Source organism: Desulfosporosinus sp. FKA, assembly GCF_002196785.1.
Classification (GTDB): Bacteria; Bacillota; Desulfitobacteriia; order Desulfitobacteriales; family Desulfitobacteriaceae; genus Desulfosporosinus; species Desulfosporosinus acididurans.
Map to the genome: position 1 here is coordinate 461,371 of NZ_NAHZ01000034.1, position 57,671 is coordinate 519,041.

49 protein-coding genes, 1 pseudogene and 3 riboswitches (2 of these 53 only partly in view) are annotated in these 57,671 nt (G+C 40.2%); of the genes and pseudogenes, 5 read left to right on the forward strand and 45 right to left on the reverse strand.

The annotated features are described in order from the left end of the window. Both B5771_RS23395 and B5771_RS23400 read left to right on the forward strand, forming a co-directional pair. Positions 1–428, forward strand: partial view of an ABC transporter ATP-binding protein gene (locus B5771_RS23395; protein ID WP_088189657.1) — the 3' portion only. It extends 340 nt beyond the left edge of the window; 428 of the gene's 768 nt are visible here — the last part of the coding sequence; the start codon falls outside the window, past its left edge; the stop codon is at positions 426–428. Beyond that, positions 418–2,430 carry an ABC transporter permease gene (locus tag B5771_RS23400; protein ID WP_088189658.1) on the forward strand — a complete coding sequence of 671 codons (2,013 nt, stop codon included), beginning with the start codon at positions 418–420 and terminating at the stop codon, positions 2,428–2,430. Before B5771_RS23395 ends, B5771_RS23400 begins: the two co-directional genes overlap by 11 nt. Before the next feature lie 136 nt (positions 2,431–2,566). Here the strand turns inward: B5771_RS23400 and B5771_RS23405 are convergent, their stop codons facing one another. From B5771_RS23405 to B5771_RS23450, 10 genes are all read right to left on the reverse strand, one after another. Next, complete coding sequence (locus B5771_RS23405) at positions 2,567–3,196, reverse strand: molecular chaperone TorD family protein (protein WP_088189659.1); 630 nt, start codon at positions 3,194–3,196, stop codon at positions 2,567–2,569. A 2-nt stretch (positions 3,197–3,198) separates the two neighbouring features. Then, complete coding sequence (gene nrfD / locus B5771_RS23410; protein ID WP_088189660.1) at positions 3,199–4,434, reverse strand: NrfD/PsrC family molybdoenzyme membrane anchor subunit; 1,236 nt, start codon at positions 4,432–4,434, stop codon at positions 3,199–3,201. Positions 4,435–4,453: 19 nt separating this feature from the next. Next, a complete protein-coding gene (locus B5771_RS23415) occupies positions 4,454–5,164 on the reverse strand; it encodes a 4Fe-4S dicluster domain-containing protein (RefSeq protein WP_088189661.1) in 711 nt (236 codons plus the stop codon). Between the two features lie 7 nt (positions 5,165–5,171). Further along, positions 5,172–7,634: a molybdopterin-dependent oxidoreductase gene (locus B5771_RS23420; RefSeq protein ID WP_088189662.1), complete on the reverse strand. Its 2,463-nt coding sequence runs from the start codon at positions 7,632–7,634 to the stop codon at positions 5,172–5,174. A 201-nt stretch (positions 7,635–7,835) separates the two neighbouring features. Next, positions 7,836–9,056, reverse strand: coding sequence for a helix-turn-helix domain-containing protein (locus B5771_RS23425; RefSeq protein ID WP_088189663.1), 1,221 nt, complete (start codon positions 9,054–9,056; stop codon positions 7,836–7,838). Between the two features lie 50 nt (positions 9,057–9,106). Further along, complete coding sequence (locus tag B5771_RS23430) at positions 9,107–9,715, reverse strand: 4Fe-4S dicluster domain-containing protein (RefSeq protein ID WP_088189664.1); 609 nt, start codon at positions 9,713–9,715, stop codon at positions 9,107–9,109. Next, positions 9,712–11,787: a molybdopterin-dependent oxidoreductase gene (locus B5771_RS23435; protein WP_088189665.1), complete on the reverse strand. Its 2,076-nt coding sequence runs from the start codon at positions 11,785–11,787 to the stop codon at positions 9,712–9,714. Before B5771_RS23435 ends, B5771_RS23430 begins: the two co-directional genes overlap by 4 nt. 417 nt (positions 11,788–12,204) lie before the next feature. Further along, positions 12,205–14,190 carry a M56 family metallopeptidase gene (locus B5771_RS23440; RefSeq protein WP_088189666.1) on the reverse strand — a complete coding sequence of 662 codons (1,986 nt, stop codon included), beginning with the start codon at positions 14,188–14,190 and terminating at the stop codon, positions 12,205–12,207. Between the two features lie 26 nt (positions 14,191–14,216). Further along, complete coding sequence (locus B5771_RS23445) at positions 14,217–14,603, reverse strand: BlaI/MecI/CopY family transcriptional regulator (protein WP_088189667.1); 387 nt, start codon at positions 14,601–14,603, stop codon at positions 14,217–14,219. 249 nt (positions 14,604–14,852) lie between these two features. Further along, entirely contained in the window at positions 14,853–16,193 is a 1,341-nt protein-coding gene (locus B5771_RS23450) for a PLP-dependent aminotransferase family protein (protein ID WP_088189668.1), read from the reverse strand. Positions 16,194–16,307: 114 nt separating this feature from the next. On the opposite strand from B5771_RS23450, the gene B5771_RS23455 reads away from it, so the two are divergent. Further along, complete coding sequence (locus tag B5771_RS23455; RefSeq protein WP_088189669.1) at positions 16,308–17,153, forward strand: GNAT family N-acetyltransferase; 846 nt, start codon at positions 16,308–16,310, stop codon at positions 17,151–17,153. 277 nt (positions 17,154–17,430) lie between these two features. Here B5771_RS23455 and B5771_RS23460 read toward each other — a convergent pair whose 3' ends face one another. Both B5771_RS23460 and B5771_RS23465 read right to left on the reverse strand, forming a co-directional pair. After that, positions 17,431–18,096 carry an NAD(P)/FAD-dependent oxidoreductase gene (locus B5771_RS23460; RefSeq protein WP_088189670.1) on the reverse strand — a complete coding sequence of 222 codons (666 nt, stop codon included), beginning with the start codon at positions 18,094–18,096 and terminating at the stop codon, positions 17,431–17,433. A gap of 198 nt (positions 18,097–18,294) precedes the next feature. Next, positions 18,295–19,335: a permease gene (locus B5771_RS23465; protein WP_088189739.1), complete on the reverse strand. Its 1,041-nt coding sequence runs from the start codon at positions 19,333–19,335 to the stop codon at positions 18,295–18,297. A 298-nt stretch (positions 19,336–19,633) separates the two neighbouring features. On the opposite strand from B5771_RS23465, the gene B5771_RS23470 reads away from it, so the two are divergent. Further along, positions 19,634–20,536 (forward strand): slipin family protein, encoded by a 903-nt coding sequence (locus B5771_RS23470; RefSeq protein WP_088189671.1) that lies wholly within the window; start codon positions 19,634–19,636, stop codon positions 20,534–20,536. Positions 20,537–20,622: 86 nt separating this feature from the next. Here the strand turns inward: B5771_RS23470 and B5771_RS23475 are convergent, their stop codons facing one another. From B5771_RS23475 to B5771_RS23515, 9 genes are all read right to left on the reverse strand, one after another. Further along, positions 20,623–20,964 carry a cupin domain-containing protein gene (locus B5771_RS23475; RefSeq protein ID WP_088189672.1) on the reverse strand — a complete coding sequence of 114 codons (342 nt, stop codon included), beginning with the start codon at positions 20,962–20,964 and terminating at the stop codon, positions 20,623–20,625. A gap of 69 nt (positions 20,965–21,033) precedes the next feature. After that, positions 21,034–21,840 carry a hypothetical protein gene (locus tag B5771_RS23480; protein ID WP_088189673.1) on the reverse strand — a complete coding sequence of 269 codons (807 nt, stop codon included), beginning with the start codon at positions 21,838–21,840 and terminating at the stop codon, positions 21,034–21,036. Between the two features lie 15 nt (positions 21,841–21,855). Beyond that, positions 21,856–23,121 (reverse strand): multiheme c-type cytochrome, encoded by a 1,266-nt coding sequence (locus B5771_RS23485; RefSeq protein WP_088189674.1) that lies wholly within the window; start codon positions 23,119–23,121, stop codon positions 21,856–21,858. Positions 23,122–23,605: 484 nt separating this feature from the next. After that, positions 23,606–24,832, reverse strand: coding sequence for an anion transporter (locus B5771_RS23490; protein ID WP_088189675.1), 1,227 nt, complete (start codon positions 24,830–24,832; stop codon positions 23,606–23,608). Between the two features lie 506 nt (positions 24,833–25,338). Next, positions 25,339–27,270, reverse strand: coding sequence for an APC family permease (locus tag B5771_RS23495; RefSeq protein ID WP_088189676.1), 1,932 nt, complete (start codon positions 27,268–27,270; stop codon positions 25,339–25,341). Between the two features lie 867 nt (positions 27,271–28,137). Beyond that, positions 28,138–28,569 (reverse strand): C-GCAxxG-C-C family protein, encoded by a 432-nt coding sequence (locus B5771_RS23500; RefSeq protein WP_088189677.1) that lies wholly within the window; start codon positions 28,567–28,569, stop codon positions 28,138–28,140. 184 nt (positions 28,570–28,753) lie between these two features. Further along, on the reverse strand, positions 28,754–29,338 hold the full coding sequence (locus B5771_RS23505) for a TetR/AcrR family transcriptional regulator (RefSeq protein ID WP_088189678.1): 585 nt from the start codon (positions 29,336–29,338) through the stop codon (positions 28,754–28,756). A 165-nt stretch (positions 29,339–29,503) separates the two neighbouring features. Further along, entirely contained in the window at positions 29,504–30,187 is a 684-nt protein-coding gene (locus B5771_RS23510) for an alpha/beta fold hydrolase (RefSeq protein WP_088189679.1), read from the reverse strand. After that, positions 30,174–30,635 (reverse strand): helix-turn-helix domain-containing protein, encoded by a 462-nt coding sequence (locus B5771_RS23515; protein ID WP_088189680.1) that lies wholly within the window; start codon positions 30,633–30,635, stop codon positions 30,174–30,176. The genes B5771_RS23510 and B5771_RS23515 overlap by 14 nt, the downstream gene beginning before the upstream one ends. A 265-nt stretch (positions 30,636–30,900) precedes the next feature. Between B5771_RS23515 and B5771_RS23520 the strand changes: the two genes are divergently transcribed. Next, complete coding sequence (locus B5771_RS23520; protein ID WP_088189681.1) at positions 30,901–31,245, forward strand: hypothetical protein; 345 nt, start codon at positions 30,901–30,903, stop codon at positions 31,243–31,245. 120 nt (positions 31,246–31,365) lie between these two features. Here the strand turns inward: B5771_RS23520 and thiC are convergent, their stop codons facing one another. The 24 genes and pseudogenes from thiC to B5771_RS23645 all read right to left on the reverse strand — a co-directional run. Continuing rightward, the gene (thiC, locus tag B5771_RS23525; RefSeq protein ID WP_088189682.1) at positions 31,366–32,655 is read right to left on the reverse strand and encodes a phosphomethylpyrimidine synthase ThiC; all 1,290 of its coding nucleotides are present in this window, start codon (positions 32,653–32,655) and stop codon (positions 31,366–31,368) included. A gap of 230 nt (positions 32,656–32,885) precedes the next feature. Beyond that, positions 32,886–32,991: riboswitch (TPP riboswitch) on the reverse strand. A 154-nt stretch (positions 32,992–33,145) separates the two neighbouring features. Further along, a complete protein-coding gene (locus B5771_RS23530; RefSeq protein ID WP_088189683.1) occupies positions 33,146–33,595 on the reverse strand; it encodes a threonine/serine exporter family protein in 450 nt (149 codons plus the stop codon). Next, the gene (locus B5771_RS23535; RefSeq protein WP_242966951.1) at positions 33,592–34,305 is read right to left on the reverse strand and encodes a threonine/serine exporter family protein; all 714 of its coding nucleotides are present in this window, start codon (positions 34,303–34,305) and stop codon (positions 33,592–33,594) included. The genes B5771_RS23530 and B5771_RS23535 overlap by 4 nt, the downstream gene beginning before the upstream one ends. A 253-nt stretch (positions 34,306–34,558) precedes the next feature. Then, positions 34,559–36,787, reverse strand: a complete 2,229-nt coding sequence (locus tag B5771_RS23540; protein ID WP_088189685.1) for a UvrD-helicase domain-containing protein — start codon at positions 36,785–36,787, stop codon at positions 34,559–34,561. Between the two features lie 331 nt (positions 36,788–37,118). Then, the gene (locus tag B5771_RS23545; protein ID WP_088189686.1) at positions 37,119–37,964 is read right to left on the reverse strand and encodes an SDR family oxidoreductase; all 846 of its coding nucleotides are present in this window, start codon (positions 37,962–37,964) and stop codon (positions 37,119–37,121) included. A gap of 536 nt (positions 37,965–38,500) precedes the next feature. Further along, a complete protein-coding gene (locus B5771_RS23550) occupies positions 38,501–39,088 on the reverse strand; it encodes a TetR family transcriptional regulator (protein WP_088189687.1) in 588 nt (195 codons plus the stop codon). A gap of 271 nt (positions 39,089–39,359) precedes the next feature. Then, on the reverse strand, positions 39,360–40,007 hold the full coding sequence (gene ribB / locus B5771_RS23555) for a 3,4-dihydroxy-2-butanone-4-phosphate synthase (protein WP_088189688.1): 648 nt from the start codon (positions 40,005–40,007) through the stop codon (positions 39,360–39,362). Between the two features lie 99 nt (positions 40,008–40,106). Further along, positions 40,107–40,252, reverse strand: a riboswitch (FMN riboswitch). 178 nt (positions 40,253–40,430) lie between these two features. After that, positions 40,431–41,126, reverse strand: a complete 696-nt coding sequence (locus B5771_RS23560) for a FadR/GntR family transcriptional regulator (RefSeq protein ID WP_088189689.1) — start codon at positions 41,124–41,126, stop codon at positions 40,431–40,433. A 78-nt stretch (positions 41,127–41,204) separates the two neighbouring features. After that, entirely contained in the window at positions 41,205–42,233 is a 1,029-nt protein-coding gene (locus tag B5771_RS23565; RefSeq protein ID WP_088189690.1) for an LUD domain-containing protein, read from the reverse strand. A 2-nt stretch (positions 42,234–42,235) separates the two neighbouring features. Next, complete coding sequence (locus B5771_RS23570) at positions 42,236–44,401, reverse strand: LUD domain-containing protein (protein ID WP_088189691.1); 2,166 nt, start codon at positions 44,399–44,401, stop codon at positions 42,236–42,238. 782 nt (positions 44,402–45,183) lie between these two features. Further along, entirely contained in the window at positions 45,184–45,429 is a 246-nt protein-coding gene (locus B5771_RS23580; protein ID WP_088189693.1) for a hypothetical protein, read from the reverse strand. A gap of 532 nt (positions 45,430–45,961) precedes the next feature. Then, positions 45,962–46,471 (reverse strand): hypothetical protein, encoded by a 510-nt coding sequence (locus B5771_RS23585; protein WP_088189694.1) that lies wholly within the window; start codon positions 46,469–46,471, stop codon positions 45,962–45,964. A 273-nt stretch (positions 46,472–46,744) separates the two neighbouring features. Then, positions 46,745–47,170 carry a DUF350 domain-containing protein gene (locus B5771_RS23590; RefSeq protein ID WP_088189695.1) on the reverse strand — a complete coding sequence of 142 codons (426 nt, stop codon included), beginning with the start codon at positions 47,168–47,170 and terminating at the stop codon, positions 46,745–46,747. Between the two features lie 24 nt (positions 47,171–47,194). Further along, on the reverse strand, positions 47,195–48,433 hold the full coding sequence (locus B5771_RS23595) for a glutathionylspermidine synthase family protein (RefSeq protein ID WP_088189696.1): 1,239 nt from the start codon (positions 48,431–48,433) through the stop codon (positions 47,195–47,197). 45 nt (positions 48,434–48,478) lie between these two features. Continuing rightward, complete coding sequence (locus B5771_RS23600; protein ID WP_088189697.1) at positions 48,479–48,967, reverse strand: hypothetical protein; 489 nt, start codon at positions 48,965–48,967, stop codon at positions 48,479–48,481. A 52-nt stretch (positions 48,968–49,019) separates the two neighbouring features. Next, positions 49,020–49,478, reverse strand: a complete 459-nt coding sequence (locus B5771_RS23605; RefSeq protein ID WP_088189698.1) for a hypothetical protein — start codon at positions 49,476–49,478, stop codon at positions 49,020–49,022. 371 nt (positions 49,479–49,849) lie between these two features. Continuing rightward, positions 49,850–50,812: a cation diffusion facilitator family transporter gene (locus B5771_RS23610; protein WP_140417783.1), complete on the reverse strand. Its 963-nt coding sequence runs from the start codon at positions 50,810–50,812 to the stop codon at positions 49,850–49,852. A gap of 18 nt (positions 50,813–50,830) precedes the next feature. Further along, positions 50,831–51,100: pseudogene (locus tag B5771_RS23615) on the reverse strand (YnfA family protein); the annotation flags it as partial. After that, positions 51,088–51,501 carry a MarR family transcriptional regulator gene (locus tag B5771_RS23620; protein ID WP_088189699.1) on the reverse strand — a complete coding sequence of 138 codons (414 nt, stop codon included), beginning with the start codon at positions 51,499–51,501 and terminating at the stop codon, positions 51,088–51,090. The pseudogene B5771_RS23615 and the gene B5771_RS23620, both read right to left, overlap by 13 nt. Positions 51,502–51,697: 196 nt before the next feature. Next, complete coding sequence (locus B5771_RS23625; protein ID WP_088189741.1) at positions 51,698–52,834, reverse strand: MFS transporter; 1,137 nt, start codon at positions 52,832–52,834, stop codon at positions 51,698–51,700. 275 nt (positions 52,835–53,109) lie between these two features. Beyond that, complete coding sequence (locus B5771_RS23630; protein ID WP_242966952.1) at positions 53,110–54,285, reverse strand: ATP-binding protein; 1,176 nt, start codon at positions 54,283–54,285, stop codon at positions 53,110–53,112. A gap of 742 nt (positions 54,286–55,027) precedes the next feature. Then, the gene (locus B5771_RS23635) at positions 55,028–55,552 is read right to left on the reverse strand and encodes a hypothetical protein (RefSeq protein ID WP_088189701.1); all 525 of its coding nucleotides are present in this window, start codon (positions 55,550–55,552) and stop codon (positions 55,028–55,030) included. A 294-nt stretch (positions 55,553–55,846) separates the two neighbouring features. Next, positions 55,847–57,058, reverse strand: a complete 1,212-nt coding sequence (locus B5771_RS23640) for a GGDEF domain-containing protein (protein WP_088189702.1) — start codon at positions 57,056–57,058, stop codon at positions 55,847–55,849. Positions 57,059–57,209: 151 nt separating this feature from the next. Beyond that, a riboswitch (cyclic di-GMP riboswitch) is annotated at positions 57,210–57,299 on the reverse strand. Positions 57,300–57,507: 208 nt separating this feature from the next. Next, positions 57,508–57,671: the end of a hemerythrin domain-containing protein gene (locus tag B5771_RS23645; RefSeq protein ID WP_088189703.1), read on the reverse strand. The gene runs 388 nt beyond the window's last position; 164 of the gene's 552 nt are visible here — the last part of the coding sequence; the start codon falls outside the window, past its right edge — the gene reads right to left on this strand; its stop codon occupies positions 57,508–57,510.

The window sequence follows — 57,671 nt, forward strand, 5'->3', positions numbered from 1 at the left end:
CAGGAATTGCTCATAAAACTGCGTTGAAAAAAGTACATGAGCTGGCCAAACGATTGGATATCGAAGACATCATCAGAAAATTCCCCTACGAATTGTCCGGCGGACAGCGTCAAAGGATTGCCGCGGCGCGAGCAATCATCATGAATCCGGCGCTCATTCTGGCCGACGAACCGACAGGCGCCCTGGACTCGAAATCAGCCAGGATGTTAATGGAATGCCTGGAAAATCTGAATCAAGAGCTTGGGGCAACCATTCTGATGGTAACCCATGACGCTTTCACAGCAAGCTACTGTCATCGAATTCTTTTTATTAAGGACGGAAAGCTGTTCAATGAGCTGATCCGAGGGAATGCTTCCCGAAAGGAGTTTTTTGTCAAAATCATCGAGGTCGTATCCCTTCTCGGAGGTGACACAGCCAATGTATTTTAAGCTGTCCCTTCGCAATGTCAAAAAGAGCTTTTCAAATTATACACTTTATTTCCTCACACTTTCATTTGGTGTCTGTCTTTTCTATGTCTTTAACTCAATCGAAGCCCAAAAGGCAATGATGCACATCTCAAAGTCTACCCTTGAAATTATGAAAACAATCACCTGGATCATGAACGGGATATCAGTTTTTATATCGTTTATCCTAGGCTTCTTAATTGTGTACGCCAATAATTTCCTCATCAAAAGAAGAAAGCGGGAATTTGGGATCTACCTGACTCTGGGTATGGAGAAATCCAAGGTGTCTGCAATCCTCATTATCGAGACATTTATTATTGGCATTTTTTCTCTCACAGCCGGACTTTTAGCAGGCATTTTCTTTTCTCAGGGACTGTCTGTTGTGACAGCAAGCCTTTTTCAAGTGGATATGACAGCTTATACTTTCGTATTTTCCTTAAACGCCCTGCTGAAAACTATCCTGTATTTCGGGATCATCTTTTTAATTGCCATTGCCGTCAATACTTTGTCGATCTCCAAATATAAACTTATCGACCTGATCAACGCCGGAAAACAAAATGAAAAACAATGGGTCAGAAAACCAATCATTACCTTTCTAATGTTTGTTCTTGCGATCGTATTCATTGGCGCAGCCTATAAAATGGTTCTGAACTATGGAATTGCCTCCTTCGACCGTAAAATCATCATAGAATGCCTTCTTGGAGCAGTGGGAACCTTTTTGCTTTTTGCTTCTTTGTCGGGTTCACTGATTGACTTTTTCAAAGCCAACGAAAGACTGTACTACAGAAGACTGAATATGTTCATCATGCGGCAAATTAGCAGCCGGATTAACACAGCGCACATTTCCATGTCCTTTATCAGCTTAATGTTGTTTGCCACAATTGGAATTTTCTCTACAGCCATCGGAATGACCGGTGTACTGAATAAAGGTTACGCGGATGCTGCTCCGTTTGACATCAGTGTTCGGTCAAACGAGAATGTTAATATTATCCAAGAATTATCTGATAAGAACGGCATTGATGTCAGTAAATATGCTTCAAGCTCATGCCAATATAAGCTTTATAAATATAAACCACAGGCGTTGACCACCGGACTTGTTTTTCAAAAGGTTGAAAAATATTTGCCGCAAGGCTCTGAAGACACGATCAGAAAAAAAATTTACCCGCTGCCGATTTATTTCATGACACTTTCCGATTATAACAAAATCCTTGCTCTAAAAAAGGAACAAAAAATCACCCTGGCAGATAATCAAGCAGCAGTCCTCACACAATTTGCCTGGGCGGACGCAGATTACCAGGAATGCCTTCAACAGTTTATCTCCCAGGGGAACAAGCTTAATCTCAACGGCACCGAATTCTCTATCTACCCTCAGTTGCAGGCGAAAGGAATTGAAAACGACAGCGACAACATGATGCTGCTTATACTTCCGGATAAGATGGCTGCCGATGGAACTGTAGTCAAAAGTGTACTCTGTTTTGATTGTCAAGGAGATTCCGTCGCCCAGCAGGATAAGTTCCTTGCGTCCTTTAAAGCATCGCCCAAAACATCGTCGGAAAAGCTGGAAGCAGTTTCGAAAAACGCCATAGTTGCTCAAGGCGGTGGTTCAAAGGCTATTATAGCTTTTGTAGGGATCTATGTCGGAATTATATTTCTGATTACAAGTGCTGCCGTACTTGCTATGCAGCAACTTTCCGAGGCGACTGACAATAAGCACAGATACGCGATTCTTAAGAAAATTGGAGCGGATAACAAGGAAATAAGCCGCGCAATTTTTAAACAGACGGCCATTTATTTCTTAATCCCCCTGGCTGTCGCCTGTATTCATTCCATTGTTGGGATCAAAGTAGCCAATAACGCAATACGTATGGTCGGCAGCCTGAATGCCACCGCAAACACCATGATGACTGCCGGCATAATTCTTATCGTATATGGTGCGTATTTCATCGCAACGTACTGTTGCAGTAGGAACATAATACTTAAGCAATAAGTTGCAACATACTTCCACTTTTCATTTTTAGACCCCCACTTCTTAAGTGGGAGTGGGTCCTTCATAAACTTCAGGTGGGGTAGAGTCCCCACCTGAAGCCCCGATGTCCTGCTTTATCTGAACGAGTTCACTAATTTCAGTCATCCATCTCTACAGCCAAAAAAGCTGTCCATTCAAGTGTCACATCAGTCAAATTCCGGTAAAAATCAACCTTCGAGTTAAGACATACTGAATCACAAAAGAGTTGTAACCACACATTTAAATGTCTTGTTAAAAGCTCTTCTCCAAATTCCTTCTTGTCAGACAAATTGAGTGCATAGGCCAAAGCTTCAAACTCAACGGCAATATGGTCCGGTAATTCCCCTTGATTAGAAAGCAACTGCAGTCCGATATTTCGATAAAGCAATTGTATATCAACAGTACATTGCCCCATGATCGTGCCTTGCTCATGTTTCGGTCTGTCTGTTCGCCATACCGCTTCATAAGGCGGACATGGCGGCGCTGCCGGTCCGACAAACAATCTCTCATATTCTTGACCAAGCAAATCTTGTTCCGAAACCAAAGCTGTGAATAACTTTTCTACAGCAGGTATTCTGTTCTTTTTCATGCACAAAGACCAACTGCTGATGAAGTTTTCATGATAAGCCGAACTAGCCCAAAGCTCTAACCTAGCTCGATCTGGAGGACTCCACCAATCACTGAGAATTTGAGTAACCTGCATCAGTGAGCTCAAATTATAAATTTCGCTGTCGTTGGTTTTTTCCACAATTAAGCTCCTTTCAGGATTTCCTTATCGGCTAATTCATGTCCTTCCAAAGCCATTGATTCTTTAACGTTTAATAAATGATAGCCAAGAGAAATTAGTAATGCCAATAAAGCAACCAGGCCAAAGATTATTACATATTCAACCCAAGTCGGTGCATATTGTCCAACCAATTGAAATACGGAATTTCCAGGAGTATAGGTGCCGATAGAGGTTCCAGGAGCCAGCTGTATCAGAGGATTGGCCATGCCCACTGTAGTCAGCTCAATCTGAAATGCATAAACACCGACCAATATTAAACTTGCGGATACTGCAGTCAAGCCAACTCGGCGATGTATCCAAGGTGCAGCAAAAAGGATTAACGGAATAATTCCGCCAACCACCCATTCCAACCAGAATAAGACGGCAAAATTCCCTCCGGGTAAAATCATTTTTAAAGCAAGTATATCTTTGGGCACATTTCCCCAGAGAATTGTTACATATTCACAGAACAAAAAGAATAGGTCAATTGCCAGGGATATCGCCATCAATCCCCTTAGCTTTCCCCATGTATCCTCAGCAAACTCTACTCCGGCATACTTTTGCAAAAGCCAAATAATGATCGTGATTAGGGCAGTTCCAGAAAGAATTGCTGAAACGACAAAGAGTGGCGCCATAATTGCTGAATTCCAAAAGGGCCGCGCGATCTGTAAACCAAAAATCCAGCCCGTAATCGAGTGTAAAGCAAACGCCGCCGGCAAGCCAATATAAGCTAAGACTTTTAGTTGCTTCTGTTTCTTAAACGAATTTATGCCATGATACATCAGCCACAATTCCAGGGCCGCTAACACAAAATAACAGCTAATGATTGTGACATCCCAGATCAACGGTGAACTCCAGTTAGGATGGATGATTAAGTTTAAAATTCGACTCGGCTTGCCAAGATCAGGAATGATAGATATACCGGCAACCAGAATACTGGATGCAGCCGTGAGGACACCAAGCCGGGCCAAAGGCTTTAAGGCCCTGATTCCGAATACTTCAGCTGAAGAAGCAACAATCAGGCCTCCAGCAGAAAGCTTCACAAAAAAGGCAAAGGTAAAGATATAAATACCCCAGGATATTACATCCCGCATTCCCGTGACACCTAACCCATGTCTAAGTTCATAAACCCAGGTGACTAAGGCTGCTCCTAACAGCAGTACTAATATTCCCAGCCAAACATAATAACTCTTCGGTCTGGTTTCCTTTGCTTTTGTCATTAGTTTTCTCTCCTCACACTTAAGCCTTCATTTTGTTAGGCCGGGCAACGGGTAAATAAAAAATATTTGGATCCGTTCCTAAGTCACCCAATAGTTGGCGTCCGCCCTGCTCACGAACAGCGACACTGACATCACTCTGCGGATCATTTAAATCGCCGAAAATCCGAGCTCCTGCCGGACAAGAAGCTGCACACATAGGCTGTTGCCCATTGTCCAATCGTTCAACACAGAAAGTACATTTTTCCGCCACTCCTACAGGCCGTTCCGGTGTAAATACAAGCCGCCCTTCCGTCCGATAATCACGTCCATAGCCGACGGGAAAATCCGGAGCGTACTTTCCCTTTTCCCAATTAAATACTCTGACTCCATAAGGACAGGCAGCCATACAAAAACGACACCCTATACACCGTTCAAAATCTACCAGAATGACCCCGTCTTCGCGCCGGAATGTAGCACCTACCGGACAAACTTTTTGACAAGGAGCATTATTGCAATGCTGGCAAGCGGTCGGCTGATAGGCTAGCTCTAGATCAGGAAATGTACCATGCGGAACATCAATAGCTGTTGCTGCCGGAGCAGCAGTCAGAGCATTTTCATTAGGAGTACAGGTCAAAACCCTATTCCAAAAAATTCCCAAAGGCTCGTTATTAATAGATTTACAAGCAATCGCGCAGGTCCAGCAGCCCACACAGCGGCTTTGATCGATTGCCATACCCCAACGCTTGGTCATAGCTTATTCATCCTTTCACTTTCTCGACTTGCACCAAACAATCATAGTAAGCAGCATTCGATCTGAAATTTGGGACGATGGATTGAGCCGGATTGGCAATCTGGTGTGTTAGATTATTAGGGTGCCCTTCAATATAATGCTTCACCTGCTTGGTCGCCCACCCTCCTTGGTAACAGTTAGTGACGCCTGGCTTAATCCCTTCAGTCAAACGGGCTCTGACTTTCATAGAACCTCTGTCATTAAAAATACGGACAATTTCGCCATTACTGATACCCCGCTGAGCAGCATCTATGGGGTTTATCTCCAGAAAACCTTCGCCATTGTTGTTCGCTTCCTTTAGCCAAGGCAGATCGGAATACTGGGAATGCGTGCGGAATCTGGTATGTGTGCTGAGGAATACCAGAGGGTATTTTTGGTAAAGCGGGTTATTCGGTGATGCTTCAACTGGTTCTTTATAGTCGCAAATTTCCTGATCATAAGGCAGCAACAGTTCAACATAAAATTCTATCTTCCCGGATTTTGTTGGAAATTTCTTGTCTGCAAATGGGACATAGGGAGCCGGCACGTTCACCCGATGGGCGCCTTGAGTTAATTGTTTCCAATCAAGCCCCTTTACCGGGTCGGCAGCATTAGGATCGCCGATATGCAAAATGTCTTTGATATAATCGTCGGGTTGCTTTGAAAAATACTGCCCGACACCCATCTTTTTAGCGACCATTGTAAAAGCGTCCAGATCGGATTTTGACTCCCACAAAGGATTAACAATTTTAGGCATATACTGCAGGTAATAATTTCCTGAGCCTAAAAGATCTGTTTTTTCCAGATAGGTGCACGCAGGCAACACAATATCCGCCAATTCAGCCGTCGCTGAAAGTACATAGTCAGAGACAACCAGAAAATCAAGTGAATTAAGTGCTTTTAATACTTTATTACGATCGGACATTTGTTGGGCAAAATTATCAATTACAAACCATGCTGCACGTACCGGGTATGGCTTTCCTTCAAGCATAGCATCGGAAGCCTCCATCGGTGGCAGATAGGTATATTGTTTATTATCTGGGAAAAACCAACCCGACACATCATAAGCTGTGGTCAGCAAGGCACCGCTAAAAATAGTAACGCCCCCACCATGAACTCCGATATTACCTGTCAGAGCTGACATTGTTAAAAGAGCTTGGAAGGTTAAATCACCCCGATGCCAATGAGACAACCCAAAACCGGCTTTGATTCCGGCAGGATGGTTGCCTGCGTACAACTCAGCCAGGGCAATAATGGTTTCCGAAGCTACATCCGTGATTTTGGACGTATATTCAGGTGTGTACTTAGTCATAGTATCGGCTAGAACTTGAAACGAGGTGCGTACTTGAAGATCATTAATACTATAAGTACCCAGCAAAGATGCCTTACTCAGACTTGGGTCATCAAACTTCTTAATCTTGCCATCACCAACGTCCATAACCATGTATTTATCTTCGCCGCCGGGAACCACGTCCTTATGCTTTAAAAACTTTTTGGTTTGCGGATGAATTAGGTACGGAGCTACGGTAAACTGGCGCAGATAATCTTCATCATAACGCTTATTCTGAATGATCCAATTGATCATGGCATCGATTAAAGCCGTGTCTGTTCCAGGTCGGATCGGAACCCAAAGATCCGCAGCGGCAGATGTCGGAGTAAAACGGGGATCAATAACAACCAATTTTGTACCGTTCTTGCGAGCGTCACAAATCGTTCGCCAATCAGGAATACTAGTTTCAGCCAGGTTATTAGCCCAGAGAAAAATGACCCGAGAATTGATAAAGTCGGTATATTCATGGCCGTCAAAAATCCCGCCTCCGTTGGCCGGATCTGTGGGATCTGCTAAAACATAATTAAACCCAGCCGGACAAGAACTATCCCCTTCATTGTCCCCTTCAAAATCTCCGGCTGAAGCTCCAATCACGCTGGCGAAACGATATCCTGCTCCAATTACACCTTCCAGAACACTGAGTGAACCGGTATAAGGGGCAATCCAAACAGATTCTTTGCCGTATTTCGCTTGAACCTTTTTAAAATTCTCAGCAATAGCTGAAGTGGCTTCTTCCCAACTGATCCGCTGCCATTGTCCGGAACCTCTTGGTCCTACGCGTTTATAAGGATACTTAATCCGATTGGGACTATAAGTATTTTGGATTTGCGACAATCCTCGCAAACAAATGCGCGGCTGAAAATCCTGGACTTTCTCACCATTAATATTTCCTTCCCAAGGGGCACTTTCAATAAAAGTTGCCCGATTCCCTACAGTATGAACCAGGTGTCCGCATGCACCGTCACAATTATTGGAATGTCCGGTTCTCCATATTTTTTCTCCAACTTGGGCTTCGCTGCCGCTTGTCGCTGCTTCGAGGTATCGCATACCTGGAAAAGCAAAGCCCAATGCAGCAACGCCACCGACAATACCTTGAATAAACTGACGACGTTTAATGTTCATCAAGTTTTCCTCCTGCTCTCTTTTGTGTCAATTCTCTGTTAGAATGCACCAAATTATTTGTACTAAATAATCACCTCATCGCAAGTTTTCGATCCTTGCCTTATCAAAACCTATGTAAAATACCCAAAAAAATGGAGTTTTCACAGTGGAAAACTCCATAGATGCTATATCATTTAATTCCAGTTAATTTCAGTTAATTTTTCAGAAGCTAAATTGTTGTTCACCAATCTTAACGATCTGCCAGGCCACATATAAGTTGGTTAAGTGCTCTATCCTATGCAGATCTAAACCGGAAATCTGTTCTATTTTGCGTAATCGGTTGCGCAGGGTATTCTCATGAATAAACAGCAGCCGTGCACACTCTGGAATTTGGAGGCGAGCATCAAAGTAGGTAACTAAAGTATGAATAAGTTCGGTTCCGTTCTCACGATCATAGACAAACAAATCTCCTATAACCCGCTGACTGAATTCCTGAAGTTCATAAGCCGGTTGTGTAAATACAAACTTTAAAATCCCCATTTCAGCAAAATAACAGGGAAAATCCAGCCCAAAAATATGTCCCAATTCTAAGGCGATTTTTGCTTCTTGGTACACTTTATAAATGTAATCAATCGCATCAACAAATGAGCCCACGCCAAACTTCATCTTTGTCAATCCTTGTTGTTTCAGAGACTCACTCAGACGTTTCATATAGCTGTCAACAAAATCTTTGTTGCTTCTTTTATCGTTACCCGGTAAAGGTATTAGCACGATGACTCGTTCATTAATAATTGCGGTCAAAGACCACCGTTTGTTTGACACCGCGACCGGAATGAGTTCTTTAGCCAATTTTTCCTTCTCTTTGTCGACTTCACCCACTGCTAAAGCCCAACTGCCTTCAAGGTCCCAGCCCCAAAACCGTGCTTTGGCAATAATTGCGGCATGTGAGTCATAATTATTATAAATAATATCCCGGATAAACTCAGTCTGGCTTTGTTCTCTTTCCTCGCGCCGATTGCTTAGATCTTTGAGCTTCATTAAAATAAGCAAAGCCGCTTCCCATAAATCTTTAACGTCTTGTTTACTAAGTTCATTACGACCAATTATGTAGTAGTAGCCCCCGAGCCACCCCTGAGAAACCAATGGTATCTGAAAACATTCCTGCCAACATTCTCCTACTTTCCACGACGTTCGCAGCAATTGTAAATCTTGAAGTGCAATCAGATCGGAAAACTCAATCATTTTAGTATCCTGTATAATATGATCATCCATACCCGCCATAAGTAACCCCGATTGATCGTGCGCAGTTAAAATACGCTGCGAAGAATCTGTAAGTATAACCGGCCTGGCAATTCGTTGAGCTAATTGTCTTATAAAAAAAGGCAAATCCTTGTTATTAAGAAAACCTCGCAGCAGTTCAAAATAGAATTGGCTAAGTTCCATTGACTTAAATCCCTCCTCTCTATGAAATAAAAACGATGCTATTCACAGTATTAAAGACCCCCTCCCCCAAAGCCCTCTTTTCGTCTCGGTAATGGAAAGCGCATTATTTGTCTGCCCATATTCAATCTACGATAGCGTACCGATGGCCGCGTCAATTGAATTTTTGGGACACCCGGCAGAATTTTCACAATGGTAGAATCAGTGGTTTCTTCACCATTAATCTTTTCCAATAGATGCAAAGCCTGAACCGGACAGGCATCAATACAGTAAGGATTTAAACCTCTGTCCAAGAGGGTATAACAATAATCGCATTTTCCGGTTAATCCTGTCTCAGGATCTCGAACCGGCGCTTCAAACGGACAAGCATGAATACAGATACCACATCCGTTGCATTTTGCAGAATCTAAAATAACAATGCCATCCTGCCTTTTCCGGTAAGCTTTTTGCGGGCACAAACGGATACATTCGGGGTTTTCACATTGGTAGCAAGCCGAAGTTAGATAGTATTTGATGATCTTTCCTTGATTTACATACTCTATTGAGTTTACTTTGCGCCAAAATACCCCTCGCGCTAACCCACGATTCGCTGCACATGCCATTTGGCAAGATCGGCATCCTAAACATAAATTCACATCAACGAGAAAGCTCATCTGTTTCATATTTTCTCCACCCGACAAATATTGACATAACAATTCTTAAAAGCAAGCCCCTGAGCATTTTTTGTATAACCACCGCAATCCGTGTCCTCTAGAGCAATCAAACAATTGAGTTCATCTGCACTATCCTTTAGAGGAACAAGATTAACAACCACCACGTCCGGCGGCACTGAAAATGTAGTAACTACCTTCAATCGTATTTCACCGAGCCAGTTATACATACAGGCTAATTCACCATCCTCAATACTCCTGGCCTTAGCAACTTCTGGATTAATCAAGAGGCATTCGCCTTGTGGATCAAGCTGTTCAGGTAAATATGAAAACTGGGAATTTAAGGAGGCATATGAGCGAACACTAAGCAAGCGCAAAGGATATGCTGAGGAGGGAGGATCTGGCTTGTCAGGAATTGGCAAAGGACTCAAGCCATAGGCTGCTGCTCGTTCAGAGTCAAATTCATATTTACCCGAAGGCGTTGGGAAACGCCGCTCTTGCCAAGAAACAAACGGTAAATCAAGACTAAGGTATTTTCCTTTCAGTTCTTGATAATGCTTTATACCTAAATGCTTATACAACCCCTGTTTCATCGCCAAATCCAGCCACTCAGGCACTGTCCGGTTGATAGGAAAGGCAGTAAATCCGGGCTCCAATTTATTAAGAAACTTAGCCAATACCTGCATAATCTCCAGATCTGACCGACATTCAGCCGGAGGCGCGACTGCCTGTTCATTGTAGGCAACTCCATAATGCCAACTGGCTACTACAACATCTTCCTGCTCAAAAAAGGTCGTTGTAGGGAGAACAAAATCTGCATACTGGGCGGAAGCCGTTAAAGTGGTATCAACCACAACTACAGTATCAATGGCTTTAAGTACTTCCTGCACTCTCTGCGATTCCGGATCCCTGGCAACCGGGTTTCGCCCGGAGATCCAAAGCAAACGTATCGGCGGCTGCAACTGAGCTAACTCTGAAAACCGGCCAGTCCGTATTTCCCGATCTTTTCCCCAGCTGTCTGCATCAAATTTACTCTTCCCGCTCTTAGGTAACACTATCTGCCCTAAATCTCCGATTAGATCCTCCGGTTCCGCAGAAACATAATGAACATTCCCTCCTGATATTCCTATATTTCCGGTCAAAGCCGCGAGAGAATCGATCGCCCGATAATTCTGCCCTCCTGTCGGATTATGTTGAGCTCCAATACCCAACCAAATTGCAGCGGGTTTGCTTTTGCCATACATAAGAGCAAGCTCTCTGATTGCTTCTTCAGCAACACCGCTTCTCTGAGCCATATCTTTTACTTCTAAAGTTCGCAGATAAGAACAAAACTTTTCATACCCATATGTGTACTTATCGAGAAATTCATGGTCAATTAAATCTTCCTCAATCAGCACTCGAGCCATCCCCAAGGCAAAAAAACCATCAGTTCCAGGCTTAATTTGCAGATACAAATCAGCTCGGGCAGCAGTTGCTGTGAAATACGGATCAATCACCACTACTTTAGCACCGTTGTCCCTTGCCACAAAAATATAGCGCATTTGCTGCGGGGCAGTCCAAGCCGGGTTTGTTCCCCAAACGATAATAAGCTTAGCATTCACCATATCAGCAGGATGAGGTTTTCTGCAAGCTCCATAACTGAAATAAGCAGCATCTAAACCTGCTGAATCACATGGAGAGCCGACCATATACGTTATATTACCGATACAATGAAAAAAAGAATCAACAACGCGATTCAGTAACCCAGTATTGCCAAGAAATTGATCAAAACAAACCGGCAGTAAACAACCATCTTTCTTTTTTATTTCCACCAGTTTGCCCGCTATCTCTGTAAGTGCAGATTCCCAACTCACCCTTTCCCAACGGCCTGACCCTTTGCCCAGTTGTTTTAAGGGGTATAATAGCCTTTCATGAGAAGTCTGTTGTTCTAAGTACGCATAACCTTTGGCGCATAATGCTCCCTTCGTATATGGATCTGCAGGATCGCCACTAATATGTACAATACGCCCATCTTCAACGACCGTTCGAATCCGGCAAGTACTATAGCAGTCACGAGGACAAACATTTGCAAAGCTTTCTTTCATAACCAACCTTACCTTTAATTTTACTTGCTAATAATTGCACAATCATTCATTAACATCTAAAATTATTAGAAATTAATAGTTTTATTAATTAAATTATTGTTTCGTTTTTTTATTACAAATAAGATAAAAGTTTCTTCCTTTCAGTTCTTTAATTCATAGGTATTCTACAATTCTCGCTAATTTACCTTCGTTTAGATAAATATTTTACACGATCTGCCAGACAACCAAGCCTCTTCCCATCTTCCAGGCAAATATGTGAGCCCATCCGTAACTTACCAGTGGATCAGTGCGGCCCTCCCTCTTCTAAACCAAAAAGGAATGGGCTATTATACAGGCCCATTCCAACTATGCTATATTAAAATTTATCACATTCTCAGCTAAGTCTGAAAGTCCTGCAAGTATTCAAACCCATTTAGACTATATCCTGCTACTATTTTTTGGCCATTCATTGTGGTCAAATAGTACTCTACCAGATTTGTCACTTACAATTACATTGATTAATTCCACTTTTTCTTGCGGGAAGGGAATAATAAAGGCCTTATGATGATCAACAAATGTCGTTGTCGTTTGGTTATTATCGTAACAACATTTTAACGAGTAAGCATTCGTTAACATATCTAAATCGTTAATGATTACTTCGGAAAACCCAATATAGCCTTGCTCTGATTCGCCACTTTGAAAACCCATCGATACAGGTACAATAGCTGAGTTATCATCTCCACTGCCGCCGCCGGTATTGAGGATATCACCGTTCTGATCAGCTGACAGTATGATTGTTTTTCTCAACTGACGTACACTTTCCGGGACATTTGTTTTTTCCTGGTCACTTAGTTTTTCCCTTTCAATCCTATATAACACTACGGTGTACTTGCCGATGTTCTGAACGGCCAGCGGTGATATAGAGTTTTCTTGCAAATAGTTTTGGATTTGGACCTCTGAGAGCGAAGAATAGGTCTTACCGCTTCCCTTTGTAATCTTTGAGGCGATAGCTTTGCCTTGCCTGGTCTCGGTTTTAACAATTGCCCAGCCTTGATTGTAAGCAATCGTATAGAGATAATTCGTTCCGTCAGCATTTTTGGTAAAGATATAGCCGCTCTTGCCATCCCGTTTCAAATAGATACAGGGCCTCGTACTCCCATACCTCAGGTTTTTGTGGGCCTGAAAAAGAACCTTTAACATGGTAGAAGCATACGGATCTTCCTGTTGATCATTTAGCGACATTTCATCCACCTTATGCAGATCAGCCAAAGAAAGATGGAAAGAATCAGCAATATCTTTGTCCACATCCTGCTGAAAATTGCTTGACCACACTATTGCTCCTTGTGAGGAGGAGGTTGGATTGGCGGATGTTTGAGCATTGGTCAGCAAGACAGCGCCAAGGATAATAATGAGGGCAATAGATAACCCGGACCACCTATAGGAATGCTTGTTAAATAATGAGATCATTTTCATCCTCCTTTTTAAATGAAATTTGTCTCCAATCATGCCTATAACGCCATAACTATTTTTCAGAGAACAGTCTTCCAGTAGTTTAATGATTAACCATCCGTATTCGTTAGCATGGTTATCACCTATTCTGGACAAGACATAGGCGTCACTGGCTAGTTCACTGTCTTCACGCCAACAATAAAAGGCATACCGCAAAACCGGATTGAACCAGTGAATAATCTGCATTATTCCTATTACGCAATTGATCAAGATATCTTTTCGTTTAAGATGAGCCAGCTCATGCAGAATGATATATCTGAGTTCATCATTCGTAAGCTTTGTTTCAATACCAACTGGCAGCAGCAGTTTGGGCCGGATAAGACCACTGACAGAAGGTGTTTTATAGTTATCCGTTTGGAGAACGACGATACTTCCTGAAAAACCTATACTGTTTTGACAGGCTGCAAGAAGAGCTAAGATAGTCTCATCTGAACAACGCTTGTAATTTTTTAGTTGCCGGATGAAGCGCCTCTCTTTCATCAAAGTGTAAAATCCGAAGATCGCCATTCCCAACAGCCAAACAGTACAGAGGTAAATATCAAGGTTACTATTGTTATTTGGTAAGTTTGAGCTACCCCCTAGATTATTCCCAGAGATGCTTTTATGTAGATCCGGTTGATTAACGTAATTATTTTGCAAGAGAACTGTATCCTCAATATGGTTAATTGGTTGAGCAATTATGCCCTCGTGAGATGCATCTGAAAAAAGTCTCAGGAGATTGTACGCACTAAAAGAGCATTCTGGAGCATAGGGCAGCAGTAAACGTATCAATACTAAAAACCAGACATAGTAATGCCATTTTACATTCAACTTATTTCCAAAGAGTAGTTTAAACAAAATAATAATTATCACCAGAATGCTGGCCAAAACTGATGAGAAAAGCATCCCCTTGAAAGCCGGCAGCAAAAAGCTCAAATAACCCACCCCCTCCCTCAACTTATTTATTTCTTTGTCTTTTCCTCGAGGATTTGTTTTAATTCGTTAATATCCTGTTGACTTAATTCATATTCATGAATGAAATTAGCAAGCAATATATTAGGTGAACCGTCAAAAACACGTTGCAAAAATGATTGACTTTCCGCCTTGACACACTCTTTTTCCGAAATTAACGGATAATAATGATAGGTTTTTTTATCCTGTTGGTCGACTTTAAATCCCAAGGCCTTTTTCTTTAGCAATCTATTAATAAGTGTCTTGATAGTTTTAGGTTGCCACGCCATAATCTCAGATAAATAGTCAACAACCTGATTCGCTGTACAGGGTGCTTTAGCCCACATTATTTTCATAACCTGCCACTCTGCATCAGATATCTGTGGTAATTGAGACATATCATACCGCCTCCTATTACATACGTAATTCATATGAGTACATATTACAAAAGTAATTTGTGCTTGTCAAATAGTTCTTATATATTCTTTATGACCTTTTTCTTGGTCATAAAAGCCAGCCGATTTCTTCTCTATCTGGCCTTCCCAACACGACCTACGTCTGCTCGGCACAAATCTAACGTTTACTCGCGCCTATATTCGCTTCGCAACCATCCTGCTATTTATCTATACAGTGCTTTACGGCACTCATCAGAAACAGGAATCCTTCTGTTGCCGGTGCATACGTGTATTAATAAGTCGGATTACCTTTCCAATATCTTCATTTTCTATTTTGCAGACACATAAACGTATACCCTCCGGATGAGGAAAACAATCGATATAACAACCAGCCGTACTACTGATAAACACATTGTCCTTCGCCAGCCTATTTACAAGATTATCGGCAGAAATACCGTCTATGCTTAAGCAAGCATAGATTCCTGTTGGAGGAATGTAACATTTTACAATATTATTTAGAACGCATTCTTCCCGTAAAATATTCATCTTTTCTTGATAATATTGTTTTGTTCTTTGCACATGGAACTTATACATTCTACTTCGCAAGTAAATTTCCAGTGCTCCTTGTGTCAGGATTGGGGAATTTAGATCGATGCCTCTCTTATAGACAATAAAATCGTTTTGTAGTTCCTTCGGCACGATAGCCATTCCCAAGCGCAAACCCGGCAACAGTGCTTTAGAAAAGCTCCGAATATAGATTATCCATTCTTTATCACCTAGAGCATACATAGGGTCAACCTTTGCATCGAGCTCTAGATCTGCCAAATAATCATCCTCAACAATATAAACTCCATACTGTCTGGCTAGATTAATTATTTTCTTTTTTTGCACTGTATCATAGCAAAATCCCGTAGGATTTTGATATCTTGGCATCGTGTAAAAGAATTTAATATCACCTTGCTTAAATATTGCTTCCAACTCAGAGAGATCAATACCTTCGTGTGTTCTTTCAATACCAATAATCGGTGTTTTAGTCAGTTCCAACACTTGGAGCATTACGGAATATGTTGGTTGTTCAACAAGTACTTTCGTCCGTCCGTTAGGAAAAGGAATAGCTGCCAGAATATATAATGCCTGTTGGGATCCATTGGTTATAAAAATATCTTGTGGTTTTGCAAAAACCTGAAAGTTTGCCATGTGTTTAGCTAATACATTAATCAGTTCCGGCATCCCTTGTGCCGAAGAATATTCAAATAATTTCTTCTCATAAAGCACTATGGCTTTCTCCATACAATGATAAAAATCCTTATATGGATTAACTGAATCGGGCGGACAAGCAGTCACCATATCAATGATGTTATTCTTTTCAGTAACAGGAATTGCGGATTTAACAACATAATAGCCGCTTTTAAAAGAAGCATATATTAAGTGTTCTGCCTCAAGCAACTTATATGCCTTCACGATAGTATCTGAGTTATAGGACAACTCTTTAGAAAGTGTCTGTACAGACGGTAATTTTTCACCAGGCTTATAGGTATGGGCAAGGATCTTACTTCGTATAAAATTGGCAGCAATCCTATATTTATAGACCATTTAGCACCTCATTTCTATACCGGTATAGATTCGAATTTCTTTGCTAGCTTTTACCAGCAGTCATCAATTAAACTTAGTTTAACATCATTAAGAGTAGGACAAAGGGAGGCCAATATGATAAAACTTGGAGTTAAAGATTATGCCAAAGTCATCGAGCCATTAGAGAAACTAACTATTAATACCTTATTTGCTAAATCGGTTGTATATCAACGAGTAGCCGGCTCAGTATATGTCGATTGTGATAAAGAACCCAACGTATATTATATCGCCCATCCGTATGGAATGTCGTTACTATTTGGCGATATAAAAAAAGAGAACTTCAATAAAAACTTGTTATCATATCTAATAAACAGAGATAAGGTCAGGAGCAAGGTTGAATGGTTACAAGTATTTCCCGACTCCTGGAATAAACAGCTAGAAATTATTTTGGGCTCATACTTAGTCAAAAAAGAGCCTTCAAATAAATTTGACGTGTCAGAAACTGATCATACCGGCAGAGTGCTTAGAAATACAAGGATAAATTTTGTTTTTGATTTCAATAAATATATCGAACAAACTAAGCACTTCAATAAACCGGAACTCAAAATTATACGTACTACAAAAGAAATTTATCGGAATGTTAATGGAAACGTTATTCCAAAGTATTTCTGGAATAATGAGGATCAATTTCAAAAATCAGGTATAGGCTACAGCCTAATATGCGACGGAGAAGTAGCCTCGACGGCATTTTCATCATTTATAATCAATAACCAACTGGAAATTGGGATTGAGACCCTGGAAAAATTCAGAGGCAAAGGGTTTGCCTTATGTGTTTGTTCTGCTCTTATAAATTACTGTCTGGAAAATGGTCTTGTACCTGTCTGGGCATGCCGATTAGAAAATAGTTCATCATACCAGTTAGCTCAAAGACTGGGCTTTGTCCCTTCAAAGTTTATTCCGTATTATCAGCTTTCAGTTTAGTACCCAATGAGAAGTATCTGTATTTTTTCGAACTATAACCTTTGCTAGTTCTCCGCTGCATTCGACTCGACTCTCTAATAGAAATACTCTCCAAAGCCAATTTAAGGGACTTGAAGAGTATTTCAAAACTTATTTGACTTAGCGATTGACTTCTAAAAACTCAAGGGCTAGTTTGTCTCTACATGTTTTTGACAATTCTTCTTTAGCCACTTTGACCACAAGCCAACCTTTATATTAGGATGATATTTCTTCTTGAGGTTAGCAGGGCGCAAGTTAGCTACTCTGCTAATACGGCTTTTTTAAATTCCTCAATTCCTATGCGCTGCATAAATCGAGCAGTTCTCTCATTAGGTTTCGCATTTCCCCGATAATATTCCAAGCACTTTTTAATCAATTCGACGACCTGATCATCGCTTAAATTTTCAGCGATGACATCACCAATACGAGGAATTCTGCCTGAATTCCCCCCAAACACAAAAGTCCAACCCGTTCGCTTTCCAAAAATGCCAAAATCACGTACAAAACTCTCAGCACAACATAAGGGGCAACCGGATACACCTATTTTCCCTTTTGCGGGGAGTTCTTCTCCCACTAAAAGTTCCTCCAACCGCATTCCCAGGCCAAGAGAATCAAGAATTCCAAATTTGCAAACGGTAGTACCTGGGCAGGCCTGAACATAATGAACACATTTCTCAACTGCTGGTCCAATACCGGTCCCTAACTCTTCCCACACTGATTCGACAACCTCAGGTTTCATACCCACTAAAGCAATCCTCTGAGCGGAAGTAATCTTAATTATGGGAATTTCGTATTTTTTGGCAACACTCGCGATCTTTTCCAATAATTCAGGAGTAACTACCCCGACAGGGATTCGTGGAACAATGGCATACGTTTCTTTATCCCTTTGAATAAAAGCTCCTTTTGGTGCATTCTGCTCTGACATAGTAAACCCTCCAAATCTGGTTATATCAAATACTTCTAATTCGGTAAAGATACGACCAATCCTTCTAAAACCAAAAATAATGTACGATTACTTGACTCATTAATAGCGATAAGGTTTCATTAAAAAGAGACTATACTTTTCAGAATATGAAAGCATAGCCTCTGGACATTTTGCTATATGATGAATTTATTTACACCCTTAAAATATCAACATTGCCACAACACCGCTAATTATACCTATAAACATTACAGCGCCTGTTACAAAAAGAAGAACCTTCTTTGGGAAGACCCGCTTGACCATAATTAGAGATGGCAAACTAACTGCCGGCAACGTCATGAGTAAAGCGACCCCTGGACCAATACCTAAACCAAAGGCCATCAATGATTGTACAATAGGAACTTCCCCAGCAGTTGGTATGATAAACAAAGTTCCCGCTATGGCAAGTCCAATTACTGCCAAGACACTGTCAGCCCACTCTGTGCCTATTGCCGGAAATAACCAGGCACGAATAGCCCCTAGAAGAACAACGACGATGAAGTAAGCAGGAAGCGTATCTCGAATTAGAGGCAACAGAGCCTTAATCCATTGTCTAAAAAGATTCCCTTGCGCTTCGCCTGTCAGATCCTCTGTTATGAAATGCTCCATAGTCTCCTTATCATTTACAAAATGGTTAGCGAAGTATCCGATCCCAAAAACCATAATAATGCCAACCACAATTCTAAAAAGAGCTAATTTCCAAGAAAGTACAAAGCCCATAAAGATAATCGTTGCCGGGTTAAGCACAGGATTCCCAAGCCAGTACGCCAGAGCCGATCCAATAGAAGCTTTCCTCTGACGCAGACCAACGACGACCGGGGCAGAGCAGCATGTACACATCATGGATGGAATTCCTGCAACCCCTGCAAGCACTGTACTCTTAACATTTGTTCCCCCAAAGATTTTATAAATCCAATCTCTCGGTAATAATACCTGTACTAAAGACCCTAACAAGAGTCCTAAAATAATAGCTTGCCACACTGCCTTAAAATAGGTAATCGTATAATTCCAAGCTGCTGTCCAGGAGGGGGCTGGGGGCGCTGCGGCTTTACCCGAAACAATAGAATCTCCGATGGAATGTTTGGCAGCTGCCAAAAAAGCCTTGTGATAATAAGGATTCCATTTTACATACCACACACCCACTAAAAATATAATTGCTAATAACAGAACATAAGGTAAATAATTTCGGGTTTTTTGATTCATCTGTACTTCAATGTCTCCTCCCATTTATAGATCTCTATCTCTGATAATGCTTTTTTAATAATATTTTAATCATATATAAGCATCACTGAAGCATTATATAATATTACTCATTAATTTCCTAGCTCATAATTTTTAACAGTTTAATGACAAAGCAGCAGTGCATTCACTGCCGCTTTGTCATTAAAAATATCAGTTCCAATAGGGTTATTCAAGCAAAAACCGCCCATATAAATATAGAAAGCTGTACAAAATACCCTTAGTACAGAAATCTACTAAATAGTTAGGAAGGTGTTCGAGATTGCCGAATCAAAATGTAAACCTCCCCATTTTTGATTTCCGTGGACCTAGTCCTCTATCTATGTTATTAGGATTTATTTTTCTTTTAGCCGGTGGCTTGATTTGGTTTATAACTGGGTGGCTGGGCTGGATAATAATTGGTGTTATCTTAGCCCTTTTGGTTGGGTATGGCGTAAAAGTCGCAAATCAATGGGAGAAGGCGGTCATTCTTCGCCTTGGTAAATTTAGCCGCTTAGCTGGACCAGGCATGTTCTTTGTGATTCCAATAATAGATTCTGTAAGTAACTGGATTGACCACCGGACGATCACCACGACTTTTAAGGCTGAACAAACTCTGACAAAAGATACAGTGCCCGTTGACGTTGATGCTGTGTTGTTTTGGACCGTAGTAGATGCTAAAAAAGCTTCATTAGAAGTAGCTCAGTATCGAGATGCGATTTTTTGGGCGGCACAAACAGCTTTAAGAGATGTTATCGGCCGAACAAATTTAGCTGAAATGCTTTCCGACAGGGAAAGAATTGATCGTGAACTAAAAGAGGTAATTGATAGACGGACTGAGCCCTGGGGTATTGTTGTTAACGCCGTCGAGATACGGGATGTCGTATTGCCCTCAGGACTACAAGATGCCATGAGCCGGGAAGCTCAAGCTGAACGGGAGCGTCGGGCCAGAATAATCTTAGGGACTGCTGAGACAGAAATTGCGGCCAAATTCTCCGAAGCCGCCAAATCTTATGAGAATAATCCCGTTGCTTTACATCTGCGGGCAATGAATATCTTATATGAGGGTATCAAGGAAAAAGGAGCTATGGTCATAGTACCCTCTTCTATTGTAGAAACGATGGGACTTGGTGCGGTCTCTGGTTTAACAAGCCTGGCTTCAACGGTTAAACCTTCTAATGATTAAAAAATCGAAAGGCTCTCCTTCTACTAAAAGAGAGCCTTTCGTTCGTCACATCTGCCATGGATGAAAAATCAGCTTATCCTAATTTCTTATTGGGTAAACACGACAGTCAAGATCATTTTGAATTTCTTAACCGCCAGCAACGCGTGTGAGACACCAGCTGGCATAACTATTGTCTCTCCCTTTTTTAAAGAAAATTTCTCTTCCCCGATCGTAATTTCCGCTTCTCCGTCAAGAAGATAGACTAAAGCGTCTCCGCTTGATGAATGTGCACTAATTTCTTCCCCCTCAGCAAAAGCGAATAACGTAATACTTAGGGATTTCCCTTGGGTCAGAGTTCTGCTCACAACCTGCCCCTCAGTGTATTGAACCAAAGTATCCATTGACAAAGCCTTGGAAAAATCAATATTTTTAATAAAATGTTGTGTCATCGGCTTAACCCTCCGCCTAAAATTAATTGATAAACTACTTAATTAGTAGTATGAATCATAAAATATATTCTAAACGAACATTTCATCATTTTCTGGCAGCAGGCTTAGTCCACCCAAAAATGCAAGATTAGAAAATAGCAAAGGGCCTAGCAATGGATTTCGATACATGATCCTTGCCCACACAATACTCTGAGTTCCCGCTAAATCACCCCAGACGTGGAACCCAAATCCTAATAACCCTACGAATAGGTTAAGTGTTACAATGCTTAAATAAATATAACTTTCTATAGTATTTACTTCATAATAAGCCACATAGAAACAGGCAATTGTGGCAAGTGAGCCAGAAATGATCGGGATTAGAGTATAGACCGGTATAAAAGCCAGGCGTGCATGATCTAAAAATGCCGCGACAACCGCACCTAAAAAGCCAAGAGCAACCAGCATCAATAATCTTGATCGTCTCGCCGTTCCTCGATAATGTTCACTCACCAAAGCGTAACTGGAAATCCCTGCAAAAGCGATCGGAGCAGCTACCGGAGAGCCCTCGACTAATAGTCGAAACAAGCTCTCACGGCTGAATGTAGCGTTTCCCGACAAGTGGAAAAATGTCCCTAATACACCAACTACAACACCTAACCACATAACTCCCTGAAAGACTCTCTTTACTCCTTTATTAGAGCCAAAAAAGAGTTGGCCAAGAATAGCTAGAACGGCAAGTGGGGTATAAATCAAGGGAATTAGTTCCCAACGAAAAAAATTGTTTTGCGAATGGGCAATGAAGACGTCAACACCCGTTAGCAGAAAGTTTATTCCCATCATACCGAGCAATAGAGAGGTTTTATAGCGAATAGCTATTTGATAGAACCGACGGATCATATCTTCAATCCTCCCCTAATGCTTCGCTTTCAAAGCATCGGCCTTTGATTGCATGTCAACTAATGCTTTTTCTTGCTCATAAATCCCATTCCAATTCACGTAATCTGCTCCCCCCATGACGGCTCCGAACCGTGCTCTACGGCCTTCATGATGCCATAGTTCAAAATATTCAAAGTCAATTGGGGTTCCAAAGGGTTTCGTACCTAGCAAACCAGAATTGCGCAGATCTTGGACAATCGATTTACCCTTTAGCACATTTTGATTGCTAAGAGCAATCGTTTTGTCAGCTTTACTCATAACATTATTGATAAACGACTGGACATGACAATTAAGGCAAATTGAATTCATCGTTTGCTGGTGAACATCCCCATCTTTGCGCAGTGAAGCAATTTCAGGAGTCAGGTTGTCTTTTAGACGCTGCCCTACATCGTGAGTTCCTTGAACGCTCCCAAAGGCCGACATATGACAAGTGGCACAAGTTGGAGCCGGGAAGTCTTTGACAGTCAATGTTCCTGGAGGCGCGTCCATATTATATTTTGATTGATTGGCTTGATAATAAGTTCCGTGAGCCGATTCGTTATATATTTCTGCCTGCGGATGATCGGGGCCTAGATGGCATTGGGCACATGTTTCGGGTTTACGTGCTTGTGCTACATCAAAAGTATGCCTTAAATGACACTTTGTGCAATCTCCGAAACTGCCATCACCATTCTTTTGACCAATAGCATGACAAACCTCGCAAGATTGAGCACTGGCATCTTTACCGATGAGATTGTAAACAGCATTAGCATTGCCCCCATTGAGAGGCTTGCCATTAGCATCGAGTAAATGATATTTAGCCAGTTCTTCCGATGTGAAATTTTTAGCTCCTTGAACCACATACCATGATCTTGCAGAATGATTGCTTGCCTCGAACTGTTTGACCTCGGTTGCGTGGCATTGGGCACAATTGTTAGGAGTCGGTTTAGAGATAATCGCAACATTGTAATGCTGTGTCGTTAACGTGTCTTGCCCTTTCACTGCTTTGTGGCAATCGAGACATTGAACGCCACGGCTGGAATGTTCGCTGTCATGATATTGCTGGATAATTCCCGGATTTTCTTTCTGGTGACATTCTACACAAGCCTTATTATCCCCGGTTGCAACCGCACTCAAAGATGGTACACTCGTACTTAGTCCTCCAGGGCCAATGATGTAGTGGTAAGATAAGAATAATAGAGCACATACAAAAACAGTTCCCAACCCTAACAGAGTAATCATACGTTTTGAAGCCGACTTCATTGTTAGGACAATCCCCTCCTCTAATAGTAGGTGTTTTTTGGCAATAACTATGTGTTTTTAATAAGAATAAGTACGAATATAGTCTAATTCTTTAAGATATTGTGAATTCCTGCCCCTCTTTAATCATAATTTTTCGTCAATTTTCGACAGTGTGAAATTATCGCATATCCCATCTCCTTTTTCCCATAAGGTTAGACTTTCTTATTGTTGCTGACCTCCTTAACATAAAACTCTCTCAACTATCCTGGTTTACCCATTAATTAATCATAAACTAAATGCAATCATTGATATGTGACTTAGATCACATAAGGGCTGAATGAAAACTTATCATCCAGCCCTTTCCAGAAGAGTTGTCCTTGTATGAGTGAACTCATTCAGCTAAAGCTGAACATCGAGACTTCGGTGAACTCTATCCCGAAGCAGAGTACGGGAAATCCACTCCCACTTAAGAAGTGAGAGTCTTACGATCGGATCAAAAACGAACTTAAATAATATGGAAGACCTTCGTTACGATTGTAAAATATACAAGTGCAACCGACGCCATGATAACTGTCAAAGGGAGCCCTATTTTAAGATAGGTCATAAAATTTATCTCCACCTTTTCTTTTTTGGCAAGCTCCACAACAATCAAATTGGCAATTGAACCTGTCAGCGTAAGATTCCCTGCAAACGTACTGAAAATCGCCAATGAAGCCCACCAAATATGCCCCATATGGAGCGGAACTAGATATTTCAGCAGCATGACAACTGGTACATTGCTAATAATATTGGAAAGTATCACAGTCAATATTGAAAACGCCCATAAACTTTGGATACTTTTCATCCATGGCGTATTAATAAGTAACATGAGCAAGCCACTATGCTCAACTCCACCAATAATTACAAATAATCCTATAAATATGACTAAGAGATTAAAGTCGATGCCGCTATATATTTTATTCGGTTTAATTCGACGAGTTATAAGCAAATATGCTGCTCCTAGACTGGCAACAAGCGCCGGATCAAATCCCATTAAAAATCCTACCAAAATTAAAAATGCAACGACCAAACCTTTTTTAACTAAATATCCATGCACTACCCCTATCATCGGCCGAACCTCTGGAAGTTGCCCGCTTAATTCCACTTTGTACATCCAGCTTATCATAACGTAGATAAGCCCAAGTCCTAAAAGTGTCAGTGGAATTGCCAGTGCCATATACCAAGCGAAATTAATATGTGAAAGGCTGCCAATTAGGATGTTTTGAGGATTACCAATTAAGGTGGCAGCGCTGCCTATATTCGAAGCGGTCGCTACTCCTAGTAAGTAAGGTGTGGAATTTAACTTTGCCTGCCTAGTAATCATGATTACAATCGGGGTTAAGATTAAACAGATAATATCGTTAATGAAAAAGGCAGACAATATACCTGTTATAACAATGACCATAAACATTAATTGATTTTTGCTATGCAAACGATTTAGAAACTGATTTCCGGCTAGTTGAAAGAATCCTGACATATTTAAGTAGGATGTAATAATCATCATTGAGAATAAAAGGACTATCGTCCGGTAATCTACAGCCTGTACTGCCTGATCGAAACTCATTACTCCTGTCCCAACCGTTAGAGCGGCACCAATAATTGCAATTCCGGCACGATCTACTCTAAACACCGGACTTTTCCCCAAGGCAAAAACCAGCATAGAAATCGTCAGAATCAATCCAGAAATAATCAAAATTCGGCACTTTCTTTCTTTAATAGCTAACAGGCGCTGAAACCGAAACTGGTTTTTTCGCCTAATGAATATAGTTGTCCAAGGAAACTTAAAGATCTAAAAATCCGGAACTTATTAACCATTTGATTTAGCTTATTAAGGCTTTCAAACTTAGCAAAAGAAAAAATAATCTGACACCAATCCCTTTACTACTCTTGCTGCGGTTAGCCTTGATTTTTTCCTCCTATTTATCTAACATTATGCTGTTTTTAGCTCATTGTAGCATATATCTATGTTGAACATATATCTGAGTTTAAAGAGAACCTCTCAAAGACTTCAAACCGATTTTGATAATCATATCGTTGATGCGACCTATTAGTTTAACACAAAGAGAAAGACCGTTAAAAATAGTCTTTCTCTTTAAGTTTCTGGACATTCATTCCCAAATCCGTGATCGCGTTATTAGTTTGCGAATTTATCACATTTGGGTGGCTGATCCAATGACTTTTGCCTATTATTGTGTAGAATTAAGTCGCGGTTAATACTTCAGCATCCTCGGAATGATAGGGTACACTTGTTACCAAAATGTTCTCTCGATACAAAAGCATTAGCTTTAACAATTGCCCTGTTTGGTTGTGTAAGAAATTATAACGTATCTTAGTCGGTATATATTCCGGTATAGCTACGGTAATCGTATCAAAATTTGTTCTATCCTCTAAATCATCAAGATATTTCATAAAGTCATGAACTATTGCTCGGTAAGGCGATTCAACAATTACGAGCGGAATTTCTATCTTGGCTTCTGACCAGTGTCGTAATAGTTTATCTTTTCTCTCGGGGTCAGAAGCAACGTGCACAGCAGTTACTTGAGGTGTGAAGGCATAGGCATATTTTAACGTTTTTAAGACCATTAGATTCAAGTCATAAACAGGTACAATAATTTTATTACGATATTCAGTTATTTGGGTATGAGCACGCCGCTGAGTTACATTGTCGTAATGTCGACGAAAATCTGCCAAAGCCTCAGGAGTCGGATGCAATACTTTAATTTCGTTTCTATAGATCCGATGCACTGTGTGAAAGAAAAATATCAATAGCGGTAAAATTATGAGGACTATCCAAGCACCTTCTGTGAATTTGGTAGTAATAAACACTAAAAATACCAGGAAAGAAACAACCCCTCCAAATATGAAAACGACAGCATCCTTTACCCAACCCTTTCCTCGCTCACTTAACGTATGACGGGCAAGTCCCAGTCCTGTTAGGGCAAAAGATAGCAATACCCCTATCGCATAAAGAGGTAACATCATATGAGTATCACCATGGAATACTAAGATCAAAACGATTGAGATAATAAATAAAGTCCAAATACCGGCACTGTATACTAACCGATCGCCAAGGTTTTTAAAGTAGCGCGGTGCATTTCCATCTCTAGCCATCAGGCTAAGAAGAATGGGCAAACCTGCGAAAGGCGTATTTGCTGCAATAACTAAGATCGCCGCAACACTTCCCATTAGAGCAAAATATGGAATCGTGTGCCCGAAAACAATTAAACCGAGTTGGTTAAGTGTTGTGTTTTCGTCAGATGGCACCAAATGATAAGCCCCTGCCATATAAACGAGGCCAATAAGGCCAAAAGCCACAATAAATCCTAATATAATTAACGTAGTTATTGCCCTTTTTTGACTAGGTGCTTTAAAAGCAGTTACTCCATTGCTTACAGCTTCAATTCCTGTCAATGCAGTCGTTCCACCGGCTACAGCTCTTGCAAATAAGAAAGCTGTCATGGTTATTCCAGTAGTAGCAGGAAGTTGAAGGTGACTTGTCGTATGTTGGGTTATCCCGTGGACCATTATTTCAACAATACCGGTTCCAACCAGACCTACCAAACAAATAATATACAAATATACGGGTAGGGCAAATATACGTGCCGATTCTTTAAGACCACGTAAATTAATCCAAGCAACAAAAGCGATGACTATGCAATCGGCTAATACTTTATGTCCTGTTGGAGCCAACCAGGGAAACATCCCAGTTAAATTTTCAATTGCAGAACTAACACTTACTGCTACTGTAAGCACATAATCCAAGGACAGGCTGGCTCCGGCCACTAAGCCCGCGTTTTCACCCAGATAGGCTCTAGCAATAGTGTACGAACCACCCCCTTGAGGATATTTTTGAATTGCCTTACGATAGACTAGCAAAATACTAGCGAGCAGCAATACAATAACCAAAGAAACTTGCATCACATAGGCATATCCCAGGGCACCGGCCGCAAGTAAAACATATAGAATTGCATCTGGGGCATACCCTTCGGACGATATGATGTCTGAGCCAAAAATTGGTATACCGCCCCAAACCCCAACACGGGCATGTTCAGCATATTGAGTAGACAGTGGTTGACCAAAAATCACTGTCCTTAAGCGTAGCCAGAAAATCTTATTACTTTTAGATACCATTTGGATTACCCCCATAACTTCGAAGTCAATATAAAACCGTTCTTGTAAAGATCAAGTGACCCAGAAACTCTAAATATGTAGATAAATTATTATCACCCAATGAAATATGTTTTATTATAGCCTATCTATAAATAAATAAAGCATAAATAATACAACGAAGGGTATAAAGAAAATATAAAAATATAATTATAAGGTTCAGAATAGTTTTACATTTTACTTTTCCTTAATATAAGGTCCATAACATCATTGATAATAACTATTCCAAGAATTTTTTTATTTTTAATTAGACTTCTTACCGTGTCGTCCAGGTATTCCATCAATTCCCGAACTTCAAGAGATACTTCTACGGAACATAAAAATCCCTCCATTCAGGAAAAATATGTCTCAACTATAAGTAATGATTCAGACACTATTGCATTTACATTATAGGGCGATTTTCGGAGAATGTGATTATCTCACCTTCTAAACGCAAAAAAACAAAGCCTTTCAAATAACGGAAAGCTTTGTTATACACTCAAATAAAAGTAAGTGCAACTCACTTTCCCCACACGTTTAAGCTTTGGCACTAGATTCTATTTAATATTATCTACAGAAACGTAATTTATAGTTATCTTTTGTTAGCTTTAACTACTCTATCGGTTCATATAAATTGAATCAACTCAGCCGCGTCATTTTATTCAGAGCCCCAATGACTTTCCAGCAAGAAAAAATCATGGCCTCGCTTCAAGGTGCAATTTTCCCTCGAAAGCAAGGCCACTTTTTAAGTAAAAATTAATTTGATTCTTTCTTTATCTCAAATTAAGCCAAGTACTGTCTCAATTTGAGCAAATACATAATACTCTTTCCCTTTCTATTTAATACCACAACTTACCAGAGATCCTCAACAGTATCTACAACATCCCTTATAACATTAAAGCAGATCTTCTCTGCTATATTCTGTTCTTTAAACAACTTAGATCCTTCTGAGGTAAAGTCAATTCCAGTTAGGCCTTTGCAGGTATAACAGCCGTGTTTGACCTTAATTCTTTCTATTAATTCCTGTACTAAGGGAAAAGTCTTATTTCCAAGATCAAAAACAGTGTTTTCGTCGTTGCCGTACTTTAAGCCCAAAGCCATGATTCCCCCACTTACTGCGCCGCAAATTTCACCCATGCCGGAAACCCCAGCTCCAAATCCGGTGGCCAATTTAATGGCCTGGCTGCGCTCCATTCCAAGCTCTTCACCCAGGGTGGAAAAAACTGCCTGACTACATAAAAAACCGTTCTTCATCATGGCTACCGCTTTATCGGAACCCTTCACTTTACATTCCTCCCACAGTCTTAATACATATTTAGTTTCACAGAGACATTATGAATAAATACATATATGAACGCGTTCACTTTATTTTATCCCGCGAAATATTTTTTGTCAATAAAAAATGAACGTATTCATTTTAGAATACGTTCATTTTGTGCTCTCCATTATTTTACTCGGGTCATCAGGTCTATTGCTTTACTCCAAGCCCTTCCAGGAATAAATACAGCTTTTGTTTCAGGTTATCCATAAACGGCATTTCCATGTTGCTATTCATGGTGGATTGTAGTAAGCCCATGAACATTTCGATAATTATTCCCACAGGGATATCCTTACGGAATACGCCTTTTCCCTGCCCCTCGCGCACAATATCAACCAGTATCTCCCGAAAAATAGAGCCATGGGGGGACTCCCGTCGGGTACCCGAGGCCTGGCGTCGAAACTGCATAAACATGCTTATTAGCTGACTGTTCTCTTCAAAATTCTTACCGGCGGTTAAAAGAATTTCCGACAATTTTTGTGACGGCTCTAAAGAGGATTCTTGTATTTCTTCAACTGTATGCCGGACTTCATTTATTTTTTCCCCGAGGCAATATTTGAGTACATCTTCCTTTGAATCAAAGTAGTTATAAAAGGTGCCGGTTCCTAAGTCAGCTTCTTCCATTATTTCCGCTACTGTGGTATTCATAAAGCCTTTTGTCAGAAAGAGCCTTAAGGCGTTTTCTGATATAGATTTTTTTACCTGCATTTTTTTTCGTTCACGCCGAGTGTTCATGGTAACAATGATTTACCTCCACATTCATTTATGAATGTGTTCATTTTATCATTCTAATATTCCGAATGCAAATAGTGGGTTAATATACCTTGCTCCTTTTTCCAGTGTTTCTCCGTCCAGGTTATAGATGGCATCGATAATTCTGTTCCGGTATGTGGAAGGGAATTAGTTCATTCTTTCTAGTTCTTGCAAAAAAAGACACAGCTCAGCACCGATTTTTTCACCGGTTGCACTCTGAAAAACGACGTGTCCTCCAGTAGGATAAGTTTTTAAGGCCCTCAGTCCAGCCATTCTAGAATTCAGATAATTAGCACTCTCTGGCTTAACTGTGTCATCGTCAAGGGTTTGAATGATCATTGAAGTACATTTAATGTTTGCTAAGAGAGATTTAGTTTTGTTAAGTAAAATCACAAATTGGATTAAAGCCGGAAAAGGGGGGACATTGACACTTGAGCTTAGATATTTCCTAGCATAAAATCTAAAATCGCATCTCAAATTGGAGATAACTTGTTTCATATTCCCATAAAATATCGGCGTATTGATTAGAACCAATGCTTGAATCTTATGTACTTGGCAAAGTTGAATCCCAAGCAAGCCACCCATTGAAAATCCGATAACCACCACATTATGGCAACGCTTTTCCAAATCAGCATAAGCAGCCACGACAGATTGAATCCAATCAGTATATTTCGCTCTGGCTAGGTCCCTGCGACTTGATTCGTGTCCTGCAAGCAGAGGCACTGCTGTTGGAAACCCACATTCATTGAGTTTAGTAACAAGAGAATCAATCTCACGACGACTTCCTGCAAAACCGTGAATTAATAAGCATCCTGTATTAAATTTCTCCATGACGAGTAAGCTCCTCAAAGCGTTTTTTTATATGGTCAAATTCAAAGGAAGAACAAATCCGCCTTTCCTGGCTGTCAAGGATTCGATAATGCTGGGAGATTAGGTTTTTTTGCATCGTATAGCCAAAAGAAGCCTCAAGCTCCTCCCACCATATTTTACCACCAAGAGTTTTAGGATAGTCCCGTTCGGTGCTGTCAAAGGCAAGAGCCATAATTACTTCCTTGGGCTGACCGCCAAACGTTATTGATAAAATTTCGCTCTTCCCAAAAATTGTGCAAAGTGTTACTGCACCCATCCAACCGAGTGTCGATCTGCCTTTTTCAATCTGTACGAGCGTTTTTTTAGACATGCCAAGTACTTCTGCCATTTTATCCTGTGAATAATCAAACTCTGTACGAACTAATTTTAATTTTTGGTCCAGTTTTTTTACAAATTCATCTTTAGTCATTAAAACAACTCCCATATAGTGTAATATTACACTATATGGGAGTTGTGGTCAATATATGTAGTCCTTAAATTCCCTGAACCCCTACAAAAATAGATTATAGAGTCACTAAAAATTCAACACACATTTTCAAAATCCTTTCCTAATATAAAATCTTCTATATGTTTGATAGAGTTATACCAAAAGATATAAAATAAAACAAAGGGATGGTTTCTAAGTACTTGCGATACTAAAAACAAGATAACAAAATAGTTGGAGGTATATTGGAATGGATTTTGGTGAGGTTTTTAAAGATATTTCTGCGGGACTCTTGGTTACAGATGCAGATTTTAATGTGATTTGGGCCAATAAATTTGAGGAACAGTTCTACGGAAAACCCGTTGTGGGTTTGCGTGCTATAGACTGTCACAAGGAAGAAAATCGTCAAAAAATTGCCGGCTTTGTAGAGCGGTTTAAAACCGGGGAATTAAAATCCTTTACCAAAATAGCCTTTGGGATGGTCATTACTTATAGCAGCTATTTCAAGAATGGAGAGTTCGCCGGAATGATTCGAACAAGAATTTATTTGCCCAAGGGGGCGGAGGCACAGGAGACTGCTCATTATCCAGAGTGAAAATTAGAATTAGCGTATTATGTCGGACGTATCCTTGACAAATTGGAGACAAAGTGGCTGTTGCAATATTCATTATGCAACGGCCCCTAAAAGTATACTTTTTGATACATTAGTTAAGAATCATAGAATTTTATTCATCAGTCTCATCGGGCACATTTCTCCACACATTGTACAGCTATCTTCGTGAGTTGGAGATGATTCTCTCCGATAACGTTCAGCTTTTTCCCGATCAATCGCTAATTCAAACATAGTAGACCAATCCAGCGCTTGTCTTGCTTTACTCATTTTAAGGTCCCAATCAGCAGCACCTGGGATTCCTTTGGCAATATCTGCCGCATGGGCCGCTATTTTAGTAGCTATTATTCCTTCTTTCATATCTTCGAGGGATGGAAGGCGAAGATGTTCTGCCGGGGTTACATAACATAAGAAGTCCGCTCCCGATGCGGCAGCTATGGCACCGCCTATGGCACTGGTAATGTGATCATATCCCGGAGCGATATCTGTCACTACTGGGCCTAATACATAGAAAGGTGCGTTATGGCATAATTTCTTCTCTAATAACATATTGGCTTGGATTTCATTGAGAGGGATATGACCAGGACCTTCGATCATAACTTGAACGTTCTTTTCCCAAGCGCGCAAGGTTAATTCACCTAACACGATAAGTTCTTCAATCTGTGCAGGATCAGTAGCATCCGCAAGGGATCCCGGACGACAGCCATCCCCCAAGCTCAGGGTTACATCGTACTTGGCGCAAATATCCAACAGATCGTCAAAATACTCGTAAAATGGATTCTCGCGATCATTTAATTCCATCCAGGCGAACAAAAGCGAACCTCCACGTGAAACAATATTTGTGACGCGTTTATTTTTTTTAAAATGAGCCACTGTTTGACGGTTAAGTCCAGCGTGTATCGTCATAAAATCGACACCATCTTGGGCATGCTTTTCTACAACCGCTAGAAACTCTTCTACAGTGATATCTTCAAGTTTTTTATCCAAAAAACCAATTGCATCATACATAGGAACTGTACCGATCATTGCCGTTGACATGTTAATTAGACGCGAACGAAATTCAGCAGTTTTTCCATAGTTGCTCAAATCCATAATAGCTTCAGCCTTCATATTAATGGCTGTTTGTACCTTCTCCAGTTCTAGATTAATATTCGCACAATCTTTGGAAATTCCTAAGTTGACATTGATTTTCGTTTTAAGGCCTTGCCCAACGCCTTCAGGGCTTAAAGTTAAGTGATTAATATTTGCCGGAATGACCACAGTTCCTTGGGCAACACGTGCACATATATCCTCAGGGGACTGATTCTCTTTTTGAGCAACAATTCTCATTGCTTCGGTAATTTCGCCTCGTTTGGCCGCCGCCATTTGTGTTGTCATAGCTAATTCCCTCCTCATTATTTTTTGAATGAAATAACCTTAATACAATCCTTCCAGAGCAAGTGAGTGAACTCGTTCAGCTAAAGCTGAACATCGGGGCTTCAGATGGGGACTCTACCCCACCTGAAGTTAACGAGGGACCCATCCCCACTTATAGAAGTGGGGGCCTAAAACCGAATAAAAAAACAGCTTCCCCGTAGGTAAGCTGTCGTTTTGACTCAGGTAAACTATGCTTCAATTCAAGTCAATCTTAAACGATTTTGCTTTCCTACGCTGGTACTAGCCAGATCAGGTTCGAAGGGACAAGAGCAATAGCTCTATCTCAGCCGCATTTGGGCACCCCTAGCAATTAATTTCGATTTATTATACAACGTCATACTTAAGAAGTAAATGTAAATGCACAAGTAAATATTTTAACAATTTAGTTCAATGAAAAACGCCAAAGTACCATGTCACCCAAAAGAGCTATATCTACGCCAATTCAGAATATCCACGAAAGAGATAAATATTAATGATGACGGTATTCATAAGAACGTAATGCAAAAAAGATTCTGAACAGCGAAGATGCCACCATAATGCCGGCAGCTATGGCAACTGCAATACTTACCGTGTAAGAGCCATAATCGGCAAACTCTACAATCCTATTATTGATCGCATAGCTCATCGTATAGTATAAGGCCCGACCTGGAACTAGTGGAATAATAGCTGCTGTTAAAAAAGTAGTAGCTGGCGTTTTCTCGATGCGGGCACATAGCTCTGAGTAAAAGGTTACTATAATAGCCGATACAAAGTACTGCGTCATTTCGCTGCTTAGCCAGAGACCGCCCAGTAAGTATATCATCCATGCTAACATACCGCCTAAAGCAGCATACCATATTTTCCTTCCTTTAATATTGAACAGAATCGAAAAACCAAGTGAACCTATAAAAGCCAAAATGATCTGAAATGTAGGGATCATTTAAACATACCTCCAACAAAAACCGATACCAGACCGAATCCAAAAGAGATGGATAATGCTACAAGAATAGCTTCACAAAGACGCAGTAGTCCTGCTATCGTATCTCCGCTTATGATATCTCTTATTGAGTTTGTTAGAGCCAATCCCGGTATCAGCAGCATGATATTTCCAATTGCAATTTTATCGAAGCTATGGCCTATCCCGGTTCTAACGAGCAGAACTCCCAGCAAACCTACAATGAACGAACATAGTATATTTACGATAAAAACATTCTTATCCAATCTTTGAATAAAAGTGATCACTGATTTCAATATCATGCCGATAGCTGCAGAAACAACTGCATCATTCAAGTCGCCTCCATAGAAAACCGTGAATGTTCCAGCAATCACACCATATACCAAATATTGGACAGTTGGACCATATTTATGTCTACTCCCGATCTTTTCGATTTCATTGCTAATATATTCCGCCTCAGGTTTGTGAGCACAAATATAGTGGGAAAGATTATTAAGTCTGTCTAACTTATCCAAATCTGTTGCGTATTTTAAGATCCTCCTGGTTTGAGTGAGCGTATTTCCGTTTTTCGATTGCAGAGATACGACGATGCTAGACGTGATTGTAAATACATCCACCCGCTTAGCATCATATGCTTTGCAGATACGGCTGATGGAGTCCTCTACGCGATTTACTTCAGCACCGCTGACAAGCATTTGTTCTCCAATATCCATTATGTAACTTAGTAATTCTTTTGTAAGCATATGATTTAATGCCCTTTCAGTTATTCCAACAATCTAAAGACATACTTTTAGCTTAATGATTCACTTTGATTATAAAATTTCATTTGCATAATTATACATCGAATTTAATTTATTGGCATCGGAAGCACCCTAAAGTGACAAAAAAACCGGCCTTAGATTTTTCACTAAAGCCGCTGTTTACACTTTTAGTTAAGTGATGCGTTAATTAAATCAAGGGGCTTTTATCTCCTTTATAATAAATAACCAGTCGATGGAGTGCCCGTGTACAGGTAATGTACAGTAATTGTCTATCAAAATCACTCACATAGTTTTCTTTACTAACATCATAAGCGATCACAACATCAAATTCTAATCCCTTTGCCATATAAGTTGGAATGACCAATGGACCTTTTGTAACTTCCCCTCCTCGAGGTTTAATAAGTGTTAGTTGCACCGATTTTTTCAACCGACCAAACACCTTTTCTGCTTCCCCTTGAGTTTTACATATGACGGCTATAGATTCATACCCTTGCTCTGTAAACTTCGCTATATCCTCAACGATCGACCGATCCATCGCCTCTAATGTTTCTTGAGGGATAACCGTGGGTTCCTCACCATGACGTTCAATAGAAGCATAACCTTGTTGGGTGCCTTCACCTAGCAGAGCCTGTGCGAAGGTGTTGATTTCACAGGTCGACCTATACCCTTTATTTAAAGAAAGCTTAATCATCTTACCTTTATTGAGTATCTCCGATATATCGTCATATAGTAAACTGTCTGCTGTTTTTTCAATCGTCTGACGGATGTCTCCTAAGACAGTATAGGTTGCATTATTGTACAAAATCCTAAAAACCTCGTATTGCAAAGGCGTATAATCCTGCGCTTCATCAATGACCACATGTTTGATCCCGGAAACCACATCATTCCCTTCGATCTTTAACTTCAAATAAAGAAGTGGGGCATAATCTTCATAGTGCACTTGCCCCTTTTGTAGATTTTGCAGAGTTGTTAAAATAATTTCTTCAGTAGTTTCCGGAAGTGTTAGACCTCGCGCCAACTTGAGTAAAAGCCCATGGTTCTTGAACAGCAGCATGTACAAGTCTCTATAATCAACGATCGTGAATTTTCGAATTCGTTCCCGGAAAGCCACAGCTTGTCTGATGGCTAACAATCGGCTGAAGGACTTTATTTCAAACTCATGCCCTTCACTTTTTTCCACAATCTTTTCCAAGCGTTGGAGTCTCTTTTTCTGTAATGGGTGGACCTTTTTCAAGAGGAATGTCTCAATGATTTTAAGTTGTTTTGCCATCGGAATACCAATTTCATTGTGAAGAAAACGATTCTTTAGCTGCTGCCTCGTCGCTAGGATTGTTCCATTATAATAGACGTCCTCAAAGGGAATAAGCCGATGGGCGTAATACCATAATAGTCTATCAAGAATTTGCTTAAATACCCTCGAACCCTTGAAATCGATGCTTTGCCGCCGAACCTCACCACTCGTCTTCCCTCGGGAATGTATCAATGTTTCAAGCTGCATATCCCTTGTTTCTTCCCCAAATCTGCCTTGAAAAACTTCAGAGATTAAATCGTCAAAAACGCTTTGCTCCACGTTTTCTTCCCCCAGCTCAGGAAGAACACTCGAAATATAGTGACTAAAAACGGTGTTGGGAGATAATATGACAACTTCATTCGATCGCAGATTGGAATTGAGACCCTCATAAAGGAGAAAGGCTATCCTATGCAGTGCAATTGATGTTTTGCCACTACCTGCTGTACCTTGTACAATTAAGAGCTCGTGATCCCTATCTCTTATAATAATGTCTTGTTCCTTTTGAATTGTTTCGATAATATTTTTCATTTTGGCTGAGGTATTCTGGCTTAGCACTTCCTGCAGTATTTCGTCTGTAATCCTGACACTGCAATCGAAAAAGTATTTTAGCTTTGAATTCCAAATTTTATATTGCCTTTTCAGAGAAACATCCCCCCGGCTAATCCCCGCCGGAGTGTCATACATTACTTCACCTAGTTCGTACCTATAAAATATACTTGAAATGGGTGCGCGCCAATCATAAACGTAGACTCGACCCGTATTCCTATCCATTAAATTGTAAAGTCCAATGTATATATTTTCTTTTTCACTACAACCTTTTTCTATAAAATCAAACCGACCAAAGTAAGGTGAATTTATCATTTTCTTGAGGTTTTTGATACGTTGCGGATTGTAACTAGAGATATAATTATTAATTTGCATAGAATGCAGGTTTATATCGACAAGACTTTCAAAGTCACTCGAAGCATGAATGGTATTTTCGTACATATCTTTTCTGGCGGCAATTAAATCACTCTTTTTTTCTTCTAAATTCTTCGCTTCTTTTTCCACTTCTTCCTCGATAAAAGCCAATGCCTTCCTAAGATACTCAATCTCCTCTTGATAATTTTCTTGGTAACTGTCCATCGGATCACGCTCCTTTAATAAGAATCTTGAAGAAACCACTTGACATTCCTAAGGTATTTGTGATATACTATAATTAGTTATATAATATTTTGGCTATTTATGCCTATTTTTAATTATATAATAAATACACCTTTAAGTATAGTAAAAAGTAAAAATTATAAAAACAAAATGCGTTGGCGTGAGAACTGCTATATTCTCATGCCAGCGCATTATATATTTTAGTCATATTATAGGCCCATAACAAACTTACAGTGAACTCGTTCAGTTAAAGCTGAACATCGGGGCTTAAAAACTGGATAAACCCTAAACTATACTTTTGTGATGCAGTAGATTATTTATTGAAATAATGACCTTGTTCCAAATCTGCAATTAAGCCTGGATGCACCGGGTTCCATCCCAATATCTCTTTTGTTTGTGGAGAGTTTCCCGGCTTTACACTTGGAATATCAAGTGCGGCCAATGCACCAAGAAACCCGAAGTGAGCATTGGCTTCCTCACGTGAGATGCTTACCACCGGAACGTTTAAGTGTTTTCCGATAGTACTGGCAATTTCACGAAAAGGAATTCCTGCTTCGCCTCTTCCTGTAAAATATGAACCAGCCGGTGCTTTTTCAATCGCCAGACGAAAAAGCTTAGCAGCATCAAGTCTATGAATAGCCGGCCATCGATTAGCTCCATCTTCAACATAGGCAGATATTCCTTTTGAGCGTGCAATACTGATAAGTTGTGGAATAAATCCATGCCTATCCGCATCACTATGCACGGAGGGTGCAAGACTAATGACAGCGGAGCGAACCCCTCTCTCAGCTAAAGCTAATGTAGCCTTATCCGAAGCATCCCCATTGGCATGAGCAGTGGTCATAAAAGGTTTTCCAGTATCTACAAGGGTTTCACCTATTGCGTTAATTACATTTAAATCAATAGCAAGGGATCCTGCAAAATCTGAAAAATCATGTCGGAAAGCCATATGAATAACACCTTCTGCCATGGAGGCTCCTTTACAAAGATATTCCGTATCTTCCAGTGTCCCCTTCAGTGCTTCCGCTCCAACATTTTCTAATTTTTTGGCACCCTCTTCCGAACGTGTTAAACCAATCACTTTATGTCCAGCCTGAATCAGTTCTTGTACAACCGCCGAACCGATATAACCTGTTGCTCCAGTGACAAAAATACGCATAATAAAATCCTCCTAATAAATTAAATAGTAACATTACCTTATACGGAATTGGAAGAATGTATACAATCTTCGCTGTCTAATTGAGACTAAACATATTCGTAAATTTTGTCGGATCAACCTGTAATAAATCCATATTAACTCCCCTCATTGATTACAAGTTTAATGTTTTAATATTTGTAACCTTAAAACGAATTATATCATTATGAGTAGATAATTACAATACAATAAATATGTAACTTGTAATAAATTTATATTTATCCTGTTTTTTTAAGGAAGCCCCGCTGTTCAGCTTTAGCTGAACGAGTTCACTTTCAAGTTTAATGACTATTATATTTGATGACTGCAGCGGTGAAAGAACGTGTTATAAATGTTCGCTGCTTTCAGCTTGACCATGCTTTTGCAAAAAATGCGAAAAGTCCCGGCATACAATAACGCCCTCAACAATTCCTATTTGGAACGTCAAGGGCTTAAAAGTTTACTTTATCGTATTTGGAGTTTTGTAAGAGGAGAAGGTTGATCGGCCTCACCTACTCGATTCAGTTTTTGGGATTTTTAAGTCCTCTTATTAGAAGATTTACCACAGATTCTATGTTTTGTTTTCGCTCAGGATCTGCGAATGAGTTTGGGTGGATAAAAACACTGGTTGCAAGATATACGGATCTTGCCGCTTGATAAGGAAATTCTATGAAAAATATACCTTCTGTAATTCCTTGTTCTATAACCTCCTTGATTTGATTAATTCCGTCTTCTATACCCTTTTCAATTACTTGCATTGAGTTTTGAGCCAGTTTAATGTAATTGGCAAACATTTCTGGATCATTAATGGCACTGCGACGTTTAGCTTCCGCAAAGTCTTCCAGTAAATGAAAAAGCTTAATATCAGCAGGACTATCTTCTTTTAAAATACTTTTTGAAGGAGCATGCAAATTTGCAAGCCAGCGTTCTGTAACAGCATTCCAAAGGGCAGCTTTACCATTATAATATCTATAAATGGCAGCATGACTGACTTTTAATAATTTTGCCACGTCTGTGATATTCGCTTTATCTGGTCCAAAACGGCGAATGACCTCTTCAGTGGCATTGAGAATTATTTCTTTATCTAATGAGATCTTATCCAATGTCATCACCGATTTCTCTTTTAATAGTAAGTATGATCATATCACGATTGGTTTTATGTTTCAAGTTACAATAATCGTAATTTTGTCCAAAGCAGAATTTTTTATGTCCCTGCTTCGGGAAAACATTATCCACAGATTTACCAATAACTATTTGTAAGTCTTCAATTGAGTTTATAGTTAAGAACTTTATATTCCCACGTTTCCTAGTCTACATTGCCAGTAAATATGATAACCGGCTTTTAAGCAAATACTCAATAAGCCGGTTAAAGAAATTCAATTAAATTATATGATACTGTTTACGGTAATCTATCAAGTCCTCGATCGTTACCACAGGTACATTATTTTTTTCAGCGAAGGCCACGATTTCTGGTAAGCGAGCCATAGTTCCGTCTGGATTTGTAAGTTCACATAATACGCCACAGGGTTTCAAACCTGCTAAACGCATTAAATCGATGTTAGCTTCTGTATGACCCGGCCGTTCTAAGACACCACCAGGACATGCTCTTAAAGGAAAAACATGACCGGGGCGATGAAGATCTTGAGGTTTTGCCTCTTCTGCCGTAGCGGCTTTGACAGTAGTAACTCGGTCAGCCGCAGAAACACCTGTTGTAACTCCATTTGCTGCTTCAATCGATACGGTAAAAGCAGTTTGAAATCTGCTTGTATTGTTTTCCACCATCATAGGCAACGACAACTCGTTTACCTTTTCATCCGTCAAACATAAACATACGATTCCACTACATTCCTGAATAAGCATTGCCATCTGTGCTACTGTTAAAAATTGAGCCGAGAACATTAGATCTCCTTCATTTTCCCGATGTTCATCATCAGTAACTAATACCCCCTGCCCGTTCCTCAAAGAGTCTAACGCTTTTTCCACCCTTTCAAACGAGCTTCCAAATGTAGATAAATAGGATTGATTCATGGTAAATCCCCCTTTAAATATTGACTTACCAGAATCAGGGCGAACCAACAGACAGCCTCCCTAATATTAGATCGCTTGAATTAAAAAATTTGGCACACCTGTATATCTCTTTCATCCGGACTATTACCGTCGGCCCTGGCCTCTCACCAGATCTGCTGACCTTCTTAAAATTAAGAAGCGCTCGCGGGCTCCCCAGAAACTGGGATACCGCCGGTGGGGAATTTCACCCCGCCCTGAGACTAAGTCAATTTATTATAACAATTCTATCAGCTATTGTGAACTGTAAGCGATGGAAAATACCTTAAGATCGGCGGCATATCGTACAATGCAGCATTCCTTAAGTTTCGTCCGTCGTAGAGCTTCGTGTTTGAAATTCCACCATTCTAGTTAATTGAGGTCCACCATTCGAGAGTGATGGACGCGTTATGCAAGCTCTTTCCTTGCTTCCTCTAAATGCCTCCGCATAAGGCTCTGCGCTTTTCCTGAATCATGACGCGAAATCGCCTCATAAATCGCAACATGCTCCCGAACAGTACGAAGTCCACCTACATCATGACTAAAACGAAGCGGCCCAGTCCTTTTAATTAACTCAAAAATATGTACAACCAATGTTTGAAGAAGCCGATTCATAAGAGTGTTCTGAGAAGCTTGAGCAACCATATAATGAAATCGCATATCCGCCTTAGCATAAGCATCTAAGTCATGATGTTCTCTTTGCATATCCTTAAGTGCATGCGCAATCCAACGCAAGCTTTCCTCACTCGCCCGCTCTGCAGCTAAGCGAGCACATTCTGCCTCGAGGGTAATACGTATTTCCCACAGTTCATCAAGGCGGGTTGGTTCGACAGATAAGGCTAAAGCTAAGGGGTTAATCACATAGTCCAGCTGAACATCCCGAATAAACGTTCCGCCCCCCGGTTTAATTTCTACCAAGCCTAAAAGTTCCATAGTTCGTAAAGCCTCGCGCAGTGTTGTGCGGCTTACGCCCAATTCTGCAGCCATCTCCCGTTCTCCCATCAAACGATCGCCGGGACTCAACTTTCCTTCGATAATTAGATTATTAATTTGTTTTAGTACCTCTTGATACGTCCGGCGCGGCTTAACCTTTTCAAATTGCATGAAGATCCTCCATAACACCAGGAATTTTTATTTCCATCTCGCTTTCATTCTCCCAATACTTTTAAGCATATTTTATTTCTAAACCTGAATACTGACCGGACATAGTTCATTGCATTTCCGGCAATCTCCACAATCTGTAGTTTCTGTTGTATGCACCCCCTCTAAAAAGACTGTCAGAACGTTCACCCTTTTACCCGTATAACGATAACCCCTTTCCAGTCCTTCCGTCAGATATTTGGGACAATTAACCAAACAGCTTCCACAGTGTAAACATTTCAGCAAATCCCCCTCCCCGCCTTCTGCTGCTGCCAAACGACCATTATCAATTAAAATGACATAGACTTCTTTAGGGCCATGCATACCTTGGACCATTTTAAATTCGATATCAGCTGTCCGACTGGGACCATTGATAAAGGAGATATAACGAAGCATATCTTTTCCTAACCCATAAATACTCATTGTCCGACAAACTGTTAAAGCATCCTCAAGGGTTGGAACGATCTTATCCATACCGGCAAGCACTATATGGTTATAGGGAAGATTTGAGGTGAATCTGACGTTCCCTTCACTTTCTAAAAGGGTAATCGTTCCATTTTGTTCCACGATTGCCTCAGCACCTGTGATTCCATATTCCAAATTGGCTACAGTGCGTTTGATTTCATCTTTTACTTGAGCAACCATTGCTTGGTCAGTTATCTCTTTATTCAACGTTGCAATCCAGGGATGAACATCAATTTCCGTACCGGCTAATCGTTCTCCGAGGTCAGTATTCTTGACCTCCACACCGTTTGCTTTTAGGAAATCTCTCAAACCGATCTCCGCAAAAATTGGATTCTTACTTATGGCGACCTGCTTATTACCAGCAAGAATTTTTAAAACCTGTTGTTGGGCGTTTGCTGAATCAGCCGCAACAATAACATGGCATCCTTTATTTCCCAAAGATGAAATTGCCTTCTCTACATGTTCTTTAAGCTTCTTGGCAACCTCTGATTTAATTTCATTAACTTGAGAGGCAAGCCTGGGATATTTTTGAATAAGACTTTTTCGATTGGAGTCAATGTTATTTAAAATTCTTTGAGCCTTTACTGTTGTTTTTGCCTCACTCATCTTTACGGCCTCCTTCCATAAGCTTGACTTAATAACTGTACCGTATGGAGCACTTTTTGCTTCATGTTGTTCTGGGATATTCCATCCCGAAAATGCACCATACATCCCGGACAACTGGTAGCCAATATCGTTGCTTGAGTATCAGCAATAGTCCGTAGTTTTCCTTCATTGATGCGATGTGAAAGTTCGTAGAAACTTAAACTAAATGACCCGCCAAAACCACAACAAGTATCAGCATCTTTCATTTCCGCATAGTCCAAACCCGGAATTTGCTGCAATAAATTGCGTGGTTCTTCTTTCACGCCCATACTCCGTGCCAGATGACAGGGATCATGATAGGTTACTTTTTCACTTACTTTTTTATCTGGAGCTTTTAATTGAATATCGTGAAAGAGAAATTCGTTAATATCTCGGACACTCTCAGCAAGTTTTTTCACTTTCTGCTGAATCTCCGGCGCATCCTCAGCAAAAAGCTTAGGGTACTCTTCTTTAAAGGCCACCGCACAGCTTGGACAAACGAAAACCAAAGCATCCATCTCAAATTTGCTGTACATTTCAATGTTTTTAATGGCCATCGCTTTGGCATGAGCCATATCCCCGCTGACAATACTGGGAATTCCGCAGCACACATCTTCTTGAGCGAGCTTAACGGCTACATTGTTTTCTGCCATAACATGTAAAAGCGCCTCTCCCAAATCCGTCTCGGAATAATTAACCACACACCCGGGAAAAAAGCCTACCGTTTTAAGGGGATGAGCAATCGTTTTGGGTTTAGCCTTCGTCAAAAAGGACTTTCCTGTCAATTTGGGAATAACTCGTTCTTTAGGCATGCCTAAGGAACTCAAGGGTAAACGAGAACTCATTCCCTGACCCGAATCCTTTAAAACAAATTTGCCAAAAGTCGCGGCAAGCTTAGTAACCGTGGGAAGGGATTTCGATTTCGTTAACATGGAGAAAATAGCTTCTTTTTTCCAACCCACCCCTTCTTTCTCAACTGCAGTTTCACGCAGCTTCCACAACATCTCCGGCGTAGGCATTTGCACAGGACAAGCCGTCTTACACTTTTGACAGCCAATACAAAGGGATAGACCGTTTTTCTCTGATTTTTCTAAGTCTCCGTGAAAAGCCGCAAAAACCAAGCCACGTCCTCCAAGGTACTTATATCCATACCGGCTGCCCACCTCTGCATAGACAGGACAAAAGTTCAGACAACTACCACAGTTAATACAGTAAAGTGACTCTTTATAACCCGCTCGAATCGCTTCCTGACGTCCGTTTTTTAATAATACAACATGAACTTCTTTAGGTCCTTGTCCGTGTGCTTGCTGATCTAAATCAGGATCAAGGGATTCACTCACCCCGGAAATTACCGAGACGTAGGTTCCGATATCTTGTCCGACACCATAGACTGCAGCAGCTCGGACAACCTGCATAGCATCCTCCAAGGTAGGAACAATTTTCTCAACGCCGGCAATCACAATATGAGTTTTAGGCATCATCGTTACAGCGCGAATATTCCCTTCATTTTCCGTCAGAAAAATACTGCCAGTATCAGCGGCAATCGCATTAGCTCCAGAGACTCCTATATCAGCATTAATCAAATAATTGCGAAGACGTTGGCGAGCTGCTACAACCAAAGCTTCGGGAGTACACTCCAGCTTAGTTCCTGCTTCTTCGGAAAAGACTTCAGTAACTCGCTCAATAGGAATATGAATCGCGGGTGCTAAGGAATGACTTGCCTCACTCTTGGCGAGCTGGTTAATCCGATCCCCAAGATCTGTCTCGATGACAGTAGCTCCTTGATCTTCAAGGTAGTGTGAAATATTAATTTCCTTACCGGCATTAGATTTTGATTTGACGATCAATCCTTTAGGGGGAATCAGACCGGCGATATAATTCTGGGCTTCCTCAGTTGTCTGAGCAACAAAGACGTTACATCCTTTTCCTTCCAAAGACCTTTGAGCCTGGACAATGACTTCCTCTAAATGATCAATACTGTATGTTTTGATTTCCCGCAAACGATTAGAAAGTTCCGGATAATCCGGCACCATCTTTAACATGGCTGGCCGAATCGCTTCAAAAGCCCGAAATCGGCCTTTTCGCGACTCTAAATCCTGAAGCCCTTCTGTAACCTTATTTTTTATAATCTTGTAAGTATCTTGTCCCACAAAATCTCCTCCTCAGTGGTTTAGTGGTTGGACCAATTGAGTAAAACAAAAAACCTCCAAAAGGTCTTTTATGATACACATCATTTATTAATTTATTGTTCTATATAATTATACACCAATTTTTAAATGATTAAAGTAAATTTTGGAACCTTCTTTTTACCTTTTCAAACAAGAAAAAGCCACACCTCCCTTTGTTAGAACGTGTGGCTTGATTAGCTGAACTATGGCGTAGCGGAAACCCGAAGATTCGCTACGCCTTTAATATTGCGATTTTAGAAGAAGAGCCGATTACGATAACCTACATTTCCAGCGTAACCGCCGTAACCCTGACCAGGATCTACGACAACGTTAGTTGACATGGGCTGATAGATGTGTTGAGGAACATTTACAACATTATAGCGGTTTACGTTTACGACTGGATGAATAACTGGAACCACCCGTGGGGTGTAATAATTGCGCACGCAGTATTGCGGGGGGCAACAAATCGGACTTCCTACACAACCATACATTCAAAAATCACCTCCTAGCAGTTAATATATTATATGCTCAAATGTCGATACTGTCATATATTTCCAGACGTTTAGGTTTGACCCTTAGTAAAAATTTAGCACAACTATCACAAACCATTTGATACCGTATATTACGTCTCATATTTTATTCACGCCTGATCATTGGAATGCAAGGTGCTCTTACAAGAAGTGGGGGTCTTAAAAACTGGATAAACAGACCTACAAGTTTTGCAGGTCTGTCGTGTTTAAAAAGTATAAGACTATCCTAAAATTCTAGCCTTTACCACCACGGAACGGTTCTTGAACATATTGACGGACAGGATAATATACGGGATAAGGGACTAGATGAACATATCCATATCCCGTACCATAGGGATCATATCCGGGATGCAGTCCCACTCCATAACCTTGCAAATGTCCGTATCCGCCATAATTGAATCCATTATAACCTGGCCTCAAACCAACACCATAACTAAATAAATGTCCGTATCCTGAGCCATACAATGGCATTTCACACATAATTCTTTCCTCCTTGAAAGTTATTTCCGGTATTTTCCATTACTATATTATGGCTTTTTAATTTAATGAGAAACTTGCCCTCGTCTATTATTGCAAAATATCCCTCATCTTTACCTCAGCTTTAAACACAAACTCTATCTCAACCATTGACTGAACCTTGACTTTCACTCCACCGCACAGTGCCACGATCTTGATCGTCAGCTGCGGGATGGAATACACGGGCGTATTCTTCAAAGACATTTGGAAAATCATATCAAGTTGCAACCTATTCTTATTGATTTTGATAGTTCTTAAACTTTAATATTGTTTTACTAATAATAAACGATGCAATATAGGGAAAACATCCCGCCATAACAACAAAGTGTGCCAATTGATAGGATGGTCTGCTCTAAATATCATATGTGTTGCCACTCAATCACCCTTGATGCACTCAGTACACCTGCCCACAAGAATAAGCTTATTCCCACACGCACTAAAAAGAGCCCCGTCACTTTAAGATAAATTGGCGGGGCTCTTTCAATTAAGTTTTTAATTATTGAGCTGTGGCTGTTGAAGTACTAACGCTACTTCCTCCCAAGTCCACCTGTACTTTTTGAGCATCTGTTATGAGCTGATTTCTAGCACTAATTTGATTGTTTAAATCCGTGATTACTGTTTGGAGATCTGCTGTTATATTTGTTTCATTTTTAGCTTGACGATCAATATCAAGCTGAATTTTATCCTTTTGTAAGGTAAGCCTATCAGTTAGTGCCGCTGTGTGGTCATTTACCATTGTAATTAGATCATTTTTCGCAGCGAGCAGTGCAGTATAATTCTTTTGTGTCCAATCCGATTGACGCTGTGTCTTAATGCTCTGCCTAAAATTCTTCAGCTGAGCGGCTAATCCATTGTCCGTTTGACGGAGTGTCTTAATTTGGGTCCAATATTGAGAGTTTGGGTTTGTAGCAGCGGTTCCTGTTGTAGCCGCCATTGCCGGCAAAGTGGTCAATAGACAAGAACCAATTACCAGTGTGGAGGTCAATAAAACTTTTACTTTATACATTGAAGATCATCCTTTCAGTTTCAATTTGGTTGGTATGTTTTATTACAAACATAGTCTAACAATCAAAACTGAGAGTTTCCTGAGAACCAAGCAGGACTTTAGTACTTTTTTCTGGTATAAAACAAAGACGCATCAATAGAAAAAGCACCAGTTTAAACGATGCTTAATCTGCCCTAAATAGCCGAAAAGCAAACGCCATGAAAGGCATCTGCAATTTCACGCCTCTTAGTCCCACGTATTTGCACTTGCCAAGTACGGAGACAGGGAATCTAATTAATAGCTAATCAGAGCCGCCATTAAAACCCCTGCAGCCAAACTTAAACAAAACGAAAAGATCCCGACGCCCACATTCCCATTCGGTATTTCTTTCCGAATCGTAATCCCCGGAGTCAATAATTCAAATAGATAATAAATTCCAACGAGAAAAACGATCCCAGTTAAAGCCCATACCACCAAATCCCACAGACTAACTGCATGATAGATCGCTGAGGCCAGCAAAAACGAAATACCGAGTATCTTACCCCCTAAATCGAAAGCGACGGCTTTGGCTGATGCTACCTTTAACGGATTCTCCAAAGCATCACCATCAAACATAATTTTAAATTCCTGATAAGGCGTAGTTAAAGTGAATAAAAAGATAGCAAATGCCATCAATGGTAAAGTGACTCCCAAGTACTTAAGGAAATTAATTAATAGCATACAATATTCCCTCTCTTTTACTCCTTATTTCTTATATCCCGACGGCAAAAAGCAAGATAGATTTCCTGTGATTCGCTCCCCGATTCTTGCACTGATCGCTGAAGCCTTTCCTCCGACGAGAAAAGATCCCCAGAGCAACCGCCCCTTATAAGGGCCATTTACTGTGATGCTTTCCACTTCCTCCAGCTCCACGAACTTCTGATAGATCATCGGTTGCTCCCAATACATTTCATCCCTGTCTTTCTCTAGTACGCTGCCATCTGCTTGAAAAATGCTGACAGCTCCTCCTTCTCTTCCAAAAATGGGTTTAGCCACAAAGGGTTCTTTCCCCAAAAAAGAATTTTCCAGATAAGTCGGGAGCATATAGCGTTCAATAATTTCTTGCTCAACCTCCGTATAGAACCTTTTTGCCTCATGCAAACCCCATATTAAAGCCTGCACTGCCTTAGTCTGGGCAATGAATGCTGCAGGGGGATTGATAATCGCCAATTTTCTTCGTGCGATTAGATCGAGAACATGGGCTCCTGTGGGATACCCGTCCTCATCCTTCTCTTCAGCCAATTTTTCCAGCGCATGAAGCCGATACCAAACATCAATTTTCTGATACTCTCCCTCGATAAGCGCACAGAGTTCATCCTCAATCACTCTGAGATTTTCCAGTGGGACAAATCGACCAGGCAAGCCCGACCTTTTCAATAAGTACTCGACTGTTCCCTTATCCTCTTCATGCCAATCCAAGGCGCTAAAAACGATGGTTTCTATTGGGTAGCCTAACCCTTGATAGCGTTCAACAATCCCCTGAAAGGCAACTGCGAGGGCCTGCTCCATCCCTAAATTAGGGTTGCCTGCACCAAAAAACTCACACGCTTTACCATTTGTGTAAAATGCTTCAACCACACTTGTGGGGGTATCCGCATTAAATTCCAGCATTTTAATCCCCTGTGCGGTAGACGCAAAATCAAAGCGACCGATCGTCGTCGGAATTTCTGGCAAGATCGGGAGCCGAATCGCCTGAAACGTTTCTGTGGGGAGTCCCAACATTTCAAGCAAGCTTTCTGGACTTTGCTGAACCATCACTACAGTTTTTGCATAGATCTTCCCAAGTTCTTCCGTTGCCAAAGCAATTTCCTGGCGAAACTCCTCGTTAATATAGTGGATTCCAGCTAAGCCATATTCATTTCCATCGATCCAGTCCCAGGAGAAAACCTCGCGAATGGACCCGTAAAACTTTTCACGAATCTCTGGGTATTGGCACCTCTGCACGGTTTAACTTTCCCCTTTCAATCTTAATCCTATTTTAATTGACACCTAGCTGGCACTGGCACCGCTGCTGCTTCCAATCCCACCATGACTACCACTTGAAATCCCGCTCTTTAAACTAGAAGAAGAGGAACCGGAACTTGTCGAACCCGATTTCCCCCATGGGGATATACCAGCAATTCCTGCACCTTGCGATTGTGTACTTGAAGAACTCCCCGATGAGCCGAACGCAGGGGTCTTCACGTTCCCGGACGTTCCTGAGGATACTCCCGAATTTACTCCTGAGAAATACCCAGAAGATCGTCTGTTAAAATACCCAAAGGGACCGAATGGGCCAAACGGTCCAAAGAACCCCGAGAAAAGCCCTCCATGGGAATCGTTATCAACAATAACCGTTCCTCCTCCATTTGTTGCACCACCGGTAATGCCCTGCTGTTCTTGTTGGTCCTCAGATATTTCCTTTATTCCATAGCCCACAATACCAACTACGAGAGCCGTTGACAAGAAAATCCCGACCATACGTTGTGTCCTGGTCACCTTATCCCTTCTTTCTAGTACTATGTAGTCTTTTGAGCTTAACCCTTATACTTTACGCCTTAACCGGAATTGACTTCTTTAAATATAGGCTAAAGACTTGCCGATCCTCATCGATTTCAAAGGAAGTCTTTTCCCATTCACTCTCTTGAAAGTTTATATATTGGCTAACCGCATACATGAGTAAATCCTGCATATTCCCAAGTTCCAGAGTCTTAAGAAGGGGGTAATGCTCTGCCTCCTCCAGAAACTCCCGAAGCTCTAACAAAATATATCCCATCCCCGAAATTTGTCCTGGAGTAAAGGAATTCGGTTTTTCTTCCACTTTTTTTACATAGATCACTTGCAAATAGTCTTCCTTAGCAGATGAAGTGAGCTCATAAACTGTAAATTCCTTTACGAAGTAATCACATAAACAGCGCGCAATCACCTCTTCTTTTGGTATGTTTTCATACCCAAAAAGTGCTGGAAAACCCATTTCTTCATCCAGCAATCGGTACTCTAACTGAGCCATTCTCGATTCTCCTTCTACTTTCATTTTTGGTATTTAACTCTTTAATTTCCTATTCGCTTAAAAAAAGGAATAATCCTGCTCACAAAAAATCCCAATTGTCAAAGCAATCCGAGGACCTTATCATCGGGTCATAAGATAAACTCGATTTTCCCGAATTCCACCGGTAGCCAAACATATGCCGCTAGAATGCAATCTCGCCGTCAATCACCTCAGCGGTCCACACGAAATAGCCTACAAGCTTAACTTGTAGGCTACCGAAAGACCCCTTCTACGTATAAGAACCCCTTCCTTAAGTTTTTGAACTTACAGAAACATAGCTCAAAGTAACAATTTTCCTTAAAGCATTATACTTTCTTTACACAGTTCAAACCTTAATGCATTTGTCCCTCTGTATAATTGTTTCCACATAAAACTGACTCGTCATGTGGGTGAGTCTTATCTTCAGGTTGAATTGTGACGTGTCCAATTCCCAGATGTACTAATTTATGTTCTACCGCCCTAAGAAGGTTCTGCATTTCTCCAATGGTCGTTTTAGTATCCACTACCGTATGGCAGGATAAAGCAATTCTACCGTCCGTAATCGTCCATACGTGTAAATCGTGAACCTGTTGAATGCCATTTACCGAAAGAATTGTATCAATTACTTTTTTTATTTCAATTCCAGCAGGGGTTCCCTCCATCAAGATATTCACGGTTTGTTTTATAATTTTCCATGCTCCAAAGGCGATTAGTAAAGCAATCAGAACGCTTAGTATTGGGTCAATGATATACCATTTCGTAAAGGCTATTATTATTCCGCCCACGATAACCCCAGCTGATGCAGCAGCATCGCCCAGCATATGGAGGACTGCGCTTTTTACGTTGATATTTTCGTCATGACGCATCCCTAGTCCAAGGTACAAATTCATTGCTAAGCCCACACCAGCACTAATAAACATCCAAGTCGGCGTAACAAGTTCAAGGGAACGAAAGCGGCCAAACGCCTCCCAAAATATCCAAAGAGTTATCAAAATCAGTGTGACAGCGTTGATAAATGCCGCTAAAACACCTGCACGATAATACCCGAAAGTCATACCCTCGTCCGAAGGCTTCTTAGATTGCTTAATGGCATACCATGACAGTCCAATAGCTGCGATATCTGTAAGTACATGCCCGGCATCAGATAATAACGCTAAACTGTGGGAAATCAATCCGCCTGTAACTTCAACGATTAAAATGACAAGCGTTAGGAAAAACGCTAGTTTCATACTGCCTTCCGGCGCATGGGAATGAAACAATCCATGCTCGTGTTCATGCTCATCTTCGTGTTCGTGTTTATGGCTATCGTTTCTCATAATAATCATCCTCCCATTCTAGCGACGTGGGACCCAAAGCATAATCGATACGCCCACTAAGCAAATTACCGTGCCTATCCAATCCCAACGGTCGAGCACTTTTTTATCTATAAGCCACCCCCATAAAACAGCTAAAAATATGAATACCCCTCCATAAGCAGCATAAACTCTGCCAAAATTCAAAAATTTTTGTAAAGTGGGGATGATACCATAAATGACAAGTATGATTCCTCCAAGAATACCAAACCAGAATGGCTTTGATTCCCGAAGCTAAATTAGAAAGTCTCCATATTTATTTTTTTAAGAGTATCAAGGAATTGCCTTATTTCATCTTCGCTTAAAACTGAAACCATTTGTTCCGTTAATTGCATGTGGTAGTTATGGTGTTCCTCAAAAGCTTTCTTACCTTTTTCTGTTAGAGCAATTAAGTTAACTCTTCTATCTTCCCGTGTTGATTCACGTTTTGCGAAATCTTTCTTTTCAAGCCTATCGACTGTTACCGTCGTAGTTCCCGTCGTAACTCCCAGTTTTTGCGCTAGAGCTTTCATTTTAATTTTTTCGTGTTCTCCCAATACCTCTAAAGCATGGGCTTCTGAAATTGTTAAATCACTGGCACGTACGATTGAATTTTCCCAAGACGAGAACCCGTTAAAGAAAAATAAGAGTTCATTAGTTAATTCTTCAATCATAAGTCATCCCCCAAGTTTACTAGTAGATTCTTATTATTTGATATTCAAGATATAATATACTAAAAATATCTATTCCAAACAATAGTTTTTGCATTAAGTTGATAAAATTGTTCAAAAGTAAAACCGACAGAATCAATTTCTTCTGTCGGTTTCTGGCACAACTAAAGTTAGCATTAGGATTAGTACTTTATTTGTCTTATTCTTTTAAGATCACAAATAACCCAACAGCTGCCACCAAGCCCATGCCTGCTCCAAAATAGAATGGCGCTGAAGCCCCCAGAAAATCCCACAAGAATCCGGCGAACAGTGAAGCCGGTAATAGAGCCAAGCCAACTAAAGTAGCATGTAACCCAATGACAGTACCTCGTAAATGGCTAGGAGCAATGTCTGCCAATAAAGCTTTTTCCACTCCTTCTGTAAAGGCAATATAAAATCCATAAACAATAAACAACGGCCAAAGAGTGTTAATATGAGTCACTAACGCAAACCCTAAATAAACCAAAGCGTAAATGAAGTATCCCGCTACCAGAATGCGTCTGCGTCCTATGCGATCGGATAATCTGCCCATTGGATAAGATAAGATTCCATAACTTATGTTGTATGCCAGGTATAGAAGGATGACGAACGGTGCGGATGCACCAAGTTTACTAGCTCTTAGCAACAGGAATTGATTGGATGAATTCCCCAGGTTAAAGATAAAGGCTAAGATCAAAAAGGCTTTCAGTCTTGTATCGAGTGCAGACCATGACAGGGTTAATTTCTTCTTGCCGGCGCTTATTTCACGAGGCTGCCGCACAAAAAATAGGGCCAGCACACCCAGAAAAGCCGGAATCATAGAAAACAAGAAAATTCGTTCAAAGTTGTTTATGTTTCCGATCAAAAGAAAATAGGCAATGACAACGCCTAGGGCCGCCCCGAAGGTATCCATCGCCCTATGTAAGCCGAAGGCATGACCACGAGCTTCTGCTTTAGAAGATTCGGCAATGAGTGCATCACGCGGAGCAGTCCGGATACCTTTACCTAATCGATCGATGACTCGCGATATAAGCACTCCACCCCAGGAGCCGGCAAATATAAGAACAACTTTTCCCAGAAACGAGCTTCCATATCCCGCAATGGCTAATTCCTTTTTCTTTTTAGTTTTGTCTCCCCAATAACCTGAGAATACTTTTAACAAACTTGCAATACTCTCAGCTATACCTTCAATAACTCCAACAATTGCCGGACTGGCGCCAAGTGTAACCGTCAGAAAAATTGGTATCAACGGGTAAACCATCTCTGAACTAACATCCGTTAAGAAGCTAACAATACCTAAGACCACTATGTTAAACATGATATTCACACTCCACATGAAGGCAAACTCCAAGGTGCATAATTTTGCCCTCTAAATATGTAATACCTATTACATATTAAACTCTTGTAATATGTGTTACAACATTTTTGGTGCAATTATTTCTGATGGCCAACTTATCCAAAGAACTTTCCTGAACCTGTTTAGGAAATACACCATGGACTGCTGTGCCTAGGTGTATTAGGTTCTGGAACTCATGAACCGGTGGTTAACGCATTGGTCATGGAGGACGAAAAAGAAGGAAAGAACGCAAAATCTCAAGCAGTAACAGGAAAACGTACAAAAAATGTTGTTTTACCAGAGCAACTTTTAAAATCAATTTTCGCTTTATGTCGATCAGCAATATTATAACAAGTGACTAATCCTAATCCAGTACCATTTTCTTTGGTCGTAAAAAACGGTGTTCCCAGTTTTTCAGAAGTTTCTCCACTGATACCAGACCCTTCATCTTCAACAGAAAATACAACCTGCTGGTCCGCAATGTATGTGCTTAATTTAAGCGTTCCACCGGCTCGCATTGCCTCGAATCCATTGCGACTTAAATTGAGAATTAATTGTGAAATCTCTTTGGAGTTTAGGAGAATATCCGGTGTGACCCCCGCTTCAAGCTTGATTTTCTTATTTTGACTGTATGCGTCGGCTTCCAGCAATGGATACAAATTCCGTAGTATGTCATTAATGTTTTGGTAATGGCTCTCCATAGGGCTATTTCTAACAAATGACAAGAACTCCGTAATAATCGAGTTTGCACGATCAAGTTCTTCAACCATAAGGTCAAGCGTTGTTCTAAGAGCTTGAAACTCCATTTTTTCTCCTAACAATTGGAGATATCCGCGTACCGTTGTCATTGGATTCCTGATTTCGTGGGCTATACCCGCGGCCATTTGTCCCACAATATTCAGGCGCTCAAGGCGCGACATTTCTGAATGCAACCGCGATAATTCTTGCTCGGCCTCTTTACGTTCTGTAACATCATAAAAAGTCCTAATCACCAACTTAGAGCCATCGATATCACAAAACGGCTGGAACGTGACCTCATAAACTCTATTGCTGCGAATTATTTCCTCACTATGCAACGGCAATTCATTGTTAAATGCCTTTTCAATTGAACAGTTTTCACAAGATCTCCTTTTATCGCCCACCTCATAACAGAATTTTCCTTCGCAATTCCCATATTTCATAATATAATTACGATTTGCAAATCGTATTTTATAATCTTCATCGATAACAATCATAAAGCCTGGAAGACTTTCTAGTAAGGCATGTAAACGCTTTTGCTCTTCGATGAGTGCCTCTTGGCTTCTTATCTGTTCATCAAATGCCCTTTTCAGAAGATGACCAATAACACCTCCACATATCATATAGGTTAAAATGACAATGGTCCACGAATATATAAATGAGTAGTTATGTCTGGACAGCCACCGATCAAACACAAAAAGAATTACTCCTAGGATCAATCCGAAGGTTATGAATAAGTGTATAAACATTTTCTTATTGTTCATGCATTCACCCTATTTCTATTAAGTCGATTTCCATAAGTATCCTTATTTTAGAACTATTTCTACATCTAACATCATAACCCTTCACAAACTGCGAATTTCTATAGGCTTTTAATGCAAAATATTTCTCCTCGAACCATATATGTTACTAGCTTCAAAGATTCCTTAATTGACTAAGAAATTGAAGATATAACAGGTGTCAATTTCATACATACTACACATAAAAACGACAACCAACAAAAAAGGACCGAAATCGAAATTCAGTCCTTTTACTTAATTTTATCCAGTTTTTAAGACCCCCACTTCTTGTAAGTGGGGGTGGGGGTGGGGGTGGCTCGGCAATAATGTCCACTGGACATTATTGTATCTAAAACCCCGATGTTCAGCTTTAGCTGAACGAGTTCACTCGTTGCTATTATACTTCATTTAAGTGTTATTGTTTACATAGTTATACTTTAAATCTCCCAACCAATTCACTTAACTTCTCTGCCAATTGCGCCTGAGACTGAGCATTTAAATTCACTTGCTCCATGAAGTAGTTGTCTGCACTATACTAGCAGAAATCTCTTCTGAGCTGGAAGCAGATTCTTGGGCCGTTGCTGTCACATTTTGAATTGCCTGGCTTATACGTAAAAATCCAGGGCAACACGCCCTGGATTAATTATTTTCATTCATTCTAGGCAGCTTCCTTATAACTCAAGGTTAACTTTTTAGGCTCAGAGTGAAGTTTCTTTTGCTTTATATCTAATTGTCCCTTTAATAAGACAATTTTACTGTCGGTAACCTTTGGTTGATCTGCTAATAACATGTACTTTTTAGTTATGAAAATAAATCTTTCATCAGAGTTTTTTATCAAATACAGCTTCCCATATTCTTCATCTTCAATAAAATAGTTCTTACCTAAGCTAATATTGCTCATGATCCACATTGCAATTAAGTACATCGCTATGGTAAGCAATAAGCCCATTACAAAGGTAAAACCATAAGCATAAATATTTTCCATTCTCGAATCTCTCCCTAAATAAAGAACCAATGAAATACCAAATACAAGAATCATAACTCTTACAAAATCAACAAAACGCTTTTTTCCTCCATTCAGGATTATACTATCAATCGTTTCAAAGCTGGAAATTAGAATAATTGCTTCTACACTAAAAGTACAAAGGCCAGTTATTGTTGAATAGTAAATTAATTGACCCATTACCACCCCTCCTTTATTTTATAAAGAGAAATTGCCAAATAGGTTATTAAATTAACTTCCTCCTCTAAAACCAAATGCCTTAAATTATTCATAACTTAGGTCCCATCCAAATAGGACTTGAGTACTACTAACATTATACAATGAAACAGGATAATATCCATTATTTTGACAATATCTTAATATTCTATCTATATAACTACAAATAATTCATTGGCTATACCACAATTTCAACCACAAATAACAATAGCACCCAGCATTCTAATCTAGAACACTCAGTGTCATACTTATTATGTACTACGCATTTAAATCATGACGGCTTCTTGAACTTGACGAGGGTGGCAATGGTGCTAAAACAATACAGTTTCTTCCTCGTCTCTTCCCTTCATATAATGCACAGTCAGCTTTCTTTATTATATCTTCAACCTTCCCATAATTATCATTAACGCTTGTTACCCCAAATGTCATTGTAATTTTAACTTTATACCCGTTATACTCGATAATTTGTTCCTCAAGAATTTTCCGCATTCGATCTGCGAGTTTGCATGCGCCCTCGCTTGCTGTTTCCGGAAGTAAGATCAGAAATTCTTCCCCGCCCCACCTAGATACAACATCTCGTTCCCGCACAGCATCCTGTAGGCTTTTGGATACAACTTTTAGTACGTAATCCCCACAATCATGTCCAAAGGTGTCATTTATCTTCTTAAAATAATCAATATCTCCAATAATGATTGAAAAACTATTTTTTCGTCCATTATTTCTTATTAACTCTTCTTCAAGCTTTTTCATAATACATCTTCGGTTATATAATCCAGTTAAAGTGTCAGTATTTGAAACCCACTCTAGCTTCTCCATACTATATTTTAATGATATTATTTGAGAAGCTGAAGATATCCCCGCAAAAACAAGTACATATCCCCAAATGATAAATGTTAAAAGCAATAATATAGCATATATAGAACTTGTATTTTGAAATTGTAAAAATGACGTTGTCTTTAACAGCAGAAATGCAATAACTAGATATAAAGACATAAAATTTAGAATCCTGTCAGAAACTGTGCTAAGTATTTTTTTGTAGTACTTACTTAGTGAAAAGCATGTTACTAGTAATAATATAATCTGGATACAATTAGTAAACACATATATTAAGTATTTATTATATTTAATATTAAAAATAACGGAAAATAGTTCTCCAAATGTATTTAAAAAGTAAAATGTAATGCGATAGAATATCCAAATGCTAAGCAAGGTAAATATTTTTTTCGAGGTGGATTCACTAAATATTAACTCAAAATAAGCTATGTAAAAAAAACCAATAAAAGCTAATATGTATTCAACAGCTATTTGGTTTTTAATATTTTTTTCAACTAAAATTCCTGTAGCAAAGGTAAATAATGTAATCAGAACGAAAACAACTACAGAATATTTGATTGTTTTCGTTCGGTTAAGCAAGGTATGTGCGGTTAAAATGCTCAAAAAGCAGACAATAAATAAATATAATGTGTACACAATGAATAATCTTCCTTTCCAAAATAACCTTGGAGATCATAATTAGTTATTATGACTTAATAAGTTTTCTTATTGTTTAAGCCTAAAATCCATAATGATTAAGGAAAAAGAGCAGACTTGGTTATCAAGGCTGCTCTCATACAGATGCATATCAAGCAACCAGGCTATCATGTTCCAACTAAGGAATTTAGACCCTATGGCTTTGCGTCCCGCTCTTTCAAACGGTTTGCCCATATTGTTAGGAAATTAGTCCTATGAAAACAGTACTAATTTCTTATAATATACGGCTAATTAGCCTCTTTTTCAACAATAATTTTTAGAACCTTTTGAATTATAGCTTGCAATTCAAATTTATTTTTGCACTGCTCAATCGATTACTTGATAATAAGACACCGAGAGATTAGAAGTAGCTGATAACTTGTGAACCTTTACCAACTCAGGACTTTTCCTTAGAGATAATTGGCCTTTAATTGTTCGACAAGATTAAAGTATTTTTCATACATACCATCGCCTGTCTCCTGAGCTTGAATCATAGAAAAATCTTGTACTAGTTTAATTTTCGCCGTTTCAGATAGATACGTTTCTGCCATTGGATAAAGAATATTATTTTCTT

Excerpts from the sequence above, each read along its gene's own strand:
- B5771_RS23400 (WP_088189658.1), top strand. The coding sequence starts at position 418 with ATGTATTTTAAGCTGTCCCTTCGCAATGTCAAAAAGAGCTTTTCAAAT.
- nrfD (WP_088189660.1), bottom strand. The coding sequence starts at position 4,434 with ATGACAAAAGCAAAGGAAACCAGACCGAAGAGTTATTATGTTTGGCTG.
- B5771_RS23415 (WP_088189661.1), bottom strand. The coding sequence starts at position 5,164 with ATGACCAAGCGTTGGGGTATGGCAATCGATCAAAGCCGCTGTGTGGGC.
- B5771_RS23420 (WP_088189662.1), bottom strand. The coding sequence starts at position 7,634 with ATGAACATTAAACGTCGTCAGTTTATTCAAGGTATTGTCGGTGGCGTT.
- B5771_RS23425 (WP_088189663.1), bottom strand. The coding sequence starts at position 9,056 with ATGGAACTTAGCCAATTCTATTTTGAACTGCTGCGAGGTTTTCTTAAT.
- B5771_RS23430 (WP_088189664.1), bottom strand. The coding sequence starts at position 9,715 with ATGAAACAGATGAGCTTTCTCGTTGATGTGAATTTATGTTTAGGATGC.
- B5771_RS23435 (WP_088189665.1), bottom strand. The coding sequence starts at position 11,787 with ATGAAAGAAAGCTTTGCAAATGTTTGTCCTCGTGACTGCTATAGTACT.
- B5771_RS23445 (WP_088189667.1), bottom strand. The coding sequence starts at position 14,603 with ATGTCTCAATTACCACAGATATCTGATGCAGAGTGGCAGGTTATGAAA.
- B5771_RS23450 (WP_088189668.1), bottom strand. The coding sequence starts at position 16,193 with ATGGTCTATAAATATAGGATTGCTGCCAATTTTATACGAAGTAAGATC.
- B5771_RS23455 (WP_088189669.1), top strand. The coding sequence starts at position 16,308 with ATGATAAAACTTGGAGTTAAAGATTATGCCAAAGTCATCGAGCCATTA.
- B5771_RS23460 (WP_088189670.1), bottom strand. The coding sequence starts at position 18,096 with ATGTCAGAGCAGAATGCACCAAAAGGAGCTTTTATTCAAAGGGATAAA.
- B5771_RS23465 (WP_088189739.1), bottom strand. The coding sequence starts at position 19,335 with ATGAATCAAAAAACCCGAAATTATTTACCTTATGTTCTGTTATTAGCA.
- B5771_RS23475 (WP_088189672.1), bottom strand. The coding sequence starts at position 20,964 with ATGACACAACATTTTATTAAAAATATTGATTTTTCCAAGGCTTTGTCA.
- B5771_RS23480 (WP_088189673.1), bottom strand. The coding sequence starts at position 21,840 with ATGATCCGTCGGTTCTATCAAATAGCTATTCGCTATAAAACCTCTCTA.
- B5771_RS23485 (WP_088189674.1), bottom strand. The coding sequence starts at position 23,121 with ATGAAGTCGGCTTCAAAACGTATGATTACTCTGTTAGGGTTGGGAACT.
- B5771_RS23495 (WP_088189676.1), bottom strand. The coding sequence starts at position 27,270 with ATGGTATCTAAAAGTAATAAGATTTTCTGGCTACGCTTAAGGACAGTG.
- B5771_RS23505 (WP_088189678.1), bottom strand. The coding sequence starts at position 29,338 with ATGAACACTCGGCGTGAACGAAAAAAAATGCAGGTAAAAAAATCTATA.
- B5771_RS23510 (WP_088189679.1), bottom strand. The coding sequence starts at position 30,187 with ATGGAGAAATTTAATACAGGATGCTTATTAATTCACGGTTTTGCAGGA.
- B5771_RS23515 (WP_088189680.1), bottom strand. The coding sequence starts at position 30,635 with ATGACTAAAGATGAATTTGTAAAAAAACTGGACCAAAAATTAAAATTA.
- B5771_RS23520 (WP_088189681.1), top strand. The coding sequence starts at position 30,901 with ATGGATTTTGGTGAGGTTTTTAAAGATATTTCTGCGGGACTCTTGGTT.
- thiC (WP_088189682.1), bottom strand. The coding sequence starts at position 32,655 with ATGAGGAGGGAATTAGCTATGACAACACAAATGGCGGCGGCCAAACGA.
- B5771_RS23530 (WP_088189683.1), bottom strand. The coding sequence starts at position 33,595 with ATGATCCCTACATTTCAGATCATTTTGGCTTTTATAGGTTCACTTGGT.
- B5771_RS23535 (WP_242966951.1), bottom strand. The coding sequence starts at position 34,305 with ATGCTTGTCAGCGGTGCTGAAGTAAATCGCGTAGAGGACTCCATCAGC.
- B5771_RS23540 (WP_088189685.1), bottom strand. The coding sequence starts at position 36,787 with ATGGACAGTTACCAAGAAAATTATCAAGAGGAGATTGAGTATCTTAGG.
- B5771_RS23545 (WP_088189686.1), bottom strand. The coding sequence starts at position 37,964 with ATGCGTATTTTTGTCACTGGAGCAACAGGTTATATCGGTTCGGCGGTT.
- B5771_RS23550 (WP_088189687.1), bottom strand. The coding sequence starts at position 39,088 with ATGACATTGGATAAGATCTCATTAGATAAAGAAATAATTCTCAATGCC.
- ribB (WP_088189688.1), bottom strand. The coding sequence starts at position 40,007 with ATGAATCAATCCTATTTATCTACATTTGGAAGCTCGTTTGAAAGGGTG.
- B5771_RS23560 (WP_088189689.1), bottom strand. The coding sequence starts at position 41,126 with ATGCAATTTGAAAAGGTTAAGCCGCGCCGGACGTATCAAGAGGTACTA.
- B5771_RS23565 (WP_088189690.1), bottom strand. The coding sequence starts at position 42,233 with ATGAGTGAGGCAAAAACAACAGTAAAGGCTCAAAGAATTTTAAATAAC.
- B5771_RS23580 (WP_088189693.1), bottom strand. The coding sequence starts at position 45,429 with ATGTGTGAAATGCCATTGTATGGCTCAGGATACGGACATTTATTTAGT.
- B5771_RS23585 (WP_088189694.1), bottom strand. The coding sequence starts at position 46,471 with ATGTATAAAGTAAAAGTTTTATTGACCTCCACACTGGTAATTGGTTCT.
- B5771_RS23590 (WP_088189695.1), bottom strand. The coding sequence starts at position 47,170 with ATGCTATTAATTAATTTCCTTAAGTACTTGGGAGTCACTTTACCATTG.
- B5771_RS23605 (WP_088189698.1), bottom strand. The coding sequence starts at position 49,478 with ATGGCTCAGTTAGAGTACCGATTGCTGGATGAAGAAATGGGTTTTCCA.
- B5771_RS23610 (WP_140417783.1), bottom strand. The coding sequence starts at position 50,812 with ATGAGAAACGATAGCCATAAACACGAACACGAAGATGAGCATGAACAC.
- B5771_RS23620 (WP_088189699.1), bottom strand. The coding sequence starts at position 51,501 with ATGATTGAAGAATTAACTAATGAACTCTTATTTTTCTTTAACGGGTTC.
- B5771_RS23625 (WP_088189741.1), bottom strand. The coding sequence starts at position 52,834 with ATGTTTAACATAGTGGTCTTAGGTATTGTTAGCTTCTTAACGGATGTT.
- B5771_RS23635 (WP_088189701.1), bottom strand. The coding sequence starts at position 55,552 with ATGGGTCAATTAATTTACTATTCAACAATAACTGGCCTTTGTACTTTT.